The sequence below is a fragment of the Campylobacter sp. RM10537 genome (assembly GCF_022369435.1).
GTDB classification, from domain to species: domain Bacteria; phylum Campylobacterota; class Campylobacteria; order Campylobacterales; family Campylobacteraceae; genus Campylobacter_D; species Campylobacter_D molothri.
Window position 1 is genome coordinate 864,254 of the sequence record NZ_CP059597.1, and the last position, 57,671, is coordinate 921,924.

The 57,671-nt window shown below is 29.1% G+C and carries 59 protein-coding genes and 1 pseudogene (2 of these 60 running past the window's edge); 7 read left to right on the plus strand and 53 right to left on the minus strand.

From position 1 onward, the window contains the following. Both rfaD and CMOL_RS04335 read right to left on the minus strand, forming a co-directional pair. Window positions 1-374, minus strand: partial view of an ADP-glyceromanno-heptose 6-epimerase gene (gene rfaD, locus CMOL_RS04330; protein WP_239819868.1) — the beginning only. 577 nt of this gene lie to the left of the window's left edge; only the first 374 of its 951 coding nucleotides appear in the window; its start codon is at window positions 372-374; its stop codon lies off the left edge, out of view. Next, window positions 371-908, minus strand: a pseudogene (locus CMOL_RS04335) (D-glycero-alpha-D-manno-heptose-1,7-bisphosphate 7-phosphatase). Before CMOL_RS04335 ends, rfaD begins: the two are co-directional and overlap by 4 nt. Window positions 909-1,060: 152 nt before the next feature. Between CMOL_RS04335 and CMOL_RS04340 the strand changes: the two are divergent. Next, on the plus strand, window positions 1,061-1,363 hold the full coding sequence (locus tag CMOL_RS04340) for a c-type cytochrome (RefSeq protein WP_239819870.1): 303 nt from the start codon (window positions 1,061-1,063) through the stop codon (window positions 1,361-1,363). 30 nt (window positions 1,364-1,393) lie between these two features. Here the strand turns inward: CMOL_RS04340 and CMOL_RS04345 are convergent, their stop codons facing one another. Together CMOL_RS04345 and CMOL_RS04350 are read right to left on the minus strand one after the other, a co-directional pair. Then, window positions 1,394-1,597, minus strand: coding sequence for a cbb3-type cytochrome oxidase assembly protein (locus tag CMOL_RS04345; protein ID WP_239819871.1), 204 nt, complete (start codon window positions 1,595-1,597; stop codon window positions 1,394-1,396). Beyond that, window positions 1,590-3,950 carry a heavy metal translocating P-type ATPase gene (locus CMOL_RS04350; protein ID WP_239819872.1) on the minus strand — a complete coding sequence of 787 codons (2,361 nt, stop codon included), beginning with the start codon at window positions 3,948-3,950 and terminating at the stop codon, window positions 1,590-1,592. Before CMOL_RS04350 ends, CMOL_RS04345 begins: the two co-directional genes overlap by 8 nt. A gap of 137 nt (window positions 3,951-4,087) precedes the next feature. On the opposite strand from CMOL_RS04350, the gene rho reads away from it, so the two are divergent. Together rho and CMOL_RS04360 are read left to right on the plus strand one after the other, a co-directional pair. Next, complete coding sequence (gene rho / locus CMOL_RS04355) at window positions 4,088-5,386, plus strand: transcription termination factor Rho (RefSeq protein ID WP_200281019.1); 1,299 nt, start codon at window positions 4,088-4,090, stop codon at window positions 5,384-5,386. Between the two features lie 5 nt (window positions 5,387-5,391). Then, a complete protein-coding gene (locus tag CMOL_RS04360; protein WP_239819873.1) occupies window positions 5,392-6,924 on the plus strand; it encodes a DNA polymerase III subunit gamma/tau in 1,533 nt (510 codons plus the stop codon). On the opposite strand, the gene CMOL_RS04365 is transcribed toward CMOL_RS04360, so the two are convergent. The 9 genes from CMOL_RS04365 to CMOL_RS04405 form a co-directional block, all read right to left on the minus strand. Further along, entirely contained in the window at window positions 6,925-9,030 is a 2,106-nt protein-coding gene (locus CMOL_RS04365; protein WP_239819874.1) for a heavy metal translocating P-type ATPase, read from the minus strand. It abuts the gene before it with no gap. After that, window positions 9,031-9,225, minus strand: coding sequence for a cation transporter (locus CMOL_RS04370; protein ID WP_200281010.1), 195 nt, complete (start codon window positions 9,223-9,225; stop codon window positions 9,031-9,033). Next, the gene (locus tag CMOL_RS04375; protein ID WP_200281007.1) at window positions 9,225-10,178 is read right to left on the minus strand and encodes a cation diffusion facilitator family transporter; all 954 of its coding nucleotides are present in this window, start codon (window positions 10,176-10,178) and stop codon (window positions 9,225-9,227) included. Before CMOL_RS04375 ends, CMOL_RS04370 begins: the two co-directional genes overlap by 1 nt. Window positions 10,179-10,241: 63 nt before the next feature. Next, entirely contained in the window at window positions 10,242-10,736 is a 495-nt protein-coding gene (locus CMOL_RS04380) for a threonine/serine exporter family protein (protein WP_239819875.1), read from the minus strand. Continuing rightward, window positions 10,733-11,509 (minus strand): threonine/serine exporter family protein, encoded by a 777-nt coding sequence (locus CMOL_RS04385; RefSeq protein WP_200281002.1) that lies wholly within the window; start codon window positions 11,507-11,509, stop codon window positions 10,733-10,735. The genes CMOL_RS04380 and CMOL_RS04385 overlap by 4 nt, the downstream gene beginning before the upstream one ends. 123 nt (window positions 11,510-11,632) lie before the next feature. Then, window positions 11,633-11,860, minus strand: a complete 228-nt coding sequence (locus CMOL_RS04390) for a hypothetical protein (RefSeq protein WP_200281000.1) — start codon at window positions 11,858-11,860, stop codon at window positions 11,633-11,635. 12 nt (window positions 11,861-11,872) lie between these two features. Further along, window positions 11,873-13,294, minus strand: coding sequence for an outer membrane tyrosine kinase (omp50, locus tag CMOL_RS04395; protein WP_239819876.1), 1,422 nt, complete (start codon window positions 13,292-13,294; stop codon window positions 11,873-11,875). 80 nt (window positions 13,295-13,374) lie between these two features. After that, window positions 13,375-13,857, minus strand: coding sequence for a peptidylprolyl isomerase (locus CMOL_RS04400; protein ID WP_239819877.1), 483 nt, complete (start codon window positions 13,855-13,857; stop codon window positions 13,375-13,377). Between the two features lie 10 nt (window positions 13,858-13,867). Then, window positions 13,868-14,575, minus strand: a complete 708-nt coding sequence (locus tag CMOL_RS04405; protein ID WP_200280994.1) for a YebC/PmpR family DNA-binding transcriptional regulator — start codon at window positions 14,573-14,575, stop codon at window positions 13,868-13,870. Window positions 14,576-14,687: 112 nt separating this feature from the next. Here CMOL_RS04405 and CMOL_RS04410 point away from each other — a divergent pair, with 112 nt between their 5' ends. Continuing rightward, entirely contained in the window at window positions 14,688-15,023 is a 336-nt protein-coding gene (locus CMOL_RS04410) for a DMT family transporter (RefSeq protein WP_374260355.1), read from the plus strand. Beyond that, on the plus strand, window positions 15,020-15,334 hold the full coding sequence (locus CMOL_RS04415) for a DMT family transporter (protein ID WP_337203359.1): 315 nt from the start codon (window positions 15,020-15,022) through the stop codon (window positions 15,332-15,334). Before CMOL_RS04410 ends, CMOL_RS04415 begins: the two co-directional genes overlap by 4 nt. 6 nt (window positions 15,335-15,340) lie before the next feature. On the opposite strand, the gene argS is transcribed toward CMOL_RS04415, so the two are convergent. The 17 genes from argS to cetC all read right to left on the minus strand — a co-directional run bounded on the left by argS (window position 15,341) and on the right by cetC (window position 32,845). Then, the gene (argS, locus tag CMOL_RS04420; protein ID WP_239819878.1) at window positions 15,341-16,933 is read right to left on the minus strand and encodes an arginine--tRNA ligase; all 1,593 of its coding nucleotides are present in this window, start codon (window positions 16,931-16,933) and stop codon (window positions 15,341-15,343) included. Between the two features lie 9 nt (window positions 16,934-16,942). Then, on the minus strand, window positions 16,943-17,182 hold the full coding sequence (locus CMOL_RS04425) for a Sec-independent protein translocase subunit TatA/TatB (protein WP_200280986.1): 240 nt from the start codon (window positions 17,180-17,182) through the stop codon (window positions 16,943-16,945). 1 nt (window position 17,183) lies between these two features. After that, entirely contained in the window at window positions 17,184-17,801 is a 618-nt protein-coding gene (gene gmk, locus CMOL_RS04430; RefSeq protein ID WP_239819879.1) for a guanylate kinase, read from the minus strand. 3 nt (window positions 17,802-17,804) lie between these two features. After that, window positions 17,805-19,442, minus strand: a complete 1,638-nt coding sequence (locus tag CMOL_RS04435; protein ID WP_239819880.1) for a midas domain-containing protein — start codon at window positions 19,440-19,442, stop codon at window positions 17,805-17,807. Window positions 19,443-19,495: 53 nt separating this feature from the next. Next, window positions 19,496-20,263 carry a flagellar biosynthetic protein FliR gene (fliR, locus tag CMOL_RS04440; RefSeq protein ID WP_239819881.1) on the minus strand — a complete coding sequence of 256 codons (768 nt, stop codon included), beginning with the start codon at window positions 20,261-20,263 and terminating at the stop codon, window positions 19,496-19,498. Further along, entirely contained in the window at window positions 20,250-20,885 is a 636-nt protein-coding gene (locus tag CMOL_RS04445; protein WP_239819882.1) for an ABC transporter ATP-binding protein, read from the minus strand. The genes fliR and CMOL_RS04445 overlap by 14 nt, the downstream gene beginning before the upstream one ends. 11 nt (window positions 20,886-20,896) lie before the next feature. After that, window positions 20,897-21,970 carry a translation elongation factor Ts gene (gene tsf, locus CMOL_RS04450; protein ID WP_200280972.1) on the minus strand — a complete coding sequence of 358 codons (1,074 nt, stop codon included), beginning with the start codon at window positions 21,968-21,970 and terminating at the stop codon, window positions 20,897-20,899. Beyond that, window positions 21,970-22,761, minus strand: a complete 792-nt coding sequence (rpsB, locus tag CMOL_RS04455) for a 30S ribosomal protein S2 (RefSeq protein ID WP_239819883.1) — start codon at window positions 22,759-22,761, stop codon at window positions 21,970-21,972. The genes tsf and rpsB overlap by 1 nt, the downstream gene beginning before the upstream one ends. Before the next feature lie 116 nt (window positions 22,762-22,877). After that, window positions 22,878-24,041, minus strand: coding sequence for a class I SAM-dependent methyltransferase (locus CMOL_RS04460; protein ID WP_239819884.1), 1,164 nt, complete (start codon window positions 24,039-24,041; stop codon window positions 22,878-22,880). A 122-nt stretch (window positions 24,042-24,163) separates the two neighbouring features. Beyond that, window positions 24,164-25,276 carry a c-type cytochrome gene (locus CMOL_RS04465; protein ID WP_239819885.1) on the minus strand — a complete coding sequence of 371 codons (1,113 nt, stop codon included), beginning with the start codon at window positions 25,274-25,276 and terminating at the stop codon, window positions 24,164-24,166. After that, window positions 25,276-26,523, minus strand: a complete 1,248-nt coding sequence (locus tag CMOL_RS04470) for a cytochrome b (protein ID WP_200280964.1) — start codon at window positions 26,521-26,523, stop codon at window positions 25,276-25,278. The genes CMOL_RS04465 and CMOL_RS04470 overlap by 1 nt, the downstream gene beginning before the upstream one ends. A gap of 2 nt (window positions 26,524-26,525) precedes the next feature. Next, window positions 26,526-27,029 (minus strand): ubiquinol-cytochrome c reductase iron-sulfur subunit, encoded by a 504-nt coding sequence (petA, locus tag CMOL_RS04475; protein ID WP_200280963.1) that lies wholly within the window; start codon window positions 27,027-27,029, stop codon window positions 26,526-26,528. Between the two features lie 89 nt (window positions 27,030-27,118). Further along, entirely contained in the window at window positions 27,119-28,384 is a 1,266-nt protein-coding gene (locus CMOL_RS04480) for an arsenic transporter (protein ID WP_239819886.1), read from the minus strand. Beyond that, window positions 28,384-30,243 (minus strand): tRNA uridine-5-carboxymethylaminomethyl(34) synthesis enzyme MnmG, encoded by a 1,860-nt coding sequence (mnmG, locus tag CMOL_RS04485; protein WP_200280959.1) that lies wholly within the window; start codon window positions 30,241-30,243, stop codon window positions 28,384-28,386. Before mnmG ends, CMOL_RS04480 begins: the two co-directional genes overlap by 1 nt. 91 nt (window positions 30,244-30,334) lie before the next feature. Further along, window positions 30,335-30,829, minus strand: coding sequence for a bipartate energy taxis response protein CetB (cetB, locus tag CMOL_RS04490; RefSeq protein WP_200280956.1), 495 nt, complete (start codon window positions 30,827-30,829; stop codon window positions 30,335-30,337). Window positions 30,830-30,839: 10 nt separating this feature from the next. Next, a complete protein-coding gene (gene cetA, locus CMOL_RS04495; RefSeq protein ID WP_239819887.1) occupies window positions 30,840-32,216 on the minus strand; it encodes a bipartate energy taxis response protein CetA in 1,377 nt (458 codons plus the stop codon). A gap of 122 nt (window positions 32,217-32,338) precedes the next feature. Further along, on the minus strand, window positions 32,339-32,845 hold the full coding sequence (gene cetC / locus CMOL_RS04500) for an energy taxis response protein CetC (protein WP_239819888.1): 507 nt from the start codon (window positions 32,843-32,845) through the stop codon (window positions 32,339-32,341). A 263-nt stretch (window positions 32,846-33,108) separates the two neighbouring features. Here cetC and CMOL_RS04505 point away from each other — a divergent pair, with 263 nt between their 5' ends. Beyond that, on the plus strand, window positions 33,109-34,485 hold the full coding sequence (locus CMOL_RS04505) for a cation:dicarboxylate symporter family transporter (RefSeq protein WP_239819889.1): 1,377 nt from the start codon (window positions 33,109-33,111) through the stop codon (window positions 34,483-34,485). Here CMOL_RS04505 and CMOL_RS04510 read toward each other — a convergent pair. Then, entirely contained in the window at window positions 34,482-35,261 is a 780-nt protein-coding gene (locus CMOL_RS04510) for an inverse autotransporter beta domain-containing protein (RefSeq protein ID WP_239819890.1), read from the minus strand. The two genes, CMOL_RS04505 and CMOL_RS04510, sit on opposite strands and share 4 nt — an antisense overlap. A 151-nt stretch (window positions 35,262-35,412) precedes the next feature. Between CMOL_RS04510 and CMOL_RS04515 the strand changes: the two genes are divergently transcribed. Beyond that, window positions 35,413-36,939: an inorganic phosphate transporter gene (locus CMOL_RS04515; RefSeq protein ID WP_200280946.1), complete on the plus strand. Its 1,527-nt coding sequence runs from the start codon at window positions 35,413-35,415 to the stop codon at window positions 36,937-36,939. Between the two features lie 56 nt (window positions 36,940-36,995). On the opposite strand, the gene CMOL_RS04520 is transcribed toward CMOL_RS04515, so the two are convergent. From CMOL_RS04520 to CMOL_RS04625, 22 genes are all read right to left on the minus strand, one after another. Beyond that, window positions 36,996-38,165 (minus strand): metal-dependent hydrolase, encoded by a 1,170-nt coding sequence (locus tag CMOL_RS04520; protein WP_239819891.1) that lies wholly within the window; start codon window positions 38,163-38,165, stop codon window positions 36,996-36,998. Between the two features lie 8 nt (window positions 38,166-38,173). Then, window positions 38,174-39,070 (minus strand): NAD(P)H-dependent glycerol-3-phosphate dehydrogenase, encoded by an 897-nt coding sequence (locus CMOL_RS04525; protein WP_200280942.1) that lies wholly within the window; start codon window positions 39,068-39,070, stop codon window positions 38,174-38,176. Further along, window positions 39,070-40,488, minus strand: a complete 1,419-nt coding sequence (gene gatB, locus CMOL_RS04530) for an Asp-tRNA(Asn)/Glu-tRNA(Gln) amidotransferase subunit GatB (RefSeq protein WP_200280939.1) — start codon at window positions 40,486-40,488, stop codon at window positions 39,070-39,072. Before gatB ends, CMOL_RS04525 begins: the two co-directional genes overlap by 1 nt. A gap of 102 nt (window positions 40,489-40,590) precedes the next feature. Continuing rightward, a complete protein-coding gene (locus tag CMOL_RS04535; protein WP_200280936.1) occupies window positions 40,591-40,788 on the minus strand; it encodes a hypothetical protein in 198 nt (65 codons plus the stop codon). Next, window positions 40,785-41,465, minus strand: a complete 681-nt coding sequence (locus tag CMOL_RS04540; protein WP_239819892.1) for a F0F1 ATP synthase subunit A — start codon at window positions 41,463-41,465, stop codon at window positions 40,785-40,787. Before CMOL_RS04540 ends, CMOL_RS04535 begins: the two co-directional genes overlap by 4 nt. A gap of 88 nt (window positions 41,466-41,553) precedes the next feature. Further along, window positions 41,554-41,829, minus strand: coding sequence for a hypothetical protein (locus tag CMOL_RS04545; RefSeq protein ID WP_239819893.1), 276 nt, complete (start codon window positions 41,827-41,829; stop codon window positions 41,554-41,556). Beyond that, window positions 41,813-42,196 carry a flagellar export chaperone FliS gene (fliS, locus tag CMOL_RS04550; RefSeq protein WP_239819894.1) on the minus strand — a complete coding sequence of 128 codons (384 nt, stop codon included), beginning with the start codon at window positions 42,194-42,196 and terminating at the stop codon, window positions 41,813-41,815. Before fliS ends, CMOL_RS04545 begins: the two co-directional genes overlap by 17 nt. Window positions 42,197-42,207: 11 nt before the next feature. Further along, the gene (gene fliD, locus CMOL_RS04555; protein ID WP_239819895.1) at window positions 42,208-44,226 is read right to left on the minus strand and encodes a flagellar filament capping protein FliD; all 2,019 of its coding nucleotides are present in this window, start codon (window positions 44,224-44,226) and stop codon (window positions 42,208-42,210) included. 2 nt (window positions 44,227-44,228) lie between these two features. Then, a complete protein-coding gene (locus CMOL_RS04560; RefSeq protein WP_200280921.1) occupies window positions 44,229-44,591 on the minus strand; it encodes a FlaG family protein in 363 nt (120 codons plus the stop codon). 152 nt (window positions 44,592-44,743) lie between these two features. Beyond that, the gene (locus tag CMOL_RS04565; protein WP_239819896.1) at window positions 44,744-46,549 is read right to left on the minus strand and encodes a menaquinone biosynthesis decarboxylase; all 1,806 of its coding nucleotides are present in this window, start codon (window positions 46,547-46,549) and stop codon (window positions 44,744-44,746) included. Continuing rightward, window positions 46,546-47,472 carry a hydroxymethylbilane synthase gene (hemC, locus tag CMOL_RS04570; protein WP_239819897.1) on the minus strand — a complete coding sequence of 309 codons (927 nt, stop codon included), beginning with the start codon at window positions 47,470-47,472 and terminating at the stop codon, window positions 46,546-46,548. Before hemC ends, CMOL_RS04565 begins: the two co-directional genes overlap by 4 nt. Continuing rightward, window positions 47,469-47,852 carry an integral memnbrane protein gene (locus tag CMOL_RS04575; protein WP_239819898.1) on the minus strand — a complete coding sequence of 128 codons (384 nt, stop codon included), beginning with the start codon at window positions 47,850-47,852 and terminating at the stop codon, window positions 47,469-47,471. The genes hemC and CMOL_RS04575 overlap by 4 nt, the downstream gene beginning before the upstream one ends. Beyond that, the gene (locus CMOL_RS04580) at window positions 47,849-49,558 is read right to left on the minus strand and encodes a proline--tRNA ligase (protein WP_239819899.1); all 1,710 of its coding nucleotides are present in this window, start codon (window positions 49,556-49,558) and stop codon (window positions 47,849-47,851) included. The genes CMOL_RS04575 and CMOL_RS04580 overlap by 4 nt, the downstream gene beginning before the upstream one ends. Then, complete coding sequence (gene hemA, locus CMOL_RS04585) at window positions 49,545-50,840, minus strand: glutamyl-tRNA reductase (RefSeq protein ID WP_200280905.1); 1,296 nt, start codon at window positions 50,838-50,840, stop codon at window positions 49,545-49,547. The genes CMOL_RS04580 and hemA overlap by 14 nt, the downstream gene beginning before the upstream one ends. After that, window positions 50,840-51,733, minus strand: coding sequence for a polyprenyl synthetase family protein (locus tag CMOL_RS04590; RefSeq protein ID WP_239819900.1), 894 nt, complete (start codon window positions 51,731-51,733; stop codon window positions 50,840-50,842). The genes hemA and CMOL_RS04590 overlap by 1 nt, the downstream gene beginning before the upstream one ends. Window positions 51,734-51,751: 18 nt before the next feature. Continuing rightward, entirely contained in the window at window positions 51,752-52,282 is a 531-nt protein-coding gene (locus CMOL_RS04595) for an exporting protein (protein ID WP_239819901.1), read from the minus strand. Then, window positions 52,282-52,545, minus strand: coding sequence for a DUF2018 family protein (locus CMOL_RS04600; protein WP_200280896.1), 264 nt, complete (start codon window positions 52,543-52,545; stop codon window positions 52,282-52,284). Before CMOL_RS04600 ends, CMOL_RS04595 begins: the two co-directional genes overlap by 1 nt. Before the next feature lie 113 nt (window positions 52,546-52,658). After that, window positions 52,659-53,213 carry a 2-oxoglutarate:acceptor oxidoreductase subunit OorC gene (locus CMOL_RS04605; RefSeq protein WP_239819902.1) on the minus strand — a complete coding sequence of 185 codons (555 nt, stop codon included), beginning with the start codon at window positions 53,211-53,213 and terminating at the stop codon, window positions 52,659-52,661. After that, a complete protein-coding gene (locus CMOL_RS04610) occupies window positions 53,210-54,055 on the minus strand; it encodes a 2-oxoglutarate ferredoxin oxidoreductase subunit beta (RefSeq protein WP_200280890.1) in 846 nt (281 codons plus the stop codon). The genes CMOL_RS04605 and CMOL_RS04610 overlap by 4 nt, the downstream gene beginning before the upstream one ends. 1 nt (window position 54,056) lies before the next feature. Beyond that, window positions 54,057-55,181, minus strand: a complete 1,125-nt coding sequence (locus tag CMOL_RS04615) for a 2-oxoglutarate synthase subunit alpha (protein ID WP_239819903.1) — start codon at window positions 55,179-55,181, stop codon at window positions 54,057-54,059. Window positions 55,182-55,190: 9 nt separating this feature from the next. Beyond that, window positions 55,191-55,502, minus strand: coding sequence for a 4Fe-4S binding protein (locus tag CMOL_RS04620; protein WP_239819904.1), 312 nt, complete (start codon window positions 55,500-55,502; stop codon window positions 55,191-55,193). 677 nt (window positions 55,503-56,179) lie between these two features. Next, a protein-coding gene (locus CMOL_RS04625; RefSeq protein ID WP_239819905.1) for a YhdP family protein crosses the window boundary here: on the minus strand, window positions 56,180-57,671 show its 3' portion. It continues 1,055 nt past the right edge of the window; 1,492 of the gene's 2,547 nt are visible here — the last part of the coding sequence; the start codon falls outside the window, past its right edge; it ends in the stop codon at window positions 56,180-56,182.

The window sequence follows — 57,671 nt, forward strand, 5'->3', positions numbered from 1 at the left end:
GAACTTGCATAAATTAATTTTGCATTAATATCTATGCTTAATTCTATAAAATCTTTAAAAGTATTTAAATTTGTTGTTAAAATCTTATTTTGATTATAAACTGTTGTATCTGAAATAGCTGCTTTATGAAAAATCACATCAGGTTTAAATTTTCTTATCTTTTGTAAAGTTTTTTCATCTTTGATATCTCCAACATAAAGCTCATCTTCAAAATCAAGCAAATTTTTAAAATGCCCAAAACACTCTAAATTACCATTATCTAAAATTTCGTTACTTGACATTTTATCAATGATTAAAATTTCATGATCTTTTTGCAATTTTAAAGCAAGTCCAGATCCTATAAAACCTGCTCCACCTGTAATTGCTATTTTCATTTATTTTTTCCTTTCTCAAAAAAGTTTAAAACTTCTTTTAAATTTTTAAATTGTTTGAAATAACTTTCTTCTTTTTTTTCTTGATTAATTAAAATCAAAGTATTAATATTTGCATTTAAACCCGCTTGCATATCGCTTAAATTATCTCCTATAAATATAGAGTTTTCCATATCAATATCAAATTCTTTTTTAGCCTTTAAAAGCATACCAGGTTTAGGTTTTCTACAATCACAATTTTGCAAATGAGAGCAATGATAAATTTTAGAAAAATGAATTTTTTCTTTTTCAAATTCTTTCAAAAAAAAATCACAAAGTCTAAAAAAATCTTCTTCGCTGTAATACCCTCTTGCAATACCTGATTGATTGGTAACAATAAAAAGCAAATAATCCCTTTTTAAAAAATAACGACACAAATCAAAAATGCCTTCACAAAATTCAAAATCTTCGATTTTATAGACATATTTTTTGTCAATATTTATTACACCATCTCTATCTAAAAACAATGCTTTTTTCATAAAAAATATTATAATATATTTTAAAAAAATATCAGCTTTTAAAATAAAAATTTATTTCAAAAAATAAAAACAAATATTGAATATATTTAATTTTAAATTTATTAAGGAGATTATAAAAATATAAGATATATAATAGTTTTGACATTAAATTAAATTCAAGGAGAAGTGTCAATGAAAAAAATGTTAGTAATCTCTGTATTAGCATGTATCGGTGTTTCAGCTTTTGCTGCTGATGGTGCAACTATATTTAAAAAATGTGCGGTATGCCACGGTGCAAAAGCAGATAAAGTTTATTTAAATAAAGTTCCAGCTCTTAAAACTTTAAGTTTTGAAGAAAGAGCACAAGCACTTAAAGAATATAAAGCAGGCACAAGAAACAAATTTGGCCAAGGTGCTATTATGAAAGTTCAATTAAACAGCTTAAGCGAAGCTGATTTAGAAGCTGTTGATAAATATATTGAAACTTTAAAATAATTCCAAAGCTTTCATTTTGTCAATGAAAGCTTAATCTCTCTTATCCTTTAAAGCTCTCTTTTTACGATTTTCAAGTTCTATAGCATCGCGTAATGATTCTTCATCATCATTTAAAGTAACAAATTTATAATCATCATCAAATTGTTTAGTTTTTATCCCCCAAAGCAAGATAGCCAAAATCACACAAAAACCAAGGATGGAAACACTTATCATCATTGTAATTACACTATTCATTTTTTATCCTTAAAGCATTTAAAACCACCATTATACTACTAAAAGACATAGAAATTGCTGCAACTAAAGGATTAATAAGTCCTAAAAAAGCTAGAGGTATAGTACAAGCATTGTAAAATAAAGAAAGGAATAAATTTTGCTTGATGATTTTGTAAGTATTTTTTGAAATTTGTATAGCATTTTTTAAAGAATTTAGATCATTTTTTAAAAGCAAAATATCACTATTTTCAATTGCCAAATCACTTCCTTCACGCAAACTTACAGAAACAGCGGCATATTTTAATGCCAAAGCATCATTTATACCATCTCCTACAAATAAAACTTTTTTATTTTGACTTAATTTTTCCACAATTTGCATTTTTTCTTCAGGCAAACAAGCAGCTTTAAAATCACAAATTTCAAGTTCATTAGCGATTTTTTCAACTGCTTTTTGATTATCACCACTTAAAATCATAATTTGAGTTTTTGTAGATTTAAGATAGGTGATTAAATTTTTAGCTCCATCCCTTAAAACACTCGAGAATTCAAAATAAGCTAAAACTTCATCATCGCTAGCAAAAACAAAATGAGAATTATTAAATTCTTGATTAAAAATTATATTATTTTCTTGCAAAAATTTTAAATTTCCACCTAAAAAAACTTTATCATTTAATATAGCCTTAATACCTTTTGCTTGTATATTGCTTACTTCTTGAAAATTTAAATTTAAACGTTTAGCATTTTTGTTTTTACTTAAAAATTGTGCAACACTTTTTGAAATTGGATGATTTGAAAGTGAAACAAAAGTATAAAATTCATCGATATTCAACTTTTCATGCAAGAAAAAATGTTTTACTTCTAAATTAGGCTTAGTTAAAACCCCTGTTTTATCAAATACAACCATATTGCATTTTGAAAGATCCTCGACCACACTTGAACTCTTAAATAAAATTGCTTTTTTTAATGCTCTACCAAGCGCCACAAGATTGCTAACTGGAGTAGCTAAAGCTAAAGCACAAGGGCAAGCTATAATTAAAACGGAAATTGCATTGATCAAAGAAATTTCAATTCCAGCTTTATAATAAAAAAACCATATTAAAAAACATATTAAAGCAAAACTTAAAACTACACGAGAAAAATAAGAAGAAATTTGAGAAACTAAACTTTCAAGTTTTGCTTTTTTCATACTTGCAAACTCTAAAAGCTTTATAATTTGACTTAATTTAGAATCACTATAAACTTTACTCGCTTCATACTCAATACTCCCATCTAAAACAATACAAGCAGAATTAACTATATCTCCTTGTTTAACTAAGCAAGGCTCATTTTCTCCACTTAAAGATGAAGTATCTATACTCGCTTCACCCTTTTTACAAATCCCATCAATTAAAATTTTATCTCCACTTTTAAGTAAAATTTTATCTCCTATGCAGACTTTTTGCACTTCTTTAGGCGCAAAATCCCTTCCATTAAAAACCATAACTTCATTTTGTAAAAAATCATTTAGTCCATCTATAGTATCTAAAGCACGTTTTTTACTAAACATTTCAAGATATTTTCCTATAAATACAAAACAAATAATCATCGCAACCGAGTCAAAATAAACTTCAGAAGATCTTGTAAACATAGCCCATAAAGAATAGCTATACGCTAAAGTAGCTCCGCTAATTACCAAAGTATCCATATTGAGGCTTTTAAATTTTAAAGATTTTAAAGCGCTTTTATAAAAATTAGATCCAGTGTAAAAAAGCACAGGAGAACAAAGAATAAATTCAAAAAAATTCAAAATATCTTTTATATCTCTATCCATACCGCTAAAAAAACCAGCGTATTTTGCTACAGCAATCCACATAATATTCATCACACAAGCAATGCCTACTACGAGTTTAGAATAAAACTCTCTTTTCATTAAATCAGCTTTTTTAGAACTTTTAACAGGATTATACGCACTTGCTTTATAACCTATGCTTTCGATTAAATTCAAAATTTGACTTAAGGAAATACTTTCCTTATCAAAAACTATTCTTGCTTTATGACTTAAATGATTGATATCTAGTTCTAAAATTCCTTGTTGTTTAATTAAAATTTTTTCATTTAACCATATACAGGCTGCACACTCAATACCATGAATCATAAGATAAATTTCACTAAAACCTTCTTTGGTTTGAGTGATAAATTCATCATAGTTTTTATTTGAAAATTCTAAATTTACAGGTTTTAAAGATCGATCTCCTAACCTTTCATAAAATTCATCCAAGCCTGTTTCATGCAGGATTTTCCAAACGCTTTCACATCCCTTACAGCAAAAAAATTTATCTTTATAAATAATCATTTGGGATTTTTGATAACTTAATCTACAATGTTCACATTTCATAATTAATCTTTAAAAAATATTTTTTTATAATTATAAACAAATATATGCAAATTATTTGACAAAAAGTATATTTTTTTATTAAAATCACAATTTTAATTTACTACTGCAAATGACTGCATAATTTCTTGCGAGGGCTTATGGAAAAAGAAAAAAAACAACATCAAAGAACCCATATTCCAGTTGAGGGTTATAAAATAGAAGATTTAAAATTACTTGACTTAGAAAATTTAGTCAAAATTGCAAATGAATGTGAAATAGAAAATCCACGCGAATTTCGTCGTCAAGAACTTATTTTTGAAATTTTAAAAGCACAAACTAAAAAAGGCGGATTTATACTCTTTACAGGAATTTTAGAAATTTCAAGTGAGGGCTATGGCTTTTTAAGAGGTATGGATTCTAATTTAAGCGATAGCGTTAATGACGCTTATGTTTCTAATTCCCAAATTCGTAAATTTGCATTACGTGTAGGAGATATCGTCACAGGGCAAGTTAGAGAACCTAAAGATCAAGAAAAATATTATGCGCTTTTAAAAATTGAAGCGATTAATTATATGCCTTTACAAGAAGCTAAAGAAAGGCCATTATTTGACAATTTAACCCCGATTTTTCCTACTGAAAAAATCAAACTAGAATACGATCCTATGAAATTAACAGGACGCGTTTTAGATCTTTTTACCCCTATAGGAAAAGGACAACGTGGGCTTATAGTAGCACCGCCTAGAACAGGTAAAACAGAACTCATGAAAGAATTAGCAGCTGCAATTGCTAGAAATCATCCAGAAATGCATTTAATTGTTCTTTTAGTTGATGAAAGACCAGAAGAAGTAACCGATATGCAACGTTGCGTTAAAGGTGAGGTTTTTAGTTCTACTTTTGATTTACCTGCTTATAATCATGTTCGCGTTGCAGAACTTGTTATAGAAAAGGCAAAAAGAATGGTTGAAACGGGCAAAGATGTTATCATTTTACTTGATAGTATCACAAGACTTGCTAGAGCTTATAATACAGCAACCCCTAGTAGCGGAAAAGTTTTAAGTGGTGGTGTAGATGCAAATGCACTCCATAAGCCAAAACGCTTTTTTGGTGCCGCTAGAAATATAGAAAATGGTGGATCTTTAACCATTATAGCTACTGCTTTAATTGATACTGGCTCAAGAATGGATGATGTAATTTTTGAAGAATTTAAAGGAACAGGAAATAGCGAAATCGTTCTTGATAGAAATATCTCTGATAGGAGAATTTATCCTGCGATCAATATTATCAAATCAGGCACTAGAAAAGAAGAACTTTTACAAGGTGTTGCAGAACTTCAAAAAATTTGGGCTATACGCTCTGCTATTTCTCAAATGGATGATATTGAAGCTCTTAAATTTTTATATTCAAAAATGCTAAAAACTAAAGATAATGTCGAACTTTTATCTATAATGAATGAGTGATAAAAATGCTTCAAGCACTAGCCGTTAAATACAGACCAAAAACTTTTGATGAGCTTATAGGGCAAAAAACTGTTAGCACTAGCTTAAAATACGCACTTAATAACAACCGCTTAGCCCATGCTTATCTTTTTTCAGGTTTAAGAGGTAGCGGAAAAACCTCTAGTGCTAGAATTTTTTCTCGTGCCCTAGTTTGCGATCAAGGACCTAGTGACACTCCTTGTGGAACTTGTAAGCAATGTATCGCGGCTTTAGAAGGAAAACATATTGATATCATAGAAATGGATGCAGCGAGTAATCGAGGTCTTGAAGATATACAAGCTTTGATCGAGCAAACTAAATATGCTCCTTCTATGGCTCGTTTTAAAATTTTCATTATCGATGAAGTGCATATGCTTACCCCTCAGGCTGCAAATGCACTTTTAAAAACCTTAGAAGAACCACCAAGCTATGTAAAATTCATACTTGCAACGACAGATCCTTTAAAACTTCCAGCTACAGTTTTATCCAGAACTCAACATTTTCGCTTTAAACAAATCCCGCAAAGTGAAATTCAAAACCATCTCAAAGAAATTCTTATTAAAGAAAATGTTCGTTTTGAGGAAGAAGCTTTAAAATTTATTGCAAGAAGTGGTAATGGATCTTTAAGAGATACGCTGACCCTACTTGATCAGGCTATTATTTTTTGTCAAAATGATATTAGTACTCTTAAAATCACTGATATGTTAGGTTTTTTAGATCCAAATAAAATTAAAGAATTTTATCATGCTATTTTGACTAAAGATAAAGAAAAGGTTTTTGATTTCTTAGATGAACTTAAAGAATACGAAGCTTCTAGCGTTATTGATGAAATGCTATTTTACCTCAAAGAAAGTTTTTTTGCTAAGAGTACTGAATTTTCAACTTTAATTTATGAAAGATTTTTCCGCATTTTAGCTCGTGCTAAAAATATGATTTGTGATGATGATGGTTTTACACTTTGCGTGATGGCTTTTATGATGATGGAGGCAAGTTATCTTAAAGAAATTGATACACAAATCAATGAAATCAAGCAAAGAAAAACTATTGAAAATACTGTACCAAAAACCACGCCTATTTTAGATCAAAAAATTCAAGAAAAACCAAAAACGCAAAATGCTTATGAGATGCTTTTGGATGCAATATATGATAGAGATTATGAGCTTGGAAAATGTTTTGAGAAAAATACACAATTTATTAGTTATGAAAATAAAATTTTAACAATAAGCTCCAATGCTACAGGAGAAAATCGCACTCAACTTAATAAAGGCTTTAAGCTCATACAAGAGCTTTTAAAAGATAAATTAGGAGAAAATGCAAAAATTGCTGTCCAAAAAGAAATTGCTATTGATGAAAGCAAACTCCAATCAATAACTCAAGAGCCTAGCTCTCTTTCAAATTCTAAACTAGATCTTAATTCATCTTTTAAAGAACTCAAACAAGGAGCTAAAAAATTTAATCCTGAAGAAGATGTTAAAGAGGCTTTGAAAGATTGTTTTGGAGAGCCTCAAATTCAAGAATAATTAAATATTTTTTAACCTCAAAGAATTAAGTACAACCGTTATAGAACTAAAGCACATAGCTAAAGCTGCGAAGTGTGGGCTTAAAGTTACAAAAGGTATAAAACCAGCCGCAATAGGAATACAAAGCGTGTTATAAATAAAAGCCCAAAAAAGATTTAATTTAATTATTTTTCTTGTTTTTTTAGAAAGAGAAAAGCAATATAAAATATTTTCCAAATTTTCTTTAATCAAGATAAAATCCCCTGTTTTTTTAGCTAATTCATTTGCCTTTGAAAAACTCATGCTCACACTTGCTAAAGATAATCCTGCTGCATCATTTAAGCCATCTCCTATAAACAGAGCTTCTTTGGAATTTTTAATAATTTGAAATTTTTCTTCTGGTTTTAATTGTGCATAAAAATCACTAATATCTAGCTCTTTAGCTACTTTTTCAACACTTTCTTGATTATCTCCACTTAAAATGATACTTTTAATTCCTTGTTTTTTTAATCCCGCAATGAGTTCTTTTGCACCTTGTTTTAAAGTGCTATCGAGCAAAACTCCACCTAGACAATGAAAATTTTTTGCAAAATACACCTTAATACTTCCCAAATTTTTAAATTGATTAAAAAATTGATCGCATTCTTTAGTATTAATACCTTTGCTATCTAAAAAATATCTACTTCCTATAAAATATGTATCATTATCTTCTTTATAGACAATACCTGCGCCAAAAACAATTTCACCTTCGCCTTTTAAATTAGGATGAATATTTTTACTCAAACTTTTTGCAATAGGATGAGAACTTAAGCTTTCAATCTCACAAAGCTTTTTAAAATCGTCCTGATTTAAATTGTGCTTAATAATTTTTAATTCTTCTTTAGTCAAAGTTCCTGTTTTATCAAAATAAGCAAGTTTAATTTGGCTAAGCTTTTCTAAAGCTGCAGGATTTTTAAGTAAAATAAAATTTTTAGCCGCATTTGAACTAGCTACCACCAAAGCAATTGGAGTTGCGAGCCCTAAGGCACAAGGGCAAGAGATTAAAAGCACAGCACAAGCGTGCAAAAAAGCTATATTTAAATTTGCTTTAAAAAGCCAAAATAAAAATACACACAAAGCCAAAATGATAATACCTGCTACAAAATATTTAGAAATTTTATCTGCTAAAGTTGCTAATGGGGTTTTTATATTTCCTGCATAAAAAACTAAATTTTTAATTTGCTCTAAAGTGCTATCCATTGCTTTTTTACTTGCTTTAATTTTTAACATACCATTTAAAACAATACCACCCGCTTGCACTTCATCATTTTCTTTTTTCAATATAGGAAAAAATTCTCCATTTAAAAAGCTCATATCTACTTCAGCATTTCCGCTTAAAATCACCCCATCAGCAACAATACTTTCACCTTCTTTTACCAAAATAATATCTCCAGCTTTAACAAAAGCACTTGAGATTTCTTTAATTTCATTATTTTCAAGTAAAATTCTTGCCTTTTTTGTATCAATATTTTCAAGTTTTTTTTGATAATTTTCAGCTTTAAATTTGATTTTATTTTCAAGATATTTTCCTAAAAGCACAAAAGAGATAATCATCATAGCGCCACTAAAATACAAATGCTCTTCATTAAAAATTCTAAAATAAATCAAACAAGAATACACAAAAGCACTCATTACCCCTAAAACAACAAGGGTATTCATATCTAAATTTTTATTTTTCAATCCCAAAAAAGCATGAGAAAAAAAATCTCTTCCACAGTAAAAAATTCCAAAAAAGCTTAAAAACATTTGCATATTTTGTGAAAAAAAACTTTGATCAAACATTTCAAAATACATCACAAAAACACTTAAAACTATACTTAAAAGTAAATTTTTTCTAAGTTCAATATGTTTTTTGATTTTATATTCTTCTAGGCTTTGCTCATCTTCTAAAATTTCAAAGCCTAAATTTTTTATTTTTGTTAAAATTTCTTTACGTTTTTCATCTTCTTGGATGAGAAAAATACCACTTGAATTTATATAAGAAACACTTGCTTCTTCAACACCATCAATCTTTTTACAAGCACGTTCAATAGCATTGGAGCAATTAACACAAGTCATCTTCCCTATTTTTACACGAAATTCTTGCATTTATATGCGACCTACTATTTCAAATCCCAATTCTTCAAATTCATTTTTAAAATCTTCTAATTTTTCTTCCTTTAAATCAACACTTAAAATTTTATTTTCTAAATCCACTTCTATTGTTCCATATTCATTTTCTAAAGATTTTTTGATTAAATTTACACAATTGATACAATTGACATTATTAACTTTAAATTTCATCATTCTTCCTTTTTTGTAATACTTGGTTGTATTGTAATATGTCCTATATTAAAATGTTCTAAGAGTTCATTTGAAAGCTCTTGATAGAGTTTTTCAAATTCATATAATTCTTTAATATTAACTTCGATATGCAAAGTTGCTACAAACATTTTATTTGTAATCTCTACTATATGCAAATCCAAAATTTTGCTCACTTGATGATGTTTTAAAATCACTTCTTCAACACTTTTGACATCTACAGGTGAAGTTTCTAGCAAAATATTAATACTTTTTCTTAATAGCTTAATCGCCCATCTTAAAAGCAAAAGAGATAAAATCAAAGCTAAAATCGTATCAATATAAACAATTTGAGTAAAATAAACAACGATTCCGCCTACAATCACCACCAAAGAGCCTAGCAAATCGCTCATCATATGTAAAAAAGCAGATTTCATATTGACATTATCTAAACTTGCACCTTTAAACATTAAAAAAGCGTTAAAAGCATTGACTAAAAATCCCAAAACAGCAACAACAATCATAGTTTTTGCATCTATATTTACTGGATAAAATAATTTTTCTATACTTTCATAAATAATAAAAATCGCAGATAAAATAATAGTCAAAGCATTGATAAAAGCAACTAAAATTTCTAATCTAAAATAACCAAATGTTTTTTGTTCATCTTTAAATTTTTCTATAGCAATAATCGCAAAAAAGCTAAGAGCTAAAGCAAAAACATCAGAAAACATATGCAAAGTATCGCTTAATAATGCTAAAGAATTTGAAAGTATAGAATACACAAATTGCACAAGCATCATCAAAAAAGTCATAATAAGAGATATTTTTAAAATTTTCTTATCTATATTACGCGCATCTGAATGATTATGATCGTGATGATGTTCATGATGAGAGTGATCATGATGAGAATGGCATTTTTTTGCTAAAGGTTTATGCGATAAATACTTTTGCATTTTTTTCCTTTTTTTATTTTTATTGTAAGATATTAAATTAACAAAAAGATAAAAAAATAAAAATTAATGTCTTCTTATATGTCTTGTCATCATAAAACTTTGCTCAAAGAATATAAGCAAAGTGATACTTACTCCTATAGCTAAAGCTAGAGTTACAGAAACTGTAGTTAAAAAATAATCAAAAAAATGCACCAAAAAATTAGTTTTAGCTTGAATATCTTCACTGCGTATAAAAGAGATCAAATATAAAATTGCCTTATAAGCATAAATCCCAGGTATCATCGGTATAAGTGCTGGAAAGGCTATGATTTCAGCTGGAGTTTTTATCTTTTTTGCTAAAACTATACCCAAACAACCTATACAAAAAGAGGCTATAAAGGTTGCTATTGCTAAGGTTTGAAAGTGAAAATATTGCACCAAAACAAAACGAAGACCATGGGCAATAGCTGCTAAAAAAGCTGAAGCTATCAAGGTTTTAAAAGGAGGGTTGCAAGCATAAGCAAAACCAAAACCAGCCAAAGCCGCAAAAAACATATCTTTTAAAACAAATTCTATCATCTTAAAATTCCAAAATCAGTTAAACTAAGCGTCATATAAATTCCAAGTGCTATACAACAAATCAAAATCCCAACACTAATAATACGACTCACTCCCATTAAAATATGATCTTTAAGTATATCTATAACCGAGTTAATAAAAAACACACCAGGGATAAGATATAAAATGCTAGAACCTAAAGCCACATCGGATGTATTTGTATATCCCATATCAAGCCCTAAAAAAACAAAACCTGAAGAGATAAAAGAACAAATAATATATTGAATTCTCAAATCTATTTTAAACTTTGTCAAAAAAAATCTTAAAATCAAACCTAAAAAAGTTCCAAAAAATACCAAAACACCCGAACCAAAGTCACCACCAAAGAGCCTACAAAAAGCCGAATTTGCAATAGAAACTAAAAAAAGAGTCTTTAAAAAAGAACGCTTTTCTTGGCAGATGATTTGATCAAAAATCGCCTTTGCTTTTTCAAGATCATATCTATGATCATAAATCGCCCAGCTTAAAGCACTCAAATCTAAAATAATCTTAAAATTAATATAAGCATGATGATTAGGGATTACATAAGTTCTATGCTTGGATTTATCGCTTCTATCTACGATATTTAAAGTAATATGGTGAAAAAAGAAATTAATATTGATCTCATAGCCATAAACTTTAGCGATTCTTCCTACACATTTAGCCACCCTAGATGTATAAGTCCCAGAACCCAATAAAGTCTTTGTATAGATAATAAGAAAATTAGTCAAACTTTGTATATCAGGTTTTTGCATTTATAATTCTTTATAATTGAAATTTGATTTATTATAACAAAATTTTAAAACAAAGAATATAAAAAATGAAAAAAGAATTGAAGAAATTAAAAGAAGTATAAAAGCGGTTTTAAACCGCTTTTATTATTTACCTGCAACTGAAACTTGATTTGGATTATCAGCCGCACGAGCAACCATACACTCTTTCAAAATTGAAGCATCTTTAGGATCTTTAACTTTTTTATTCACCCAGCGTTCAATTTGCTTCATTGTTTTTGATTCTGGTTCTGGAGCTTCGTATTTTGCCATTAAGCTAGCACAATCAGCTAAAGCAATGATAGGCAATAAACCTAAAAAAAGTAATTTTTTCATATCACTTACTCCTTAAAATTTCACATTATACATTAACATAACATTATCAGCTCTTGATTTTTCTTTCTTAGCTCCACCAAGAGGTAAACCACGATTTCCCCATTTATTTTGGATATTGGTGTAACTTAAGCGTAAGAATTGATATCTATCAAGTTGATAAATCACATAAACATCATTTGCTATACCTCTAGTCATTCTTATATTAAGTGGATCATTGATGCTTGGGCGAGACATAGTATACCAGTATCTGCTACCCCAGAAGAATTCATAACCTACTTTTAAAGCTCTTGTAAAGTCATAGCGTCCACCTACATGCACTGCATAACCATCTTTTTCGTTAAATGCTAAAGAACTAGCTAGTCTATTAGCTGCACTTGGCCACCAAGTATTTGCATTACTTCCGTTGTAATAACCTAAAGATGTAAACCAGTTAAAGTCTGTTCCAAAAGTATTGTAGTTTTCAAAATGGATATTTGCAATAGTTGCATCACCTAAATTTTTAACACCTGCTCCACCGATCATTGTATTTAAAGGTACGCCAAGATCAATTGGTAAAGAGAAATCAGTCATACGAGCTATGTTAAAGATGATCAAGTTATTTCCAAAGCTACCTAAAGGAAGCTCTCCCTCTACAGCTGCATAGTAAAGATTTGCATCTGCATCTTGTTGATCGCTCATCCAGTCTCTTACTTTACCACTTTCTTCATCCCATTGGTAAGTTTTACCATAAGCAGCACGGATAGCTACTTTATAATCTTGCAAACTTTCAGGTTTATAAGTAATAACCGCAGCATCACCTAAAGCGTTGATTGCTAAAGCTGGATAGGTTGATTGTCTTAGAGCATTGTTTCTAAGATTTGTTCCAGGGCCATCTGTTCCAGGTTGTCTTCCTATAGTTGCAATCCACTCAGGAGTAATGTAATAATCAAGATAAGCTCTATCTACATAAAGGATAGGACCACTTGTTCTAGTGTTTCTTCCTGCATCTAAGTCATAAGGCGTTCCACTCCATCCCATTTGAGACCAGTTTTTAGCCATAGATAAACGGCCATAGAATTTAGTTTTATCATTGATGTCTGCATTCATATTTAAGTGAAGCTCCATCATCCACTTATTGTTAGCATGATAAGTTGTGCTAGGAAGCTTATAGTTTGTATTTGAAAGTGCATTTGAGAATTCAAGTCCGAATTTCACTTTACTTAAAGCAGCTTGAAATTCGTTATCATCTGCTCTATCGCTAAGATCAGCAAGCTCTTCTTTAACTTCTTTGTTTTGCTTAGCTTGATCTTCTCTTTCTTTTCTGATTTCTTTTAACTCAGCTTGAATTTTTGCAAGCTGTTTTTGAAGCTTAGTGATCTCATCATCTGCAGTTTGTGCAAAAAGTGATGATGAAAAAATACAAGCACTCAAAATAATTGAAAACTTAGTTTTCATAATAATAACTCCTTGTAAATATTTCATTAAAGTAAAGAAGTTATTATAGGAATAAAAAGCTTTAATTTAGATTATATTAATCATTTTTCGCTAGGAATTTCAATATCTAAAATTTTATCACCTTGGCGAATTGAGTCAAGTACTTCCAAACTTTGCTCATCTTTTAAATCAATTTGCCCAAAGATGGTATGCACTCCATTTAAATGAGGTTGCGCACTTAAACAAATAAAAAATTGCGATCCACCTGTATCTCTTCCTGCATGTGCCATTGATAAAGTCCCACGCAAATGTTCATGCTGTTGATCATCGCATTCGCAAGGAATTTCATATCCGGGCCCACCTATACCATTTCCATAAGGACAGCCCCCTTGCACAACAAAATTTGGAATCACTCTATGAAAAGTTAAATCTTTGTAAAATCCTTCATTAGCCAAATTAGCAAAATTACAAACCGTTTGAGGAGTCTCATCGGCAAAAAGTTCAACTTTCATTGTGCCTTTTTCTGTTTTAATTAAAGCAAATTTATATTTGTCTGCATTAGTGGTATCGATTTGTTTAAGCATTTTTCCTCCTTTATTCTATGTTAGTATAAACAGCTTGAACATCATCATCTTCTTCAAGCTTATCTAGAAGTTTTTCTATATCATTGAGTTGTTCTTCGCTAAAATTCAAAGGATTATTAGCAATATATTCAAGCCCAGCTTTTTTAAGCACTAAACCCTTAGCCTCTATAGCTGAACTTAATTCTCCAAATGCTGTATAATCCCCGCTGATAACTAACTCTTCTTCATTTTGCTCTAATTCCTCAAGACCAGCATCGATTAAATCAAGTTCCAATTCTTCCAAATCTCCTGAAAATTTTTCAAGATGAAAAACCGCTTTTCTATTGAACATAAAACCTAAGGATCCATTTTGCAAAATTTCTCCACCATTTTTACTAAAAATAGCTTTTACATTAGCTACGGTTCTAGTAGGATTATCTGTCATGCATTCAACTATAACCAAAACTCCATGCGCTGCTTTTCCTTCGTAATGGATATTTTTTATATCCACACTATCTTTACCACTAGCACGCTTAATTGCCGCATCAATATTATCTTTAGGCATATTATTAGCTTTAGCGGTAGCTATAGCACTTCTTAATTTTGGATTCATATCAGGATCAGGCCCACCCTCTTTAGCTGCTACTTGTATAGCCTTAGCAAGCTTAGGAAAAAGCTTACTCATCTTATCCCATCTAGCCTCTTTAGAAGCTCTTCGGTACTCGAACGCTCGTCCCATAGTTTCTCACTTTCTTAAAGATTTTTACGCTTGAAAGTATAAAATAAAAAGGCTGATTAAAGCTTTAAATGATATGATTTCAACATTTAATTTTAACAAGGATAGAGTGTTTATGGAAAAAAGAGAGCTTTTTAAAGCTTGGTTTTTTTTAATTTGCGCTATTGTTTTTGAAGTGTTGGGTACAAGTTTTTTAAAAATGGAAAACATAGTTTTAGGCTATTTTTTTATGGCTGTATTTATTGGTTTTTCTTATTTTTTTCTAAGCAAAGCTATTAAAAAAATTCAAGTTGGCATAGCGTATGCAGTTTGGGAATTGCTAGGCGTAATTCTTATCCTTTTGGTTTCTTTTATCATTTTTAAAGAAATTTTGACTCTAACTCAAATTTTAGGTATTGTTTGTGCTATTGCAGGGATTATTTTGATTAATATCGGAGAAGTTAGAGAGTGAAATTTTATTTTTTAATTATCATCTTATCTGCATTTTTAGATATTCTTGCAAATTTATTACTTAAAAAATCCAATGGTTTTAAATATAAATTTTGGGGAATTGCTGCTATTTTTAGCGCCATCTTAGCTTTTTTTCTACTCTCTTTTGCTTTAAAATATGTGCCTTTAAGTATCGCATATTCGACTTGGGGTGCTATAGGAATTATCGGAACTTGTGCTGGAGGATGGATCTTATATAAAGAAAAATTAAATAAAATAGGAATTTGTGGCGTTTTTTTAACTATATTAGCTGTAATTTTGCTTAATCTTTAGAATGGATTAATGATCCATTCTATTTTTTGCCTCAATTCCCATCAAGGCAAAAGCAGTTCTTATGCTTAGAGCAACTAAAGCAAATAATTTTAGCAAACTCTTTTCATTTTCAGAACCCACTACTTTATTTTCATTGTAAAATTTATGAAAACTTGCTGCTAGATTTTTTAGATAATCTGGAATCTTTTGTAAAGATCGACTCTCAAAAGCATCATTTAAAATAGCTTTTAAATTTAAAGCCTCAAAGAGTAAATTAGTTCCATCTTGATTTAAATTTTGTAAATCAGCCTCAATTACATCCGCAATACTCTTACCTGCCTTTGCAAAAACTTGATGTATTCTTGCATGGGCATAATTGATATAAAAAACTGGATTAGAATTATCTTCCTTTTGTAAATCGCTTACATCAAATTCTAAATGAGTATCGCATCTTTTACTTAAAAATATATAACGCAATGCATCTGCACCAATTTCATTTAAAACATCGCTCATTAAAATGAAATTTCCTGCTCTTTTGCTCATTTTATAAGGTTCACCATCCTTAAGCAAAGAAACCATCTGCGCTAAAATAATTTCGAGATTATCTGGATTAAAACCCAAATAATCCATTGCAGCTTTCATCCTAGGAATATATCCATGATGATCAGCTCCCCAAATATTGATGCATTTATCATAAGATCGACTCATTTTATCCTTATGATATACTATATCAGCAGCTAAATAAGTTCCACGACCATCTTCACGGATAATCACACGATCCTTTTCATCTCCTTTTAAAGAAGAAGCTAGCCAAATTTTTCCCTCTTTTTCATAAATACCTTGATGTTGTTTTAATGCCTTTAAAGTCGCATCTAAAGCATTGTAATAAGACTTTTCGCTTACATAATTATCAATTTTAATTTTTGCTTGATCTAAATTTTGTTTGATCAGTATAAGCATTTTATCTTTTGCCCAATCTGATAAAGAAGGGATATTTTCTTCCTTGAAAAAGTCTTTTCCAAATTCTTCATAAGCTTTTTTAGCTAAATCACTGATATAATCGCCTTTATAGTATTGTTCTGGATATTCTACTTCTTCTTTTAAAATTTTTTCTTTTACACTTAATAAAACAGAAAGACCAAGAAGATAAATTTGATTTCCCGCATCATTGACATAATACTCTGTGTCAAATTTATAACCTAAATGTTTTGCTACTCTTGCTAAAGTATCGCCAAAAATAGCTCCTCTTGCATGACCTATATGTAAAGGGCCTGTAGGATTTGCACTTACGTATTCAAGTAAAAAAGTTTGAGTTTTACCATTATCTTTAGCAAATTCGTGTGGATTTTTTAAAGCTTGACTAGCAAGTTCATTTAAAAAGTTTTTTGAAATTCTAAAATTAAGATAACCATTAATAGCTTCAACTTTTTCAAAACAATGATGATTTTGAAATTTTTGTGCTAAATCATTAGCTATAATCATAGGAGATTTTTTTAACTCTTTAGCTAAAGAAAAAGCTAAAGGAGTAGCAAAATGCGCTAAATTTTTATCCTTAGGATTTTCAAGAATAAAATCACATCCTAAAACTTTTTTAATCTCGTTAAAAATAATACTTTTCAAGAAAAAACCTTAAGCTTTTTTTGTTTCGTCTATATTTGCATCAATACTTGTATTGTTTTCTTTATTTTGTTTTTCTTCGATTTTTTGAGTATTTTTAACCGTTTCATCATCGCTATTCATTTCATCTTTAAAAGTCTTAATACCTTTACCTAAACCTTTTGCAAGTTCTGGAATTTTTTTAGCTCCAAAAAGCAACACAACAATTAATAAAATAATTAACCAATGACTAGGACTTGACCAACCACCCATTTTACTCTCCTTTATTCCAAATATTTTGAATTCGATCTAGATCTTGCCCTTTTGTTCTTAACCTATGGGCGACTAAAATTGCTCGTAATGCTTCATAGCTCTGATCAAGTTTATCATTTATAATCAAATAATCATACTCACAAAGCTCTTTCATTTCATCACTTGCATTCTCTAATCTTTTTTCTAGTTGTATTATTGTATCAGTATTTCGCTTAATAAGTCTTTGTTTTAATTCTTCTTTATCTTTTGTTGTGATAAAAACAGAAACAATTTTATCTTGTAGCTTTTTTTTAGCTATTTTATATCCTTGTACATCTATATCAAGAACAACTATCTTTCCGTGATTAAGTGCATCTTGCGTATATCGCAATGAAGTCCCATAAAAATTTTCATGAACCTTAGCCCATTCCAAGAAATAGCCCTTTTTTATATCCTCTTGAAATTCTTTATGGCTAGCAAAATAGTAATGTTCCCCGTGTTTTTCACCTTCTCTTGGAGATCTAGTTGTAGATGAAATCGAAAAATATAAATCTGATTTAAATTCCTCAAAAAGTTTTTTTAAAAGCGTAGATTTGCCAGCTCCGCTAGGCCCAGACACTAATAAAATAAAATTTTTCAAACATTATTCCTCATTAAAAGTAACATTAATGTTAATATTCATATTCATGCCCTTAAGCGCTGCTTTTAAAGTATCATCTTTAATACTTGAAGTAATTGCTCCTGCAATACTTTGACTCAATTCATTTACAATTTCTTCATTAGTCGTTTCTGGTGCCTTAGGGTCTTGAGATGCTATTTCTTCTTCAATAGTTTTTTTCTCTTCAATAGCTTTTTCTGTTATAGTTTCACCTAAAGCTTGTTGTATTTCACTTTCTTTAATACCATCTAATTCATTTGCTGCTAAATTTGGAACCACGACTTCTTCCTCATCAATTTGTAATTCTTTTTCATCAAAAACAGGTGTATCTTTAAAATTCTCTAAAATCTGCGGACTATCATATTCATCAATCTCATATTCCAGCTCATCAAGTTGTGCTAATTCTTCTTTAATCTGATCTTGAGCGCTTAAATTTCCAAAATCATTGATTAAATCTTCCTCTAAAGAATTGTCTTCTTCAATGACAGGTAAGATTTCTTCTTCTGATTTTCCATCATCTTCTTTATTTTGTCCTAAAAATTCTGCATCTTCTGGAATATCATCAAAATCAACTTCTTTTTCTTGCTCTTCAACTAAAGGTAATTCATCCTCAAAAGAATCTTCTTGAATATTTGGAGTATTTATTTGTTCTGTTTTTTCATTTAAATTTTCTTCTTGTAATAAAAGATTATCATCGTTTAAAATTTCATCATGATTTAAAATTTCATGATTTTCTGAAATTTCATTATTTTCCTTATGACTTTCTTCTAGTGCATTATCTTTTTCATCCAACTCATCGATATTTTCTTCAAGTTTAAAATCATCATCAGCTTCTAATTTATCTTGATTTTCTTGTGATATTTGAGAATCCTCTTTAATTTCTTCTTTTGTTTCATCATTTAATTTTATAGTTTCAGTTTCTTCATTAAGATTGTCAAGATTTTCATTTTCTTCATTTAAAGAATTTTCTAGATCTTTAGTTTCTTCAATATTTAAATTTTCTTCATCTGATTTTTCATCATCAAAATCCAAATTTAAATCATCAATTTTCAATTCATCTTCGCTAGATTTATCATCAAAATCCAAATTTAAATCATCAATTTTCAATTCATCTTCGCTAGATTTATCATCAAAATCCAAATTTAAATCATCAATTTTCAATTCATCTTCGCTAGATTTATCATCAAAATCCAAATTTAAATCATCAATTTTCAATTCATCTTCGCTAGATTTATCATCTAAATTCAAATCATTTATATCAAGTTCATCTTTAATGGTTTCATCATTGGAATCTTCAATAGCTGTTGTAGTAATAGTATCATCGATTTTTAAATTTTCCCCATTTAATAAATTTAAAAAATCTGTAGGCAAAAAAGGCTTATATAAAATTTGTGCATCAATATCAACATTTTGATTACGTGGTGCTAAAAATATCAATTTATCGCATTTTTCTTTTAAAACCTTTAAAGGAGCTGGAACGTCGCTATCAACTACAATAACATCATAATGACCCAAATCTTCACTATAAGTATTAAGCTCCTCAAATTCATAAGACATTTTTTTAGCACTAAGACTTATCAATCTCGAAACTACAGAATTCTCATTTAAAAGTAAAATTTTCATCACTTGTCCTTAAAAATAATCACTATTCTACAAAATTTTCATTTATCCTTTGCTTAGACAAAAAAGAGAGTTTGCATATGAGTGATTGCTTCTAATATCAAATCCTTAAAATACTCCATCATTACAATCAAAATAACTATTAAAACAATAATTCCTAAAGCGATTTTAATAGGATAACCAATTACTAAAAGATTAAATTGCGGCATAGTTTTCATTAAAAGTCCAAAAATAGTATCGGTAAGTAAAGAAATTCCAAGTATAGGAAAACTCATAGTAAAACCTATAATAAAAATATTTAAAATGCCCGAATTTAAATAACGCATTAAATTTTCTTGAGGATAAAAAGCCCCTAAATCAATATAACCTAAAGAATAACTTAAAAATAAAAGTATCAAATGATGCCCATTAAAGGCTAGAAAAAACAATAAAGCAATTAAATGCAAAATTTGGGATGTAATTGGCATATTTGTGCCAGAACTTGGATCTAAAACATTAGCCATTGTAAATCCCATGATAAAAGCAATTTGTTCACCAGCCATCATAATAATAGCAAAAATAATTTGCAATATTAAACCTGCAATCATCCCAAAAATCACTTCGCTTAAAAGTTGAATCACAAAAAAACTATCTAAATGCAAATTTTCAAGTTTTGCTAGAGGATATAAATACATAGTTAAAAACAAAGCTAAAGTTATTTTAATAACTATAGGAATAGAATTATGAGAAAAAAAAGGAAAAAAAACTATAAGCCCGCTCATTCTAGCAAAAAGGAGCATAAAGGTGGCTACATTTTTATCGCCAAGATAATTAACAAATTCCATTTAGTTTTAAAGTGTAAATTTGATCACAAAATTTTGCGAGTTTATGATCATGAGTGACAAAAAACAGGGCAGCTTCATTTTCTTTAGCATAACTTATTAAAAGCTCTATAACATTTTTAGCATTATCAAAATCTAAATTTCCGGTTGCTTCATCTGCAAATATAATTTTAGGTTTTTTACAAAGCACTCTAGCTATACTTACACGTTGTTGTTGCCCACCGCTTAATTTTCCTATTTTTTGATTTAAAAGTTTATCAATGCCTAGTTTTTCTAGAATCTTTTCATCTAATTTTTGATGAGATAAAACGCTAGCAAGTTCTATATTTTCTAAAGCAGAAAAGCCCTTAAATAAATAATGTGTTTGAAAAATAATACCAAAATCATAACGACGAATTTTTAATCTTTCATTTTCATCTAAATGATAAAGATTTCTATCTTTATAAAAAACATCGCCTCCATTAGGTTGAAGTAAAGAAGAAAGGATATGCAAAAGAGTTGATTTTCCGCAACCGCTACTACCCTCTATAGCTATACAATCTTGAGTTTTTAAAGTTAAATTTAAATTTTCAAAGAGCGGATAATCAAAACCATGATTTAAATTTTCCGCTCTTAAAAGTTCCATTACAATCGCTTTTAAAGTTGTGCAGCCACTTCAGCAGCAAAATCTTCAGTTTTCTTTTCTAAGCCTTCACCAACCTCAAAACGAATAAATTCTACAATTTTAATTTTACCGCCCAATTCTTTTTCTTTTTCAGCAATAACTTGCTCTATAGTTTTTTTATCGTCCATAACATAAAATTGCCCCATTAAGGTTAATTTGCTATCAAGTTGAGAATTATCCGCGATAAAGCTGTTCATTTTTCCAGGGATAATATTATCCCAAATTTTTTCAGGTTTCCCTTGTGCTTTAAGTTCAGCTTTAATATCTTCTTCTGCTTGTTTTAAAATTTCTTCACTGAGTTGTTTTCTACTTGCAAATTTAGGTATTTTAAGCTCTGGTTTATTTGGATCTTTAAGTCTGCGTCTTTCTTCATTTTCTTTTTCAAGTTCAGCAACTAAAGCCTTATATTCACTTTCAACAAAAGAAATATCTAATTCCTCATAACTTAAATAGCTTGGTTTCATTGCTGCTATATGCATACAAATTTGTTTTAAAAAATCTCTTGATTTAGAAGCAATTTCAGCACTATCGCAAGCAGCAGCAATAATAACGCCTATACGTCCATTTGTATGGATATAACCATTTACAACACCATTAGCACTTGATTTTAAAGTCGCAAATCTTCTTACAACTAAATTTTCACCAATAGTTGCAATTTGACTTTTTAAATATTCTTCAAATTTTACCCCATTGATTATGCTCGAATGAAGCTCTTCAACACTTTGTAAGCTATTGTTTTGAATGTGTGCTGTTGTATCTTTAGTCAAAGAAATAAATTGATCATTTTTAGCTACAAAGTCGGTCTCTGAATTGATTTCAGTGATAGTTACGCTTGAAAAATCATCATTAACTTTAACACTTACTAAACCTTCAGCGGCAAGTCTGTCGGCTTTTTTTGCAGCCTTACCTAATCCTTTTTCTCTTAAAAGCTGAACTGCTTTGTCAAAATCTCCATCAGTTTCACTCAAAGCATTTTTACAATCCATCATCCCCGCGCCTGTGCTTTCACGGAGTTCTTTTACCATTGCAGCAGTAATTTCAGCCATTATTCTTGCTCCTCTTTAAAATCTTCTTCGCTCATAGCTTCATCTAAAACTTCTTTTTTTTCTTCTTCTGTAATCTCTTCTTCTTGCGTAATTGGCATTTCACCATCTTGATCTCTTAAATTCTTTCCTTCATTGATAGCTTCAGCGATTTCTTGACAGAAAAGTTGCACAGAACGAATCGCATCATCGTTGCCTGGAATAGGATAAGTTACCAAATCAGGATCGCAATTTGTATCAAGAGGCGCCACAACAGGAATTTTTAATTTATTTGCTTCTTGAACAGCAATTTTTTCTTTAACTGTGTCAATAACAAAGATCATATCTGGTTGAGTTTTTAAATGACGAATTCCTCCGAGATAGGCTAATAATTTTTCTTTTTTTCTTGTAAGCATCAAAGCTTCTTTTTTAGTTAAAAGTTTGATACTTCCATCTTCTTCCATTTTTTCTATAACTTCTAATTTTCTAATTGATTGACGAATAGTGCCAAAATTGGTCATCATACCACCTAACCATCTGTGATTGACATAAGGCATACCACATTTTTCAGCATATTCTTTAATTGCCCCGCCGGCTTGCTTTTTTGTTCCAACAAAAAGTATAGTTTTACCTTCGGCTGCAGCATCGCGAACAATATTGTAAGTATATCTAAAATATCTCAAAGTTTTTTGCAAATCTATAACATAGATACCTTTTCTTTCACCAAAAATAAATTTCTTCATTTTTGGATTCCATCTTCTTGTTTGATGTCCAAAATGAACACCGCATTCTAATAAATCTCTCATGCTAACCATGATTTCTCCTTATAAATTTAGCTTTTATTCCTCCACACCCCTTAACTAAACAAGCTAAAAAGGAAATTGGTGTGTGCGAAATGAAGTTTCGATTTTACCAAAACTAAGTTTAGTTTTTACTTATAGATATATTCTTTAGTTGGGCTTAATTCGTTATTAATTTCTTTTGTAATTAAAAATTGAAATAAATCTACACTACCCACGCGAAAAGCTGAAGCACAAGATCTTAAATATAAATCCCACATTCTGATAAATTTTTCATCATATTTTTTTCTAACTTCTGGTAAAACTTGATTGAAATTTTGACTCCATATATCTAAAGTTTTAGCATAATGTATTCTCAAACTCTCCGCTAAAAGAAGATGAAAATCCCATTCGCTCATCACACCAATAACTTCTCTTAAAGAAGGTAAATATCCTCCTGGAAAAATATATCGATCAATCCAAGCATTAGTTTTACCTTCAAACATAGATAAAATAGAATGTAAAAGCATCATTCCACCTGGTTTTAATACTTGTTTAATCTTCATAAAATAAAGTCCTAAATTTTCCTTACCTACATGCTCAAACATACCTACAGATACAACCTTATCAAAATAATTTTCAAATTCTAAATCTTGATAATTTTGCAATCTTATTTCAACTTTATCATCAAGATTAAATTCTTTAACCCTTTCTTTTGCTTTTTTATATTGCTCTTCAGAAATAGTCACTCCAACAACATTAACGCCATATTGTTGTGCAGCCATAATAGAAAGCCATCCCCAACCACAACCTATATCTAAAAGTTTTTCTCCTTTTTTTAAATCTAGCTTTTTTAAAGTATGATTGATTTTATTAATTTGTGCTTGATAAAGAGTATCATTTGGATTTTTAAAATAAGCACAAGAATAACTCATAGTTTCATCAAGCCATAATTTATAAAAATCATTTCCCAAATCATAATGACTTTTAATATTTTTACTTTCTTGCTTTTGTGTAATTTTACTCAAAACATCTTCTTTATTTTTCAAAAAATGTTTATTTGAAAAATAATATAATACTCTAGCTATTTCATCATAATTTCCCTCTATATCAAGCTTAGACTCCATATAATGTTTTGCAAATACTAAACTTGTATCGTTAAATAAATTAAATAAAGGTATTTTTTCTTTAAAAATTAAAGTAAATTGAGAAGGTTTTTTTCCAATAATCAATTCATCATTATCCCAAAATATAACTTTAAAATCACCATAATTCCATTTTGAAAGAATCTTTTTAATTAATTTTTTTTCAAACATAAATACTCCAATTCAATAAAAATTATTAAACAGCAGTATTTCTCTTTTAAGTTTAAAATCTAATAAAATTGAAGATAAATTAAAAGATTTTCATCACAATACTGATGAAAATCTAAAAAAGTTTAATGAAGTTTAGACCAAACTGAGCGTTTCCAGCCTATAGCAAATACACTTAAAATAACGAAGAATATCATAATATAAATTCCTGTTTTTTCTCTTTCTTCTTTTTTGCTATCACCTACTTTTTCAATATAAGAAATAACCTTAGCTTGAGCAGATTCTGTTAAACCAACTCTTGGCATAGCAGTTCCTGGAAGTAATTTTTGAGTATCATTGATAAAATCATGAAGATATTGTTCTCCACGAGATCTAATCATCATTGAAAGATCAGGCGGTATTGAACCTAAATAAGTTTTTAAATCACTATGTTTTGAAGGAGTGAAAAAATTATCATATTTTACATCATGACAACGACCGCAAGCTTCTATAAAAGTAGCTTTATCTTTAGCAAACGTAATGTCTTTATTGATTAAAGCAGTTTTTTCAGGACTATTTGCCATTTTTTGATATTTAGTCTCTATTTCTTTTTTAATTGCTATATCTTCATTAGTTTCAAATTTATTTCCCATTTCTTTAAGATAAGCAACTACATTAGCTATATTAGCATCCATAACTTCTGGAGTATCTTGATAAGGAGGCATTGGAAAATTATCTCCAAATTTATGATATACCTTTAAAGCTACTGATGGATTTATCACTAAAGCAGCTAAAAATTTATCATCAAAAATAACCCCAGCAGCACTTAAATCAGGAGGAATAACTCCAAAAGCAGAAGAATCAGCTACTGGTGATGTAATATTATCTTCTTTTAAACCGTGACAACTTGCACAATTTTCAGTAAAAAATTCTTTACCTTTAGCTACATTACCTTTGCTAAGATCTATTTTTGCAACTTTATCCCAAAGAGTTTTAACTTGATTTAAATCTTCTTTTGCTTTGTCAAGTTCTTTTTGAGCGCTTTCAATTCTTTTAGTATCATTTGCCTTTTTTGCATCATTTAAAGCTACTTCTTTTTGAGCTAAGATGCTTTTAGCATAATTTAAATCTTCTGCAGAAAAATTAAAATTAGCAGGAGCAACATGTGGCTTCATTACAGAATGAGCATAAGGTTCAACACCCCAATATACAATTCCTGCAAAAATTACTACTATTAAAAATATTTTAATTTCTCTCATTATTTAGCTCCTTTTCTTTCCATAATAGTAATTATAGGTAAGATAACTAGAAGCAATAATAAAAATACAATAGAAGCATAAAATCCTACCCAAGCATTTACACCCGTTGGAGGCAACTTACCATAAATAGTTAAAACAATCATATCTATTAGTAAAATCCAAAACCAAATAAAAAATAAAGGTCTCTCATGAGCCGGTTTTACTACTTCACTTCTATCAAGCCAAGGAAGCAAGAAAAAGATTACTTGAGCTATACCAAAAGCTGCTAAACCGATATTGAAAGCTTTAATACCGCCTATATCAAAGAAAAATCCTCTTAAAACCTCATAACTCCATAAAAAATACCATTCTGGATAAATATGAGGTGGAGTTTTAAGCGCATCCGCTGGATCAAAATTAATAGGATCCATAGCAAATTCGAATTTAAAACAAACTAAATAAAAGAAGAAAATCATAAATAAACAAATATACATAAAATCTTTAGATAAAAATCCTGGCCAAAAAGGAATAACTTTTGAATTTCTAGTATCACCTGCCATATATTTTTCAGCTTCTAAATCAAAATCCAATTCTTCAGAAATTTCATTATTTACATGTGGAATTCTTAAAGAATAAAAATGGAAAGCAATAATTGAAATAATCACTATAGGAAGTAAGCAAACATGAAGCATAAAAAATCTTGTTAAAGTTGGATCAGAAACAGCATAATCTCCACGAATCCAAATTACAAGTTCAGGACCTATAAAAGGAATTCCTCCAAAAAGATTAGTAATAACTTGTGCAGCCCAATAACTCATCTGCCCCCAAGGAAGCATATAGCCACTGAAAGCTTCAGCTGAAAACACAACAAAAAGAAGCATACCACTTACCCAAATCATTTCTCTACCGCGTTTATAAGAACCATAATAAATTCCAGTAAACATATGAATATAAATGATTAAAAAGATTACAGAAGCAGCTACACCATGCATATGACGCCATAACCAACCATAATCAACCTCTTGCATAATTGTTTTATTTACGCTATCAAAAGCAAGAGCAGTATCAGGTTTATAATACATTACAAGTAAAAGACCTGTTACAAAAAGTACTGCAAAAAGTGTTGTTAAAATAACACCCATTGCCCAAAGAAAATTAATTTGTTTAGGAATCCAGTATTTTACCATTAAAACATCAAATAATTTATGGACAGCTAATCTTTGATCAAGCCAATCTATTAAGCCATTTGCTTTTCTAATGTGTGCCATAATTAAGCCTCCTTGGTCATTTTTTTATATTCTGGTCCCTCTTCACCTAAAACAAGTTTAGTGCCTTCAATTTTAAAAGGAGGGATATCAAGAGGTCTTGGAGGAGGCCCAAAAATATTTTTTCCACTCGTATCAAATTCCCCACCATGGCAAGCACATTTAAAAATTTGCTCACTTGGATGATACGCAGGAATACAGCCCAAATGCGTGCATAATCCTATAACAACAGTATATGCTGCATTATCAACTACAACATCGCGTTTTGGATCTTTTGCCATACTAGCATCTTTTTTTAAAATAAAAATAGGTTTTTTTCTCCATTCTATCGTTCTAAGCTCTCCAGCTTGCATTCCAGATAAATCTACTGTAGTAAAACCTGCAGCTTTAACACTTGGAAGCGGATCCCAAGTTTTTTTCATCGCAACAAGCGAAAAAACACCACCTACAGCAGCTACTGTTCCAAATGCAACTCCCATAAAGCTTCTTCTGCTTTCAGATGTAGCCATAACTCGTCCTTTCATTTTTTATTTAAACAAACCATTAGTTTATCTAAAATAAAATAAATTTTTTCTTTGCTTATTAATCTCTTGTTTACTTATTTTAAAATAAGTCCTAAAAAAGAGAAAAAAAGAACAATTAATGTAATAAAAAAGCTAAATTTGCAATATTGAAGAAAAGAAATTCTAATACCTCTTTTTGCTATAAGCTCTAACCAAAATAAAGTTGCCAAAGAACCTATAGGAGTAAGCTTTGAGCCGATATTAACCCCTAAAAGATGTGCATATATCATATCTTTTGAAAAATCTTTTAATGCTAAATCTCCAATTAAAGTCATGGGTAAATTATTAAAAATAGAAGATAATAAAGCTGAAACAAAGCCTGTTCCCATAATAGAATTAATTCTATTATGTTCAAAATTTTGATATAAATTGGATAAAATTTCACCCACTCCACATTTATGCAAAGCAAAGACAACTATATAAAGTCCAAAACTAAAAATAAAAATACCCCAAGGTGCATGTTTAACTACACTCAATGCTTCTCTTTTTTTAATCTTATAAGCTATAAACCAAAGAAATAAAGACTCACATAAAGCAATCAAACTTTTATCCCAGTGATATATTTGAGCAATGAAAAAACTAAACACAAATAAAATCAAATAACAAATACAAAAAAGAAAAAAAGGAGTAGAAATTTTTACTTCTTGAGATATTTTTATTTCAAGATCGCGTGGCAAAGATCTTAAAAAAATAAAACAAACAACAAAAAGTGTTGATAATAAAACAAATAGACTTGGCAAAAACATACTTTTTGTAAATTCCAAAAAATCAAGATTAAAATAATTAGCTGTAATTAAATTAGTTAAATTAGAAATAACCAAAGTATTAGAGCTAGCATCACACAAAAAAGAAACACTTAATAAAAAAGTATTTACAATCATACTTTCATTTAAATTCTTAAAAGTGCTAAAAATCGCAATAACAATAGGAGTGATAATCAAAATAGCACCATCATTTCCTAAAAAAGCAGTGAGAAAAAATACAAAAATAAGCAAGAAAAACATTAATTTTTTAGTCGCAATTTTTTCATTTTTATTTTTAGAATAAGCTAAAATTTTTATAGCTATAAAATCAAAAAAACCTAAAATTTCTAAAACAAAAGAAAGTATCATAAGCGCTAAAAGAGTTAAAGAGCTTCCCCAAACAAGATCAAAAATAAAAATAATATCTTGCCAATTTACAAGTTTAAAAATATAAACAAAAAAAGCTCCAATTAAAGAAATTATCCATAAAGATAAATTCCAAGGTCTTAAAAAAATAAAAACTAAAGTAATTAAAAAAAATAAAATCGCAAGAAACATTAATTTTGTTTCTTTTGAATTTTTATATAAATTTGTAAAATATCCAAAGCTGCTGGCGTAATACCACTAATCTGACTGGCAGCAAATAAAGTTAAAGGCTTATTGAGCTCAAGTTTTTCAATTACTTCGTTACTCAAACCGCTCACATCTCTAAAATTAAAATCTTTAGGTATACGCATATCGATTAAATTTTTCATTTTTTCAACTTGTGCTTTTTGCATGATAATATAATGATAATATTTAGCTTCATTTAAGATTTCTCCTAAAGAATATTCATCCATGGCTTCAAAAATAGGATCTAGTTTCTTTAATTTTTCTATATTAAAACTAGACCGTGCAACTATTTTTTGTAAATTAACAATAGAACTGATCTTTTCTTCTCCTAAAGAAATTAAAAATTCATTATTTTGATTATTAGGAGTCAATTCTTTTTCTAAAAGAAAATTTAATCCTTTATCTAAATTTTGTTTAATATTTTCAATAAATTTATAATCTTCATCTTTTAAAAGTCCAAATTCTTTACCATATTTTCCAAGTCTAATGATAGCATTTTCTTCTCTTAAAAGTAGTCTAAATTCAGCTCTTGAGGTAAACATTCTATAAGGTTCTTTTGTCCCTTTTATCACCAAATCATCAATTAAAACTCCTATATAAGCTTCATCTCGTCTTAAAATAAATGGTTCTTTTTCATCAATAGCCAATACTGCATTCACTCCAGCCATAAAGCCTTGTGCTGCAGCTTCTTCATAGCCGGTTGTTCCATTAATTTGTCCAGCACAATAAAGATTTTTAATCTTTTTGGTTTCTAAAGTATGATAGAGTTCCGTTGGATCGATATAATCATACTCAATTGCATAACCAAAACGTGTAATTTTAGCTTTTTCAAATCCTTTTATCGAAGAAAGCATTTCTTGTTGAACTTCATAAGGCAAAGAAGTAGAAAATCCGTTAATATAATATTCAGTAGCATCAATTGTTTGAGGTTCTATAAAAAGATGATGACTTTCTTTATCTGTAAAACGATTAATTTTATCTTCTATTGAAGGACAATACCTTGGACCAATTCCCTCAATTTGCCCTGTAAAAAGTGGGGCGCGATAAAAATTATTTTTAATAATTTCATGAGTTTTTAAATTTGTCCTTGCTATATAACATGGCAATTGAATTGGATTAAAGTCTCTGGTTTTAAAACTAAAAGCCTTAGGATTTTTATCTCCATATTGAATTTCAAGAACATTAAAATCAATAGTTTTTGCATCCACTCTAGGACAAGTTCCGGTTTTTAAACGCCCTATTTTTAAACCGCTATAAGATAAATTTTTTCCTAATTTTATAGAAGAAAGCTCTCCAACTCTTCCTGCTTCCAGTTTATTTTCTCCTATATGAATAAGTCCATTTAAAAAAGTTCCTGTTGTTAGGATAATTTTTTGAGCTTTATATTCATTATTTAAATTAGTTTTTACTCCAATAACTCTATCTTTTTCAAATATCAGCTCACAAACTTGTTCTTGTGAAATTTCTAAATTTTCAAGCTTTAAAAGTTTATTACGTGCAACAATACGATATTTATCCATATCAATTTGTGCTCTACTTCCTCTTACTGCTACACCCTTGCTTTCATTTAAAATACGAAATTGTATACCTGCAATATCTGTAATTTCACCCATTAAGCCACCCATGGCATCAAGTTCTTTAACCAGATGTCCTTTAGCAAGTCCTCCAATAGCAGGATTACAGCTTGCTGCACCAATTTGTTCTATAAGAGTTGTTAAAAGTAAGGTTTTTTTGCCCATTTTAGCAGCGACAGCACTTGCCTCAATACCGGCATGTCCACCACCTATGACGATAATATCGAACATATTTTTTCCTAAAATCAATGAAGTTTTTTAACGAGTAGAGATTATATAACATCAAGACTTAAAACAAAGATTGTTTTAAGTCTATAAAAATTTATTTACTCTCTTGAAGAGAGAATATCAATTCATTATAGCTTTTGCCCATACTTTTGCAGAAATCTTTCAACATTTCTACGCCTTTATGGATGCTTTGTTTTTCAGCTCTTAATAAATTATTATAAAGATCTTCTATAGTCTCCAATGCTTTACGATTTGGCATACGTCTGACTGAATAATATCCAATAATATTATTCCTAGTATCTAAAGAAGGTGTTACATTAGCAAAGACCCAATAATAATCATTATTTTTAGTTCTATTTTTTACATAAGCAAAAATTTCTTTACCTTCTTTCATATAGTCCCATAAAAATTTGAAAACAGTTTTTGGCATATCTTGATGTCTTACTATATTATGAGGTTGATATAATACCTCTTTCATAGTATAATTAGCATATTTTAAAAAATCATCATTTGCATAAACTATTAAGCCTTTTAAATCTGTTTTTGAAGTTATCAAACTTTCTTTTTGCAAAAAAATTTCTTTTGACATTTAAACTTCCTTAAATCTTTAATTTATTTAGAATTTCAGTACTTCTATGTTCTAAAACTTTTATATCATTAACAATAGCATCATATACTTTTTGATCAATATAACTTGTTTTTGATTCTTCTATTGCTTTTTTAGCATTATTTTTAATTAATTGTTTTGCAGAATTTAATTCTTCATCAGATACAAAATAATTAATAATATTTTTTATTCTATCATCCAAGCACAAATTTGAAATTGGATCTACACTAGATAGATCAAAATCTTGAGCTCCATTAAGATTTAAATATATATTTGATTTATATAAAATATGATCAAGTTTTATAACTGATAATGCCATTCTATTAGCCAACTCTGAAAAATCTTTACCTAGAGTAGAACTATTTTCTTCTAAACCTCTAAAAGCTTGAGAAAACTTTTGAATTCTTTCTTCTGATTGACTTACAATATCAAAAACTTGCTCGCTACCATTTTGAATATTGATAAAATCTTGTTGCATAGTTTGAATTGCTATAGAAATTTCACTCGTAGATCTTTGAGTTCTTTCAGCTAGTTTTCTTACTTCATCAGCAACTACTGCAAATCCTCTACCATGCTCTCCTGCACGTGCAGCTTCTATGGCAGCATTAAGCGCAAGTAAATTTGTTTGATCAGCAATATCTCTAATAACCTCAACCACGGAAGTAATATTTTGAGAATTAGCAACAAAAGTTTGAACTGTTTCTTTGCTTGAATTAACCACTTCCATTAAAGAAGTCATAGCGCTTTGTAAAGAATCAACTTCACTGCCATTTTCTGTTGCAGTATGAGTGATTGAATCAACTATATCATGAACATTTTTCATAACATCAATATCTTTATTTAAAGAGATTGAAATTTGTGACATATCTCTATTTTGATTTCCAAGACTAAGATCCATCAATGCTCTTGATAATGCATTTTTAAATACAGATTTCGAAGTATTTTCTACATTAGCTAAAGCTTTATTAATAAATTCAATATTGTGAGCAAAAATACCTTTAAGACCTTCAGGTAAAGCTTTGCGATAAAATTCTCCTTTTTGAGAACAAGCTATTGAGGTGTTAATCTCTCTTAAATAAGCTTCGAGATTATCTAAAGTATTGTTAAGATTATCTGAAATTTCTGCAAATTTTTGACTTTTGGTTTTCACATAAACAACTCTATTTTCAAAATTTCCTTCTTTTAATTCCTTGCAAAGATCATATAGCTTATCTATCATTATTTGTTCGTCTTTATAATACATAAAAAGAAAAATCATAAGCACAATAGCAAGTAATACAATCACTGCTCCAACATAAGCATGAACGAAAATCGTTCCAAAGATACTCAAAATACCTAGAAAAATAGCCAAAGATAATCCATTTTTCATTGAATTGGGTCTCCCTTTCTTACAATAATATTTAATTTTACGATTTTAAATCAAAAAAAAGATAGAATTAACCCTTGCAAAATAAGTTACAAAGATCGAACACAATTTTACAATTATTAATATTAATTTGTCTTTAAATCTTCATACTGCAAATTAAAAATAAGCTCATTATAGCTTATTTTATAAGAATTAATTATGTCTGTTAAAGCTTTAACTCCTGCTTGAATTCCGCTTTTTTGTTCTTTTTCTCTTAAAATTTTATAGATTTCTTCTATCATGGGTAAAACTTTACGATTTGGAGCCCTACGAACCGAATAATAATTGATAATATTACCATGTATACCATAAGAAGGAGTTACATTAGCAAAAACCCAGTAATATCTTCTATCTTTAGCTTTATTTTTAACAAAGGCAAAAATTTCATCCCCTCTTTGTATATAATCCCATAAACATTTAAATACCGTTCTTGGCATATCTTCATGTCGTATAATATTATGAGGTTGATTTAATAACTCATCAATTGTATATCCTGCATATTTAGCAAAATCATTATTTGCATAAATAATACTCCCCCTAAGATCTGTTTTTGAAGTAATTAAAGCATTATTATCTACTATTATTTCTTCCATGATCCTAAAACTCTTTCTAAACTTAATACTTTAAAAAATAATATATTAGATTTAACTAAGCCTCTAAAGTATTTTATAATAATTTATATTTTATAAAAGCTTGATGCTAACATAAATATATTTAATTTCTTATAAAATGAGAAATTATGTAACATTGCAACTCAAATGATTTTTTATTGAAATTAAGTATTAAAATATTTAATTTCAATTTTATTCTTTGTTTGTTAAGATGTTACCAGTTGAAATAAAATTAAGGAGCTGTTTTGGAAACTTTAAGTCAAACTTTTGCAGAGATAAAACCTCCATTATATAAAAGAATCTTAAAAAGTTTAGGTTTTTGGGTGATTATAGGAATAATTGCTGGTGTTACACTTGGATACATTGATAAAGAATGGGCTATTGCAAGTAAGCTAGGTGTAGAATATTTTATTAAATCTTTAAAAGTTTTAATTGGACCTATTATATTTGTAACTTTAGTTTTAGGGATTATTAGTCTTGAAAGTTTAAAAAAGGTTGGAAGTATAGGAGCTAAAGCTGTAATATATTTTGAAGTTGTAAGCACCTTGGCTTTAGTTATAGGTATTTTCATGGCTAATATAATGCAACCAGGACATGGGATGAATCTCAGCCCTGATCAATTAGATTCTAAAAGTGTGCAAAAATATATTTCACAAACAACAGAAATTAGTGCTAGCTCAGAAATCATGCATATTTTAAAAGATGCTATACCAACTGATATTATTACTCCTTTTACAGAAGGAAAAACTATACAAGTTTTAGTTATTGCTATCGTTACAGCTTTAATTATTTCTTTAATGAGAACAGAAGATAAGCAAGCTATTCAAAGAGTTTTAGAAGTTCTTCAAAATTTTGTTTTTAAAATTTTACAAATTATAATGTATTTTAGTCCTATTGCTGCTTTTTCAGCTATGGCTGTTTTAATTGCACAATATGGCATTGGCTCTTTGATTAATCTTGCTTATTTGCTCTTAGTTATGTTAATTTCTTGCCTAGTTTTTATATTTGGTATTTTAGGAATTATTTGCTATTTTGCTAAGGTAAATATATTTAAATTTATGAGGTTTATAGCTCGTGAAGTTTTAATCGTCTTTGCGACAAGTTCAAGCGAATCAGCACTTGCTCCTTTGATGAGAAAATTAGAAAAAGCTGGTCTTTCTAAAGCCACTGTTGGACTTGTTTTGCCAACAGGCTATAGTTTTAATCTTGATTGTACCAATATATATTTAGCTATGAGTTTGATTTTTTTAGCACAAGCTTTTAATGTCAATCTAAGTTTAGCACATGAAATTAGTATTTTAATTGTTCTTATGATAGCCTCAAAAGGTGCTGTAGGAGTTACAGGATCGGGATTTATAGTTTTAGGTAGCACCCTAGCTGCTTTAGGAAATATGGAAATTTCAGAAGCAAATGCTACTTTAGCAGAAGTTCTACCAGTTGCAGCTATAGGAATACTTTTAGGTGTTGATAAATTTATGTCAGAAATGAGGGCTGTAGGAAATCTTTGCGGAAATAGTGTTGCAGCTTTAATTGTTTCTATTTGGGATAAACAAATTGATTGGGAAAAATTCCGTTATGCTATGGACAATCCAGAAAAATTTCATAATGCAGGGATGAATTAATAAATTCTCTCCAAGAAATCATAGCGATTGATTTCTTGGAAAATATTACCTTGCTTATGAAGTTGTTTTAAAAAATTTTTATCAAAACTAAAATTAAATCCAATTTGAACCGTAATATCATTTTCATTTGAATTAGTATTAAAAATACGACGAGATAAATTTAAATTTAATGCACTATAAGGAGAATAGATTAATTGATAGTTAGTTTTTTCTTCATCCTTAATTACATCAAATGTGAATTTATTGTAAGCAGAATCAATAAAACTAATCCCCAATTGAAAGCTTTTATCTATATCATTTAAAATATAATAATTACTATAAGCTTTAATAAAATCACCATAACCAAATTCTGTCCCAAAACTTTTAGCATCTTTTTGCTCTTCTTGTTTATCTACAAATCCATTAAAACCAAATAAAAAATTATCTTTTTTATAGCGATTGATTAAACCACTAGAATAATTATATCCATCTTGAGCAATAAAAAGTTCTTTTTGAAATAATAAAGAATCATTTTCCCCTTCATAAATTGAACTCAAATTTTTAACACGAATATTTTCATTTTGAAAATCTAAAACACCATCTGTTGTATCTATACCATTTTTATTTTCTAAAGTACTAGATAATAGACTATTTAAAGCATTTTGAAAATCTATATTTGTTTCTTCTATTTTAGGAGCTTTTTTAATTGATTGAAAATCAAATTTATGCCATGAACAATTTGTTTCATTTGCATTGAGTAAAGAAAATAAGAGAAATACATAAAAAATATTTTTCATTAAAATTAGCTTTCCCTATGATTACAATCTAAATTAAGTATTATAAAAAAATAAAATAAATATCATATCAACCTAAAAACAAAATATTTCAATTTCAGGATTATAAAGATATAATTAAAAAATAAACTTAAAAAATTAAAAAAGGGTTTTTATGCAAAAAGATAATATTATAGCTTTTGTTATATTTATCATAAGCGTTGCAGCTTTTATTATTTGGGGATTTAACTATATATCTCAACACCAATTAATACTTTTTATACTTGCCTCAATTTTTGGTATATTTATGGCTTTTAATATTGGCGGCAATGATGTTGCCAACTCTTTTGGGACAAGCGTTGGAGCTAAAACAGTTACTATCAAACAAGCTCTTCTTATTGCTGCAGTTTTTGAATTAAGCGGAGCTATTTTTGCAGGTGCTGAAGTTACTCAAACTATACGTAGCGGAATTGTAATTTTTCCTAAAGAATTTAATCCTATGCTTTTTGTTTCCATTATGCTAGCTGCCCTTCTTAGCTCTGGACTTTGGATCTTTATAGCTACTAAAAAAGGTCTGCCAGTATCAACCACACATAGTATAGTAGGTGGAATTGTTGGTGCAAGTATTATGATGGGACTTTTAAAATTTGATGGCCCTCAAACTCTTTCTATGGTTAAATGGAGCGAAATTATAAAAATTGTTATATCTTGGGTTGCTTCTCCTTTACTCGGAGGATTGGTTGCTTATTTAATCTATGCTTATATTGATAAAAAAATACTTAAACCTTCCGAAAAATTAAGCGAAGATTTAAAAATTATAAAAAAAGAAAAAAAGAAATTTAAAGAAAATTATTTTTTAAATCTTAAAAATAAATCAACTGAAGAACAAATCAAAGAACTCTCAGCAATTGCTTTAGACGATGAAGAGCAAGAAAATAATTTTTATAAAAATAAAATTAAAGAATTTAAAGAAAGAGAAAAGAATATAGATATATATTCTATCTTAAAAACTCATATGCCTATAGTTGCATGCATTAGTGCAGCGATCATTTCAGCAATGTTTTTATTTAAAGGCTTAAATAATGTAAGCACTTTAGATATTTTACAAAATTTTTGGATTATAGGAATTTTGGGAATAATTAGCTATGTTATAACATTTGCTATTGTAAAAATTGTCAAAAAAAATGAGTTAAATAAAACAACTGATAGACTTTTTTCATGGTTTCAAATTTTTACTGCCTCAAGTTTTGCTTTTTCTCATGGAGCCAATGATATAGCTAATGCTATCGGACCTTTTGCAGCTATTTTGGATGTTCTTAAAAATGCAACCATTAATGCCAAATCACCCGTACCTTTCGCTGCAATGGCAATGTTTGGAGTTGCCTTAGTTGCTGGACTTTGGTTTTTAGGAAAAGAAGTAATCGCTACAGTAGGATCAAAATTAGCCACTATTAAACCAACAACCGGTTTTAGTGCAGAACTTGGAGCTAGTATCGTTATACTTTTAGCTACTCAATTTGGAATTCCTGTAAGCTCTACTCATATTTTAATTGGCGCAATTTTAGGCATTGGTGTATATAATAAAAATGCAAATTGGAATTTAATGAAACCAATAGGCTTAGCATGGATCATCACCTTACCTGCTGCAGGAATTATGGCGGCAATTATATTCTTAGGATTTAAATTTATTTTAGCAATTTAATAAATTGCTAAAATAAAAAAATAATTTATTAATTAAAATTTAAAACTAATATTTTATTAAAGTATTCTACCTTTAATCATATGCATTTTAACTTTTCCAAATAATTTATCCTTTTTATAAAGGGAACTTTTTGGAGTAGAAATTTCTTCTTGCTCATCAATAAATATTAAATTAGCATCTTTTCCTATTTCTATAACTCCAGCATTTAAACCTAAAAATTCATTAGGATTTTTACTAGTAAAATTGCAAAGTTCTTTCCAAGTTAAAAAACCATTTTTAATGAAAAAGGTATAACAAAGGCTTGCAAAATCACATATTCCATCGATCCCAAAAGCCGCTTCATCAAAAACTAATTCTTTTAAAAAAGAAGATTTAGGACTGTGCATAGAAGTTAAAAATTGAATTTTTCCTTCTTTTAAAAAATTTCTCAAAGATTCCTTATCATGAATGCTTCTTAAAGGAGGATTTAATTTAGCTGCTGTATTAAAATTTTCACAAGCGCTATCATCTTTAATCAAATGATGAATGCTAACTAATTTAAGATCGTTTTTATCTAAAATTTCAATAGATCTTTTAAGACTCAATAAATCAAAAACAATCTTAACCCCATAAAATTTAGCAATTTCCTTCATTTTTGCAACTTCGCTTGTTTCAGCAACCGAACTCATTCCAATAAGACCTAAATTAAAGCTAGTTTCACAATCATTCATCATTCCTCTATCATCAAAATCACTATCATTACAGTGAACAAAAACGAAACTATCTTTCATTAAAGCATATTGCATAGCTACACGCAAAATATTTGCATTACTAGAACTTTTAAGTTCTAAAGTATGAGCCCCTTTATTTAAAAGTGTAGCTAAATTTTTAATTTTTCCTTGAGAATTTAAAACGCGTACACTTGAAAAAAAAATTATTTTTCTAGAATTTAAATTTTGTAAAAAAAGAGAAAAAGTTTCTTCATCAAAATCCATACAATCACGCAAAACAACAGCGCTAAAACCATTATCTATGCATTCTTGTTCCAAAGATGATAAATACTCCAAAGAAAACTTATCATCTTTTAAACTAACACCTAAATCAACAAAAGAAGGCAATAAAGTCATTCCTTTAGCATCTAAAATCTCATCATCTTCTAAATGAGTATCTATTTTTACTATTTTTCCATTTTGAATTAAAATATCTTGTAAATCTTGACCATAAATTCTAGCATTTTTAATAAGCATTTTAACTCCTATTTTTTAGCTTTTAATAATTCTTGCACTGCTTTTTTTACATCTTTACCTTGTAAAATTTGCACAACTTCGCGTACTATAGGTGTATAAATTTGATTTTTTAAAGCTATTTTTTCTATAGCATAAGCTGTTTTAACTCCTTCTGCAACTTCTCCTAGATCTTTTAAAATATCATCTAATTTTTGATTTTTAGCAAGTGCTAAACCTACACGATAATTTCTAGAAAGCTGACTTGAAGCAGTTAAAAATAAATCTCCCGCTCCGCTAAGTCCTAAAAAAGTTTCTTCTTTGGCTCCAAAAAAATTTCCAAAGCGGTGCATTTCTATAAGTCCTCTTGAAATAAGAGATGCTCTTGCATTATGACCCAAATTTAAACCATCGCTTACTCCGCTAGCAATAGCCAAAACGTTTTTATAAGCTCCACAAATTTCTGAACCTCTTACATCATCACCTATATATGTTTTTATAAAATCAGGAAAAAAAGTTGTAAATTCTTCACAAATTTCAAGATTAAAACCACTAACAACCAAAGCACAAGGTAATTTTTTCTCAACTTCTGCTGCAAAAGAAGGACCGCTTAAAACACATACTTGATCATGATTTACAAATTCTAAAAAAATTTCATCTAAAAATTTACAAGTTGAAGTTTCTATGCCTTTGGAGGCAATTAAAATTTTTTGACCTTGATTTTTAAAATGCTCTTTAAGCCACTTATGAATTCCTTGAGAACTTAAAGCAAAGACAAGATAATCACATTTTAAAGCAGTATCCAAATCAACAAAATGCATTAAATTGCGTTCAGAGCGAGAAGTAATTAAACAAGTATTTTTTACATTAAAAGCATGATATAAAGCACTGCCCCATTTTCCCGCTCCAATGACTGCAATTTTGCTCATTAATCTAACTTTGATTTTAAAATTTCATTTACTTTTGAAGGATTAAAAGCTCCTTTACCTTCTTTCATTACTTGGCCTACAAAAAATCCAAAAAGCTTATCTTTACCACTTTTATATTCTGTAACTTTATCATCATTTTCTTTTAAAATTTTCTCAATCACTGCTTCAATTGCCGAATCATCGCTTACCTGCTTTAAGCCCAATTTATCAATAGCTTCATCAATATTTATTTGAGTATTTTCAAATACATAAGCTAAAACTTCTTTGCCTGCTTTAGCACTAATAACACCTTCTTCTATTCGTTTTATTAATACTCCAAGTTTTTGTGCATCTACTGGAGAATTTTCTATAGTTAATTCTCCTTTTAAAAGCCCCATTAATTCTGTATTTAGCCAATTAACACAAAATTTAGGATTTAATTTTTGAGCAATTAAATTTTCAAAAAAGCGACTCATTTCAAGCGAACTAATAAGCACTTCTGCATCACTTTCCTTGATGCCTAATTCCTGAATATAACGTTTTTTCTTATCATCGGGCAATTCAGGAATTTCAAGTTCCAAAAATTCATCTTTAAGTAAAACTGGTAAAAGATCAGGATCAGGAAAATAACGATATTCAGCAGCTTCTTCTTTTCCTCTCATTGAACGAGTAGTTAAACTATTTGTATCAAAAAGTCTTGTTTCTTGCACAACTTCTTTTTCATAAGTTCCATCTTCCCAAGCTTCACTTTGACGCTTTACTTCATAGTCAATTGCCTTTTGTATAAAACGAAAAGAATTAAGATTTTTAATTTCAACTCTTGTATAAAGTTTAGTATCTCCTTTAGGGCGAATACTTACATTTGCATCACATCTAAAACTTCCTTCTTGCATATTTGCATCTGAAATATCTAAAAAACGTATAATAGAATGAAGTTTTTTAAGATAAGCAACTGCTTCATCACTACTTCTTAACTCAGGTTCACTTACAATTTCAAGCAAAGGAGTTCCAGCGCGGTTTAAATCTACTTTAGAAAAATTACTTTCATGGATATTTTTTCCTGCATCTTCTTCTAAATGTGCCCTAGTAATACCTATACGTTTATTTTCGCCATTTATATTGATGAAAAGTTCCCCGTTTTCAACTATAGGAATATCAAATTGAGAGATTTGATAAGCCTTAGGTAAATCCGGATAAAAATAATTTTTACGATTAAAAACACTCTTTTTATTAATAGTAGCATTTACAGCTTTTCCGAAAAAAATCGCTTTTTTAACTGCTTCTTCATTTAAAACAGGTAAAGCACCTGGCAAAGCTAAACAAGTAGGACAAACATTGGTGTTAGGAGTTTCTCCAAAAGAAGTTGCACAAGAACAAAAAATTTTCGTCTTAGTATTAAGTTGGGTATGAACTTCAAGTCCTATAACTACTTCAAACATTAAATTTCCTCGATACTTAAATTGTCTTTAGCATTATTTTAACATTATTTTCTTTCAAAATGACTTTAAAAAATAAAAAGTAATTATTAATTATTAAAAAAATTAATGAGAAATATTATTTAACTTATTTTTAAGTTGATAGTTTTCTATCAGTAAAATAAAAATTAAAGTTAAAAGAAAACCTGGAGTCAATCCTAAACACAAATATATATAAGAATTAAATTTAAAAAACATCAAAAGTGCACCAAAAAGCATTAAAGCCAAAGATGCACCTTTGAAAAATTCCAAAATATAAATCAATGACCTTCCTCTATCTTAACAGCACCTGCTAGATATACATAAGTTAAAATCATAAAAATAAAAGCTTGCAAAAAAGCCATAAAAGTTAAAAGTACGTAAGCAGGAAGTGGCGCTACATAAGGGACAAGAGCCAAAATAACCATTAAAAATAAATCATCTCCTTTAATATTGCCAAAAAGACGAAACGATAAAGAAATAACGCGAGAAAAATGAGAAACAATTTCAATTGGAAACATTAAAGGTGCTAAAAATTTAATAGGTCCCATAAAATGAGAAAAATATCTCACCACGCCTTGGGTTCTTATTCCTTCAAAATGATAATAAACAAAGACAATAATTGCCAAAGATAAAGTTAAATTTAAACTTGCTGTTGGAGAGTGAAAACCAGGAATAATACCTATAACATTGCTAAAAAATATAATAATACCTAAAGTAGCTACCAAAGGAAGATATTTTCTAGCATTTTTTTCATCTCCTAAGGTATCACGCCCCATGGAAAGAACACCCTCTAAAAAAGCTTCGCCTAAATTTTGCAAACCACGAGGTATAAATTGCATAGAACTTGTAACTTTATAAGCAATAATTACCGCGATAAAAGCCACTAAGCCCAAATGAAAAAAATAAGAAAAAGTATGACTTGAATCAAATAAAGAACTGAATAAAAATAAATCTTTCATAATTTCCTCAGAATTTTTTATAAAAGCTTATTCTAGCACTGCCTTGCTTATAATTTAATGAAAATATTTTTTTATTTAATCATCAAAATTAAACTTTAAAATATTTTAAAGCTTTTTGAAATTTTTGAATATCATGAGCTTTGTTGTCTTTTTTTATTATAATTAAATTTATAGCCTCTTGCAATAGAGCCTGAATTTGATTTAAGGTAAGATTTATATTTTTTCTAAGCTCGTCATCATTTTTAGATTCTTGGGCTATATTGACCGCAAAGTCTTTTAGATTTAAATCATCCAAAAGACTATCTAAATTTTCTATATTTTCTTGTATTAAAGCGAGTTTAAAATCATCAAGCCATTTCTTCATTACTATGCACATCTCTCCAAGCTTCCAATAAACCCTTAGTTACATTAATAACCTCATCAATTCTTGCTTCATTATTTTCTAAATTTGCCAAAGATAGAAGTTGAATTTCTCTAGTATAAAGGCCACTTAAATAATGTGCCACTTCTCCACCTTTTTCATAATCTAAAGTATTGATTAATTCTATAAAAATAGCTGTAGTTCTTTTAACAAAATAAACTCTTTGCTCTATATCTTCATTTCTAATAGCTACTTTAGCTCTAGCACAAAAACGCAAAATGCCCTCATAGAGCATTTCGATCAATTTTTGAGAAGATTCTATCCCTACTTGATTTTGGGAATAAGCATTATAAGCCAAACTATTTTGCATCGATATTTTCCTTAATTATTTGAATTATTTGCAGCATTAATCATATTTGTAACTGTGGTCAACTGCTGATTAAGTTTATTTAAAATACTTTCATATTGTAACCACTGATTTGCCATTGTATCATATCTTGCATCGATCATATCTTGAGCTGATTTTTTTGATTCATTTAAAGATTTAGTATCATTAGTTAAACTCTCATCATATTTAGTTAATGAACCATTTGTTCCTGTCATCCCTTGAAGTGTTGATTTAAGTTGAGCAAAGATACCTTTACCTTCTATAGGTTTTGCAGCTATAGTGGTTTCGCTTAAACCAAATAATTTTAATTTTTCAGCATCTCCTTTAATCGAAAAATCAGAACTTCCATCGCCACTAAATTTAAGTTTAAAACCTTTTTCGTTATTTTTATTATATTCTTCAACTTTAACCTTTAAACCATCTATACCAAGACTATTGATATGAGTAGCCAAATTTTTAAGCATTTCTTCTTCGGTTGAGCCAGTAAGTACAAAATTTTCACCACTAGTAGTCTTTGATATATCATAGGTTTGACCATTATAAACTATCTTAAAGTCACCTGGTTTAAATTCGATCCCTTTATGTTTGTCATCTTCGCTTCTTGTTTTAACACTATCACCAGTTTCTTCTTTAGGAGTTAAATAATCTTTTAAACTATTTTCTTTAATCAAGTCTCCAGTATGAGAAATATCTTGATATTGAGTGATACCTGCAAAAAAACTTTCTGCAAAATCAGGATTTTCTTTTACCTTGCTTTCAAATTTAGAAGAATCAAAACTTAAAGTCCCAGCATCATTTAAAGTTAAACCAAAATCTTGCATAGAAAGCATAACTGTAGCATTAACTTTGTTGCCATTATCATCGATTACAGTTCCACTAACCGATTGAGAATCAAACAAAGCAGAAAGTATGCTAGAGCGTATAGAATTTACTTCAGTTACACCTTGTAAAGTTCCTTTGGTTCCTGTTTCAGAATTATAATCAGTAGCGGCATTAAGATTGGTTACTAAGTCATTATAAGCATCTACTAATTCTTGCATAGCCTTGGTTACAGCTTCATTATCTTGCTGAACATCAAAATCAATTTCTCCAGTTTTATTTAAGGTTAAAGTAAGTCCAACGCCAAGATCTGTCACAGTATTGCTTTGGCGTATCATCTTAACCCCATCAAGTGTAAATTCAGCATTTTGAGCTTTTTGTATATGTAAAGGATTTTCTTCATTATCTTTTATTCCATAACCTTTAAAAGTTTCTGAATCAAGAGTAAGAATATAATCACCATCGACACTTCCTTCTCTTCCTGCAGTATCTGATAAAGGTTTATCTAATTCCCAACCAAGATTTGAAAAAAGCTTTGAAGCATTTTTATCAACTACATATCTTCCTTTATCATCTTTATATCCATCAAAAAACCCAATAGCATTATCTTCTCCGGTTTCCTTACTGGTTAAAGTTAAGCGATAAGGAGCATCTTTTTCACCTGTATTTACAATCTTTGCAACGATCTCACCACCTGTAGCCTCATTAATTTTATCAGCTAAATCTCTATAGGTTGTGTTTTTATCATAGGTAACAGTATATTGCTTTCCATTTTGAATAAGTGTAAAAGAAGCACTTCCTTCTAAACTAGAATCAACATAACCACCATCATTTGCCAAACCTTTGCTTTGATAAACATCTTTTTGAGCAAGTTGCTTAACATTTATTTTCATGCTTTGTAAAGATACCCCGCTGCTAGCTGTTAGGCTTGCTGGAGGATTAGTGGTAACACTAGCACTTACTTTTCTTTTTGCAAAAGCTGTTGCATCTGCTAAAGAAGAAACTGCTGTTTGAAATGTAAGTAATTTTGTTTTTATTTCAGTTAAATCTTTTTGTTTAGTTGAATTTTCTTCTATTTTTTTTGTATAAGGATCTACTCTAGCTTTTTCTTCTGCTTGTTTTAATTTATCTAAAGTATCTTGAGTTAAAACTCCAGATCCAAAACCCAAACTTGATAAACTACCAAATGCCATTTTTAACTCTCCTTATCAAAAATCATACCGATTACATCTTTAAAATATTCTGCCAATCTCATAGCCTCTTCACTAGGAATTTTACGAATCTCTCTTCCTGTGCTTTTTTCAGTTACGCTAATGTACATTGAACCTGTTTTATCGCTATATCCAAAACGAACATTCGTATCTAAAGAATCCATTTGTTCGTTTAATTTTTTCGTAATATCTGCTAATTTAGCATCCAAATTTTGCTGATTATCATCGCCTCCTTGGCTTTGTTTTTCAGCGTGAATATCTGAACTAGCTTTTTGCACCTTATCTGCTCTTTGACTCATATTAGTCAAAACCATATCCATTTTTTCATTTGCCTTCGAAATTTCCATTTTAAAATCCTTTTTAAAATTTCCTCTATTGCTAGTTAAACTCTACATCGGCAAAAAAATAATTTTATGAATACTTTTTTAATAAAAATTTTAAAATTTTTATATATTTTGATATAAGCAAAAAGCGTGCCAAAATAAAAAATTATTTTTATCTAACCCATAATTTCAAATTTTTTAAATAATTCAGGATCATTGTCTAAAATATTACGCAAAATTAGATCTTTTATAACATTTTCGTTACAATCGGTTTGCTTAGGCCAAGCTCTTATATAATCCTCAGTTTCATCTTTAGCACTTGCATCAATAGCCAATCTATCTTCTTGTATGAATAAATCTCTTTTTGCATCAATATTATTTACAACACGCCAAACAAGCATATATGGATTTTCTAATTTATTGTTTGTATCTAAAAAAACTAAAATTCTAAAATATTTTTTAAATTTCAATAATCTTTTAAAAACTTGAGAATTTTTTTCTTTTTTATCAAGCAAAATACAGACTATGGGACTTTTACATTCTTTATAAAATTGTTTTAAAGAAATAAGTTTTACTTCAGAATTGAAAAGCTCAAATAATTTTTCATCTTCTAAAATTTCAAGCTCTTCTATCTCATTTTTATCACAAGCATCAAGTCCTGCTTTGCCACCAAAACAAGAATTAGGAGAAGCATGATCAAGTTGATCACAAATTCCTTCGCTTATAAGTAATTTTTGTACACAAAAACGATTAAGAATATAAGGAATTAATGCATCATAATCATCCAACTTAGGTGCATCCTTATCAACAAAAATCGCATGTTTAACAAAACTCATTTGCCCTACTCCCCAAAAAGCATGCATAATTTGTTGTGCATGTGCGGGATATTTTGTATCAATTTTAGCTAAAATTAGATTATGAAAAACTCCATTTTCTGGCATTTTATAATCAATCAAATCAGGAACAGAAGTTTGCAAAAGAGGCAAGAAAATACGCTCAGTTCCAAGCCCCATAATTCTATCTTCTAAAGGAGGCTTTCCTACAACAGTTGCTTGATAAATAGCATCTTTTTTAGCATAAATTTTTTCAACTTTCATAACAGGAAAAAGCTCTGCTGGAGTATAAAAACCCGTATGATCTCCAAAAGGTCCTTCTATTTTAAATTCTTCTAAGTCCACATAACCTTCTATAACAATATCACTATCAAAAGGGACAAAGACTCCATTTTCACAAGGTGTTAATTTAGAAGGAGTTTTTTTAATAAAACCATAAAGCAAAAGCTCAAAAATTCCTTTTGGTAATGGAGCTTGAGAACACCAAATATAAAGTGGATCTCCGCCAATAGCTATACTAACAGGCATTTTTTTAAAACCTGCTTTTTTATACTCATGATAAAAATTTGCCCCATCTTTATGGATTTGCCAGTGCATTAAAAGTTCATTTTCTCCGCTAACTTGCAAACGATACATTCCAAGATTATTTTGAGTTTTATCTAAATTATGAGTATAAACTTGCCCCATTGTTATAAATTTACCAGCATCATCTTCCCAAGTTTTAAGTATAGGGAGCTCTTTAAGGGAATTTAAAATTTCATAATTATAAAGCGCTTTATTAATGCTCAATCTTTTAGGTGGAACATTTTTTAAACTCAATAAATTCATAAAAAAATCAATTTTAGCTCTAAAATTAGTAGGAATATGAAGTTTGGTTAAATGTGAAATTTCGTTAGCTATCTCATTAAAATCTCTTCCAAAAGCCAAATTTAAAGCTTTTTTATTGCAAAAAGTATTCATTAAAACTGGAAATTTATATTTTTTTTCTAATTTTTTATCAATAGGGTTTTTAAAAAGTAAAGCTTTGCCATTCTCTTCTTTTTTTGCCTCTATATAAGCTAAATGTGCTATTTCAAGATCTACATCCACAGGCTCTTCAATAATCTTTAATAGATTATTTTCCTTTAAGACTTGGATAAAATTTTTCATATCATACCCTCTGCTTTTTTTAGTAACTCTTTAGCACCTTTGTTTATAAATTCTTTAGCCAAAATTTCACCAAATCCTTTAAATTCATTTTTTTTAATTATTCTTTTATCTTTTAAAATTTCACTCCCATCAGGTAAGCCAAGTATAGCACGGATACAAATTATATCTTCATTAAGTTCTGCATTAATTCCTATAGGAACTTGACATCCACCCTCTAAAGTAGCAATAAATTCTCTTTCTATAGTTGTTTCTATTACGGTGTTTTCATCATTTAGGCATTTTAACAAATTTAAAATTTTTACATCTTCAACACTCTCAATACCTAAAGCACCTTGAGAAGCTGCAGGAATGAGTTCATCTTTACTAAATTCATAAATAAAATTAACTTCTTTATCTAATCCTAAACGCTTAATACCCGCCAAAGCAAGGATAATAGCATCAAAATCACCTTTTTTTAATTTCTCTATGCGAGAATTTACATTTCCACGTAAAGAAATAATTTCCAAATCAGGTCTTAACAATAAAAGTTGCATTTTTCGCCTAAGGCTTGTTGTGCCTATTTTTGCACCTTTAGGTAAAGAAAGGAAATTTTCATATTTTTGACTCAACATCGTATCATTACTTTTTTCTCTTTTGCTCACTGCTGCTAAAACTAAGCCCTTTGGAAAAAAACTTGGAACATCTTTTAAACTATGTACTGCTAAATGCGCTTCATTTCTAAGCATACTTTCTTCAAGCTCTTTAGTAAAAAGCCCTTTGCCACCGATCTTAGCCAAGGGAGAATCAAGTAAAATATCTCCTTTTGTTTTAAATCCTTCTAATATAACATCTATATTATGTTTATTTTTTAAAATCTGTGCAATGTGTTCACTTTGCCAAAGGGCTAAAGCACTTTTTCTTGTGGCTATAATTAACTGATTCATTTTTCATCCTCTATAATTTCAACATCAATGATTTCTTCACTAGAATTTCGATTTTGTCTACGAGTATATTTTGTTTTAGTGGCTATTTTTAAAAAAATGCCGAATAAAAAAATTAAAAATCCAATAAAACTTGTTAAAACTCCTGGAAAAACAAGTAAAAATCCAGCAATAACAAAAGAAAATTGCGTCAGCATATTTTTAAAACCTAAAATTTGAAATTCAAGCATATTTTTCCAAAAAATTCCCAAAAGTACAACACCAAATATCATACTTGCCAAAATAAAAATTAAAAAATTTCCAAAACCAAAAAATATAATAAATAATAGACTAAAAATAAATTCTATAACAAATAAAGGACTTAACTTAAGTTTATAACTCATGATATTTTCTTCTTAATAATCTCTATAATATTCTCTATTTTAATAATTTCTTTACTTAAATTTTCTCTTTGTATAAGTTCTATTTCATTGTTTTGCAACCCTTTTCCAATCACTAAAGCATAAGGAAAACCCATTAATTCAAAATCATTCATTTTTACACCAAAACGTTCATTTCTATCATCAAGCAAAACTTCGATTCCTAAATTTTGCAGTTGCTGATAAATTTGATATGCAAATTGACAAGCTTGCTCATCTTTTATATTAGATATAATGATATCAATAACAAAAGGAGCCAAAGTTTGACTCCAAATGCAACCTTTTTCATCATGACTAGCTTCGATAGCAACAGCTACTAAGCGAGAAACTCCAATTCCATAGCAACCCATATAAAATGCCTGAGCTTTTCCATTTTCATCTAAAAAATGTGCATTCATAGCCTTAGAATATTTTTGTCCAAGTTTAAAAATATGTCCTACCTCTATACCTTTGCTTTTTTTTAATTTACCACCGCATTTTAAACAACAATCATTTTCTTTAACTTCCACCAAATCTTTAAAACGATCTTTGTTTAAATTTACAACATCAATTCCTATTAAATGATAATCTTTCTCATTGGCTCCAATAATCATTTGTTTTTCATTTTCAAGCTCTTGATCAAGATAAAAATCTATATTTTTAAGTCCTACAAATCCAATAAAACCAGGGACTAATCCAGCATTAAGCAATTCGCTTTCATCTACATCAATAAGTTCTAAAGCTTTACAAGCATTTTGCGCTTTGACTTCTTGTAAATCATCACATCCACGTATAAAAAATACAACCAGTTTGCTTTCATGTTCATAAATAGCTTTTTTTGCTACTGCTTTAATAGTATAAAATTCATCAATCTTGAAAAAATTAGCCAATTCTTTAATACTTTTAACACTAGGTGTATGAAATTTGCTTGCATAGCTAGCTTCTGGACGATCTTTATCGCAAGTTTTTTTAGCTCTTTTTGCTGCTTCAATATTTGCCGCATAATCACAATTTTCACAAAGTAAGATATCATCTTCTCCATTTTTTGCTAAAACCATAAATTCTTTAGATCCGCTGCCGCCAATTGCTCCACTATCAGCCTCAACGGCTCTAAAATCAAGTCCCATTCTTTTTAAAATATTAGAATAAGTCTCATACATAAGGTTGAATTCTCGTGCTAAATCTTCTTCATTTTGATGAAAACTATAACCATCCTTCATTAAAAATTCTCTACATCTTAAAAGCCCAAAACGTGGACGTGCTTCATCTCTAAATTTCCAACCAATTTGATATAAATGTAAAGGAAGTTGTTTATAACTTGTAATTTTATTTTTAACCAAAGAAAGCATAGCTTCTTCATGGGTTGGCCCTAAAACAAAATCATTTTCTTTTCTATCTTTAAAACGCAAAAGTTCTTTTCCAAAAATATTATAACGTCCACTTTCTTGCCATAAACTAGCCGGAGTAACAAAACTAAGATTCACTTCTTGCGCACCAACTTTATCCATCTCTTCTTTAACTATGGTACGAATTTTATCTAAAACTCTTTTTCCTAAAGGCAAAAAGTTATAAAGTCCACTACCAATTTGCTCTACAAAACCAGAACGAACTAAGAAAATATGGCTTGGTAAACTTGCATCTTTAGGAGTTTCCCTTGTACTTGGTGCATATAATTGACTAAATTTCATCATTATTCTCCATGTTAAAATCACATTTGTATTGATTTAAGCCCTCAAGATTATTTTTCAAATCAAAAACATATCTCATAGCATTAATAACTGTATCGCTTTGAATTTTTCCTTGAAGATGTTTTAAATTTATAGTTGGATTGTGCAAAAAAGCTTTAAAAGTTTGATGAATTAGTTTTCGTGCTTCGTTTTTATCAGAATGCTTTAAATAGCCTTTTTTTACAGCAATATCAAGTTGTTCATTTGCACATTCTTTAGCCTTAAGACGTATAGCTTTAATAATTGGATTTAAAGCTAAATCATTTAAATATCTAAAAAAATCCGATGTTTCTTGTCCTATAATTCCATAAGCCATACGTGCTTCATTTTCTCTTAAAGCTAAATTTTTTTGAACAACAGCTTGAAGATCGTCCACTGCGAAAACAAAAATTTTATCATTCTCTTTAATATCAATATCACGCGGCACTGCAATATCAAAAAAATATCTTTTATGGGAGACTTCTTCAATTAAAGCATTGGTAATAATGGCATGAGTTGCATTAGTAGCTGAAAAAAAGAGTTCGTATTGATTTAAGTACTGTTTTAAATTTTCTAAACTATCGTATTGATGTAGGCCATCTAACTTTTCACAAAGTAATTTAGCCTTTTGTATATCACGATTTAAAATAATAATCTTAGCCCCGTTAGCAATTAAATGCTTGGCTGCAAGTTCAGCCATCTCTCCAGCTCCTATAATCACAGCTTTTTTTTGAGTTAAATCCAAAAGTTCTTTTGCTCTGGCCACAGCAACACTAGCAACTGAAATGGGATTTTTGGAAATTTGAGTTTCTGTACGAACTTTGGCAGCACATTTAAAAGCACAATGCAAAGCTCTTGAAATATGAGTTTTGCAAAATTCATTCTTTAAGGCAAACGAAAAAGCATCTTTAATCTGTCCTGCAATTTGAGTTTCACCAACAACAAGACTATCTAAAGAACTTGCTACTGAAAAAAGATGGTGTATCGCTCCACTATCCTCAAATATATCAGCTTTTTTAAATAATTCATCCTGGTCAACATCACACAATAAAGCTAAGGTTTTAATAATATATTCCGAACAAGCATTTTTAACAAAAGCAATAATCTCTACACGATTACAGGTACTAATTATCAAGCTTTCCTCAATGCTTTCATGTGTATTTATAATACGTAAAAATTCATACTTTTTTGCTTCATCTGTAAAACTTAACTTTTCTCTTAAGGCAAGATCGGTATTTTTATGAGTAAAAGAAACGCAATAATACATTAAAAATTCCTATCTATCATTGCTTTTACAATATCTTTTAATTTTTGATTAGAATATTCCTCTATAGCATCAATTGCCTTTTTAGCATATTCTTTAGCTTCTAAGATAGATTTTTCCAAAATAGATTTTTCTTTAAATTGAGTATTTATCCATATTTTTTCTTGTTCGTTTAAATCTTTTTGAAACATTGTTTTTAATTGATTTTTTCCTTTTTGATCTAAACTTTCAAAAAGATATATATAAGGCAGAGTAACCTTTCCTTCTTTAAAATCTGCCATAGAAGGCTTACCTAATGTTTTTTCATCACCTTTGATATCTAAAATATCATCGACCATTTGAAAAGCAAGTCCTAAATTTTTTCCATATTCTCCAAAAGATTTTTCATCTAAGCCAGCCAAAATAGCTCCACATTTTGCACTTGCTTCAATTAAAACTGCTGTTTTATTATAGATCATGGTTAAATATTTATCTTTATCGGTATTAAAATCTTGACTTAAATTAACATCCATAAGCTCACCTATAGAAAGCTTTACAACTGCATCAGAAATTATGCTTGCAAATTGAGTATTTATTTGGCTTAACTCATAAAAAGCCTTAGAATATAAAATATCTCCTAGCATTAAAGCATTTTTTGTCCCAAATTCTGAATTTATAGATTTTGCTCCTCTTCTTAACTTACTCTCATCAATAATATCATCATGTAATAAACTAGCCAAATGTATAAGCTCAATAACTGCACAAATTATTAAAGCTTCTTTGCTTTCTCCTGAAATAGCTAAAAGCAATTTAGAACGCAATTTCTTCCCTGATTTAACATGCAAAAGCATTTCTAATATGGGTGCGTAATTTAGCTCTTTTAAGAATTTTTGTATTAAATCGTCTATTGCCTGCACATTTAATTCCTTGTTTTACTATTTATCCCAGCTTGTCAATGGTTTAACTTGCGGTTGATTAAAATTAATCATAGGGACAACTTGATTATTTTGCGGTGGATTTGAAAGCGGTGTTTTTCTTGGATCTAAAAATTCCACCATCACACGAGACTCCTTATCTTCAATATAAACTGTAAAAGTTGCTAAACCTTTATTATAGCCACTAAATTCTAAAATAAGCCTTGCTCTATCTATATGTGGATTTGTATAATCAGGAATCAAAGTTTGCGTAACCCAATCCAAATTTCTTCTTAAACTCATCACAAATTGTCTTGGATATTTGCGAAATTTAGATTGAACAATAATATTTGTATTATCAAACAAAGTCCAATAAAAATCAAAATTTTGAACCTTATCTTCATAACCGATTTCTTTAATTTGAATACTTGCTCTTTGATCTTTTTTAAGAACAAACTTATAAGTATATTCAAAGACAGGAGCTGCATTTAAATGATTTTTAAATACTAAAACAAGCAATAAAATAAAAAATAATTTCAATGATTTTTGCATTAGCCCTCATGTCCTAAAATTTGGGCTCCCAAATCTATATAAATATCATTTAATCTTTGCTCAATTAAATCTCCATTTTCAAGTATAAAATTTTTAACATCTATTTCATTTAAACCCTGTTTTTCTAAAAGTTCAATCATGCTTATATATTCGGCAAAAAAAATCTCAAATACTTTTTCTAAGGCTCCTAAATTACCATTTTGTATAATTTCTAAAAATTTTTCTTTAGGAGTTTTATTAAACATTTCATCAAAGATATCCATTATTTTCCTTGAAAATAGTAAGTTTTTGATTATAAAATTTTAATCGTTAAAAGTAGCTAAATTATAAAATCTTTAAGTTATTAAATTTGGGGCAATCCCCAAAAAAATTATTGTTAAATAGATTTGCTCTCTTTAGCGTATTTAAGTCCTAAATTAAAAGCTTTAGAATTTGCATCACGAGTTTTTGGTGGAACCATATGAAGCATTGTTTCTTTTAAAACATCTAAATCAATGCATTTGCTCATATAAGCGGCAATAGCTAAAGCCACAACAGATTGAGTTGCAACATTACCTACCTCATCCTTAGCTATAGTAATAATTGGAATTTCAAAAATTTGCCATCTTTTATAATCTTCATTTTCAGGATGCACTAAATTAGGTTCTACAACAATAATTCCACCTTCTTTTACACCTCCGCGAAAGCCCTTATATCCTTTATCAGCAGTTGAAAGCATAAAATCAACCTCTCCCTCCACGGCATAAGGAAAAAGAATTTCTTTATCATCTATAATAATATCTACTTTTGTAGGTCCGCCTCTTACTTGAGAAGTGTAAGTAGATGCTTTAAAAGCTTGACGTCCTTCTTTGATTGCAGCTTCAGCTAAAATCTCTCCTGCAGTGATGACTCCTTGTCCACCTTCTCCACCGAATCTTAATTGATATTTCATTTTAAAGCTCCCAAATCAACCATTCTTTTTTCCTTAGCTGCACGACGCACTTCTTCATAGGCTTGACAATATTCTGGCTGAGAATTATCTTCATATAAAATTCCAGTTGGAAATTTATCTTTTCTTTCTTCAAAATCCATACTTTCAAATTTAGCTTTTTCTACAACACGACTTTTAATCCAATCAAGCATTGCAGTTGCTTCTCCCATTTTATTTTTTCTTCCTAGATTGATATGACAATTTGAAAAAACATCCACAAAGCTATAACCTTTGTGTGATAAAGCTTTATAAATTAAATTTTCAAGCTTATTTGCCTCTATCACATTTCCTCTTGCAACAAAAGAAGCTCCTGCAGCTTTCGTTAACTCGCAAGCATCAAAATTTGGATCAATATTTCCAAATTGTGCCGTTACAGTATAAAAACCTTTAGGAGTTGTTGGAGAAGTTTGTGAATTTGTAAGACCATAAATAAAATTATTAATTACTATATGAGTTAGATCTATATTCCTACGACAGCCATGTATAGTATGATTTCCACCAATTGCTAAAGTATCGCCATCCCCGCTAACCACAATTACATGTTTCGTTGGATTTGCTAATTTTATTCCTGTTGCATAAGCGATAGCTCTACCATGTGTAGTATGCACAGTATTACAATTAACATAAGAACTCATTCTACCGCTACAACCAATTCCTGAAACAAGACATACATCATCCATATTCCAACCAAGTTTTTCAATCGCACGAATAATACATTTTAAAACAACACCATCTCCACAGCCCCAGCACCATTGAGTTGGAAGCTTATCGGTTCTTAAATATTCATCATAATTAAATGCCATTTTATATATTCTCCTTCACTTTAGCAATAATTTCACTAGGGGTGATAGGACGACCATTTGCACGATGCAAGCTAATAAAATCACGACGTGAACTCACCCTTTCAATCTCTTCAAGATATTGACCCATATTTAATTCTGTTACCATAACTTTTTCAAATTGACTCACTACTTTAGCTATTTTTTTCTCCGCTACAGGATAAAGAGTAATAGGACGGAAAAGACCTGCTTTAATTCCATCTTCTCTAAGTCTTTGAATAGCTTCTTTTACCGATCGACTTACGCTTCCATAAGCTATAATTAAAAATTCAGCATCATCAAGCATGTATTCTTCATAAGTACAAATATCTTCACGATTATTATTAATTTTACCTATAAGTCTTTCTATATTTTTTTTCACTATAGCACCATCTTCTGTTGGAAAACCAATATCACCATGATGAAGTCCCGTTACATGATAGCGATAACCTGTAAAAAAAGGATTGAGAGTTGCAGCTTCATTTTCGCCAGCTGCATAAGGCTTATAATCTTTTTTATCGCCTTCAAATTTTTTTCGATTATAAATTTTAATATCTTTTAAATCAGGCAGCACCGCTTTACCATTCATATGACCTACAGTTTCATCCATAAGCAAAAATACTGGTGTCATATATTTTTCAGCTAAATTAAAAGCTCTAATAGTTTCCAAATAAGCTTCTTCAAGCGAAGCGGGTGCAATAGCTATACTCGCAAAATCTCCATGAGTTGGAGCTTTTGCCTGAAATAAATCCCCTTGTGCTACACGAGTTGGCAAACCTGTTGAAGGACCTCCACGCATAACATTAACTATAACTAATGGAATTTCAGCTATAAATGCGAGTCCAATTTGCTCTGCTTTTAAAGAAATTCCTGGACCACTACTTGCTGTCATAGCCTTTACTCCACTCATTGCTGCACCAATAGCAACACTTATCCCTGAAATTTCATCTTCCATTTGTATAAAAGTTCCATCATTAGCTGGAAGCAAATGACTTAATTCATGAGCAATTTCACTACTTGGTGTAATAGGATATCCTCCAAAAAATTTACAACCACAATCGATGGCAGCCTGTGCAATTAAAACATTACCTGTTGCTATAACTTCTCTCATTGTTTTTTCCTAAGCTAGTTTTTTATATTGATTATTTCTAACAGCCAAAGCTCTATCTTTAGCTTCTGATGTAAGTTTGGCAAATTTAAATTCATCTCTCTTAGCCACCATAATAGCAAAATCAGGACAATGCGTTTCACATTCAGTACAACCTATGCAAGATTCTGGATGAACCACCTCTATCATTTGTCCTAAAACAGCATGCACATCATCACGCATAGCTAAAACACCTGCTGGACAATAACTTACACAAATATTACAAGCTTTACATCGATGCTCATCTACCCATACTGGAGTATCTTTTGGAGCTTTTAAACTCATTATTTCTTTCCTTATTTTTTAATTCTTGATTTATTATATCTAAAATAATTCAAACTCAACTAAGAAATTTCTAAAATCATTTTTAATTTTTTCCCTATAAACAATATTAAATCAAAAATAATTCTGGTTTTTATTTTTTCCAAACATCTAATTAATATTTATAATTTCAAATACGCTATCTAAGATCGAATTCTACAATCATTCAAAGATTTTATTAATTTCAAATTTAAGTTCAAACTCAAATATTAATTTTTTCTTTTAAATTTAATTACTCGCCTATTTTTATTCTTGTATTTAAATTATGCATTATCTAAATAAATTCTACGATAATAGCATTCTTACTAGAAAAAAGAATTATTTTAATAATTCTTTTTTATTTTATCCCTCTTAATTAAATAAGCATACCAACAAACGACCATACTTTAGAATGGCTTCAACTCTTTTATTCTTGGCTAAAAGTATAAGCTAATTTATATAATTACATATGATAATTTTATTTTATCTTCATTACTAATTTTGTATTGTATATATTTTTAATTAATTTTTATTTTTTGAGTAATTTTGTAACATATAGCTTTTATTTTAGTTTGCTTAATAAACTCAATAATCTTAAATGAAATATTTATAAAAATGCATAGAATGGCAAGAGAGTTTATTTTAAGTTAAAATAAACTCTCTCAATCAAATAAATTTTTAGGCAATTGTATGATATTTTTAATTAAGTTAAACGGAGTTTTTAAAGTATCAGTTAAAATTTGAGTATGAAAATTCGGATTATCGATTTTTCCATCTACTTTGATATTTGTACTTATTTCTTGATTTTTCCCCAAAATGACATAATTTAAAATTGGGACTTTTGAAATGGTTTCAGAGGCTGATTTTAAAGTTTTTAACTCTAAATTTAAATCTATAGTATCAAGACGCAAATTAGCACTGCCCAATCCATAAATATCAACACTATCTCCATTTAAATTAATAGCACTAAAACTTAATAAATCTTTTTTTCGATTAAAAATAACTTTTCCATTTTGAAATTTTAAACCTTTTTGATTAAAAGTTGGAGTTTTAAACATCAATAAACTAGGAACTGTATCTATAAATGAAATCAATTGATTAACACCTTTTAAATCTTTTACAAAAGTATTTTTAAAATCAAATTCTCCATCAAAATACTCAAGACCACTTCCAACAATACTTAGATTAAAAATTCCATCTTGCACAGCCTGCTTTTGTAAAAATTCATTTAAATATTGATCATTTATATTTTTAACAAAAAATTTTAAATCATCTGGGCTATAGTAAAAATTTAAATTTGTATTTCCTCTTGAACCTTGAACATTTAAGATATTCTTATCTAAATTTATCTCCAATTTATCAAAAGCTAAAGTTTTATTCATATCAGCTAATATCAAAGCACAATTGGCTCCGCCAAAAATAATATTTTGTTTATTTGTACTGATATCAAAACTATTTGGAGAATTTTTTTGTTTTTTATAAATATAAGTTAAATTTTTTACTTGTATTTCTTTTTTAAGTGAAGATATTGTAGCACTTATAAGATCGCTTTGTGTATTAATATATATAATATCATTTTTTCTTACAATACTAAAACTATCTTTATTGTAAGGTGTTTGGTTGTTGATAAATAAATTATGGTTAAAACTAACATCTTGCGCTTGCAAATCAAAATCTTTAAAATCTAAACTTTTAAAATAAACACTTCCAGCTCCATTAAAACCAAAATCTTTAAGAATTTTAGAATAAGAAAATAAAATATTAGGATTATTTAAATTAAATTCTAATCCATTTTTAAAATTAGCTATTAAATTCCATTCTGGTATAGTTAATAAATCTTGATTTAAATCTAAATTAAGAGTAATATTTTGATTTTCAATATCCAATAAATCATCATCGAAATGCAATTTATAAAGTTGGGTATTAAAAATTCCTTGTTTTTCTTTTAAATTAATTTTAGCATTTATATTAGCTTTTAAATATCGATTTTCTATATCAGCATTTTCTATACTTAAATTATCTTGAGTTAATCTAATCAATCCCTTGGAAATATTCATATCAGCCAAAGATATATTAGCACTATTTAAATAAAATATTCCATTATGAAGAAATTGCCCTTTCTCGTGAAAATCAATTTTAAGTTCCAAATCTGCC

What these genes read in the sequence shown, in the direction of transcription:
- CMOL_RS04480 (WP_239819886.1), bottom strand. Translation starts at nt 28,384, where the DNA reads ATGTTTCTTGCGATTTTATTTTTTTTAATTACTTTAGTTTTTATTTTT.
- omp50 (WP_239819876.1), bottom strand. Translation starts at nt 13,294, where the DNA reads ATGAAAACTAAGTTTTCAATTATTTTGAGTGCTTGTATTTTTTCATCA.
- CMOL_RS04610 (WP_200280890.1), bottom strand. Translation starts at nt 54,055, where the DNA reads ATGGCATTTAATTATGATGAATATTTAAGAACCGATAAGCTTCCAACT.
- CMOL_RS04360 (WP_239819873.1), top strand. Translation starts at nt 5,392, where the DNA reads ATGCTTCAAGCACTAGCCGTTAAATACAGACCAAAAACTTTTGATGAG.
- CMOL_RS04405 (WP_200280994.1), bottom strand. Translation starts at nt 14,575, where the DNA reads ATGGGACGAGCGTTCGAGTACCGAAGAGCTTCTAAAGAGGCTAGATGG.
- cetA (WP_239819887.1), bottom strand. Translation starts at nt 32,216, where the DNA reads ATGAAAAATGGATTATCTTTGGCTATTTTTCTAGGTATTTTGAGTATC.
- CMOL_RS04520 (WP_239819891.1), bottom strand. Translation starts at nt 38,165, where the DNA reads ATGCTTATTAAAAATGCTAGAATTTATGGTCAAGATTTACAAGATATT.
- CMOL_RS04380 (WP_239819875.1), bottom strand. Translation starts at nt 10,736, where the DNA reads ATGATAGAATTTGTTTTAAAAGATATGTTTTTTGCGGCTTTGGCTGGT.
- CMOL_RS04620 (WP_239819904.1), bottom strand. Translation starts at nt 55,502, where the DNA reads ATGAGTTTAAAAGCTCCAAAAGATACTCCAGTATGGGTAGATGAGCAT.
- CMOL_RS04385 (WP_200281002.1), bottom strand. Translation starts at nt 11,509, where the DNA reads ATGCAAAAACCTGATATACAAAGTTTGACTAATTTTCTTATTATCTAT.
- CMOL_RS04575 (WP_239819898.1), bottom strand. Translation starts at nt 47,852, where the DNA reads ATGAGTTATAAACTTAAGTTAAGTCCTTTATTTGTTATAGAATTTATT.
- CMOL_RS04540 (WP_239819892.1), bottom strand. Translation starts at nt 41,465, where the DNA reads ATGAAAGATTTATTTTTATTCAGTTCTTTATTTGATTCAAGTCATACT.
- tsf (WP_200280972.1), bottom strand. Translation starts at nt 21,970, where the DNA reads ATGGCTGAAATTACTGCTGCAATGGTAAAAGAACTCCGTGAAAGCACA.
- CMOL_RS04445 (WP_239819882.1), bottom strand. Translation starts at nt 20,885, where the DNA reads ATGGAACTTTTAAGAGCGGAAAATTTAAATCATGGTTTTGATTATCCG.
- rho (WP_200281019.1), top strand. Translation starts at nt 4,088, where the DNA reads ATGGAAAAAGAAAAAAAACAACATCAAAGAACCCATATTCCAGTTGAG.
- CMOL_RS04390 (WP_200281000.1), bottom strand. Translation starts at nt 11,860, where the DNA reads ATGAAAAAATTACTTTTTTTAGGTTTATTGCCTATCATTGCTTTAGCT.
- CMOL_RS04370 (WP_200281010.1), bottom strand. Translation starts at nt 9,225, where the DNA reads ATGAAATTTAAAGTTAATAATGTCAATTGTATCAATTGTGTAAATTTA.
- CMOL_RS04345 (WP_239819871.1), bottom strand. Translation starts at nt 1,597, where the DNA reads ATGAATAGTGTAATTACAATGATGATAAGTGTTTCCATCCTTGGTTTT.
- CMOL_RS04600 (WP_200280896.1), bottom strand. Translation starts at nt 52,545, where the DNA reads ATGGATATCTTTGATGAAATGTTTAATAAAACTCCTAAAGAAAAATTT.
- cetB (WP_200280956.1), bottom strand. Translation starts at nt 30,829, where the DNA reads ATGTCAAAAGAAATTTTTTTGCAAAAAGAAAGTTTGATAACTTCAAAA.
- fliR (WP_239819881.1), bottom strand. Translation starts at nt 20,263, where the DNA reads ATGGAATTTGTTAATTATCTTGGCGATAAAAATGTAGCCACCTTTATG.
- CMOL_RS04525 (WP_200280942.1), bottom strand. Translation starts at nt 39,070, where the DNA reads ATGAGCAAAATTGCAGTCATTGGAGCGGGAAAATGGGGCAGTGCTTTA.
- rpsB (WP_239819883.1), bottom strand. Translation starts at nt 22,761, where the DNA reads ATGGTTAGCATGAGAGATTTATTAGAATGCGGTGTTCATTTTGGACAT.
- CMOL_RS04605 (WP_239819902.1), bottom strand. Translation starts at nt 53,213, where the DNA reads ATGAAATATCAATTAAGATTCGGTGGAGAAGGTGGACAAGGAGTCATC.
- CMOL_RS04615 (WP_239819903.1), bottom strand. Translation starts at nt 55,181, where the DNA reads ATGAGAGAAGTTATAGCAACAGGTAATGTTTTAATTGCACAGGCTGCC.
- CMOL_RS04580 (WP_239819899.1), bottom strand. Translation starts at nt 49,558, where the DNA reads ATGATGAAATTTAGTCAATTATATGCACCAAGTACAAGGGAAACTCCT.
- gatB (WP_200280939.1), bottom strand. Translation starts at nt 40,488, where the DNA reads ATGTTTGAAGTAGTTATAGGACTTGAAGTTCATACCCAACTTAATACT.
- CMOL_RS04350 (WP_239819872.1), bottom strand. Translation starts at nt 3,950, where the DNA reads ATGAAATGTGAACATTGTAGATTAAGTTATCAAAAATCCCAAATGATT.
- cetC (WP_239819888.1), bottom strand. Translation starts at nt 32,845, where the DNA reads ATGGAAGAAATAATAGTAGATAATAATGCTTTAATTACTTCAAAAACA.
- hemA (WP_200280905.1), bottom strand. Translation starts at nt 50,840, where the DNA reads ATGTATTATTGCGTTTCTTTTACTCATAAAAATACCGATCTTGCCTTA.
- CMOL_RS04510 (WP_239819890.1), bottom strand. Translation starts at nt 35,261, where the DNA reads ATGAAAAATATTTTTTATGTATTTCTCTTATTTTCTTTACTCAATGCA.
- CMOL_RS04425 (WP_200280986.1), bottom strand. Translation starts at nt 17,182, where the DNA reads ATGGGTGGTTGGTCAAGTCCTAGTCATTGGTTAATTATTTTATTAATT.
- CMOL_RS04400 (WP_239819877.1), bottom strand. Translation starts at nt 13,857, where the DNA reads ATGCTTAAACAAATCGATACCACTAATGCAGACAAATATAAATTTGCT.
- fliS (WP_239819894.1), bottom strand. Translation starts at nt 42,196, where the DNA reads ATGCAAAATAGTTTGGCTTATAATGCTTATTCCCAAAATCAAGTAGGG.
- CMOL_RS04410 (WP_374260355.1), top strand. Translation starts at nt 14,688, where the DNA reads ATGGAAAAAAGAGAGCTTTTTAAAGCTTGGTTTTTTTTAATTTGCGCT.
- mnmG (WP_200280959.1), bottom strand. Translation starts at nt 30,243, where the DNA reads ATGTTCGATATTATCGTCATAGGTGGTGGACATGCCGGTATTGAGGCA.
- CMOL_RS04545 (WP_239819893.1), bottom strand. Translation starts at nt 41,829, where the DNA reads ATGAAGAAATGGCTTGATGATTTTAAACTCGCTTTAATACAAGAAAAT.
- hemC (WP_239819897.1), bottom strand. Translation starts at nt 47,472, where the DNA reads ATGAATCAGTTAATTATAGCCACAAGAAAAAGTGCTTTAGCCCTTTGG.
- CMOL_RS04595 (WP_239819901.1), bottom strand. Translation starts at nt 52,282, where the DNA reads ATGCAAAAATCATTGAAATTATTTTTTATTTTATTGCTTGTTTTAGTA.
- CMOL_RS04515 (WP_200280946.1), top strand. Translation starts at nt 35,413, where the DNA reads ATGCAAAAAGATAATATTATAGCTTTTGTTATATTTATCATAAGCGTT.
- CMOL_RS04365 (WP_239819874.1), bottom strand. Translation starts at nt 9,030, where the DNA reads ATGCAAGAATTTCGTGTAAAAATAGGGAAGATGACTTGTGTTAATTGC.
- fliD (WP_239819895.1), bottom strand. Translation starts at nt 44,226, where the DNA reads ATGGCATTTGGTAGTTTATCAAGTTTGGGTTTTGGATCTGGAGTTTTA.
- CMOL_RS04470 (WP_200280964.1), bottom strand. Translation starts at nt 26,523, where the DNA reads ATGGCACACATTAGAAAAGCAAATGGCTTAATAGATTGGCTTGATCAA.
- petA (WP_200280963.1), bottom strand. Translation starts at nt 27,029, where the DNA reads ATGGCTACATCTGAAAGCAGAAGAAGCTTTATGGGAGTTGCATTTGGA.
- CMOL_RS04560 (WP_200280921.1), bottom strand. Translation starts at nt 44,591, where the DNA reads ATGGAAATTTCGAAGGCAAATGAAAAAATGGATATGGTTTTGACTAAT.
- CMOL_RS04460 (WP_239819884.1), bottom strand. Translation starts at nt 24,041, where the DNA reads ATGTTTGAAAAAAAATTAATTAAAAAGATTCTTTCAAAATGGAATTAT.
- CMOL_RS04340 (WP_239819870.1), top strand. Translation starts at nt 1,061, where the DNA reads ATGAAAAAAATGTTAGTAATCTCTGTATTAGCATGTATCGGTGTTTCA.
- CMOL_RS04435 (WP_239819880.1), bottom strand. Translation starts at nt 19,442, where the DNA reads ATGAAAATTTTACTTTTAAATGAGAATTCTGTAGTTTCGAGATTGATA.
- CMOL_RS04565 (WP_239819896.1), bottom strand. Translation starts at nt 46,549, where the DNA reads ATGAAAAATTTTATCCAAGTCTTAAAGGAAAATAATCTATTAAAGATT.
- CMOL_RS04465 (WP_239819885.1), bottom strand. Translation starts at nt 25,276, where the DNA reads ATGAGAGAAATTAAAATATTTTTAATAGTAGTAATTTTTGCAGGAATT.
- CMOL_RS04375 (WP_200281007.1), bottom strand. Translation starts at nt 10,178, where the DNA reads ATGCAAAAGTATTTATCGCATAAACCTTTAGCAAAAAAATGCCATTCT.